The sequence below is a fragment of the Stenotrophomonas sp. PS02297 genome, from assembly GCF_029959705.1.
Lineage (GTDB): Bacteria > Pseudomonadota > Gammaproteobacteria > Xanthomonadales > Xanthomonadaceae > Stenotrophomonas > Stenotrophomonas nitritireducens.
In genome coordinates this window covers 1-41,832 of the sequence record NZ_JASCOS010000022.1, presented here as the reverse complement: position 1 = coordinate 41,832, position 41,832 = coordinate 1, and the positions used below count along the sequence as shown (strand labels likewise).

The 41,832-nt window shown below is 68.1% G+C and carries 39 protein-coding genes; 21 read left to right on the top strand and 18 right to left on the bottom strand.

The features are described 5' to 3' along the window. The first annotated feature begins 466 nt into the window (after positions 1-466). Positions 467-973, top strand: a complete 507-nt coding sequence (locus tag QMX80_RS07190) for a PadR family transcriptional regulator (RefSeq protein ID WP_055766191.1) — start codon at positions 467-469, stop codon at positions 971-973. Between the two features lie 80 nt (positions 974-1,053). Further along, the gene (locus tag QMX80_RS07185) at positions 1,054-1,845 is read left to right on the top strand and encodes a siderophore-interacting protein (protein ID WP_282276156.1); all 792 of its coding nucleotides are present in this window, start codon (positions 1,054-1,056) and stop codon (positions 1,843-1,845) included. 140 nt (positions 1,846-1,985) lie between these two features. Here the strand turns inward: QMX80_RS07185 and QMX80_RS07180 are convergent, their stop codons facing one another. Further along, positions 1,986-2,777 carry a hypothetical protein gene (locus QMX80_RS07180; RefSeq protein ID WP_282276154.1) on the bottom strand — a complete coding sequence of 264 codons (792 nt, stop codon included), beginning with the start codon at positions 2,775-2,777 and terminating at the stop codon, positions 1,986-1,988. A 105-nt stretch (positions 2,778-2,882) separates the two neighbouring features. Beyond that, positions 2,883-3,947, bottom strand: coding sequence for a linear amide C-N hydrolase (locus tag QMX80_RS07175; RefSeq protein ID WP_055767337.1), 1,065 nt, complete (start codon positions 3,945-3,947; stop codon positions 2,883-2,885). A gap of 178 nt (positions 3,948-4,125) precedes the next feature. Here QMX80_RS07175 and QMX80_RS07170 point away from each other — a divergent pair, with 178 nt between their 5' ends. Continuing rightward, on the top strand, positions 4,126-4,437 hold the full coding sequence (locus QMX80_RS07170) for an I78 family peptidase inhibitor (protein ID WP_282276152.1): 312 nt from the start codon (positions 4,126-4,128) through the stop codon (positions 4,435-4,437). A gap of 105 nt (positions 4,438-4,542) precedes the next feature. Next, complete coding sequence (locus tag QMX80_RS07165) at positions 4,543-4,944, top strand: hypothetical protein (RefSeq protein WP_055766202.1); 402 nt, start codon at positions 4,543-4,545, stop codon at positions 4,942-4,944. Positions 4,945-5,059: 115 nt separating this feature from the next. Here QMX80_RS07165 and QMX80_RS07160 read toward each other — a convergent pair whose 3' ends face one another. Both QMX80_RS07160 and QMX80_RS07155 read right to left on the bottom strand, forming a co-directional pair. After that, positions 5,060-5,740 (bottom strand): YceI family protein, encoded by a 681-nt coding sequence (locus tag QMX80_RS07160; RefSeq protein WP_273080921.1) that lies wholly within the window; start codon positions 5,738-5,740, stop codon positions 5,060-5,062. A 90-nt stretch (positions 5,741-5,830) separates the two neighbouring features. Continuing rightward, positions 5,831-6,421, bottom strand: coding sequence for a malonic semialdehyde reductase (locus QMX80_RS07155; RefSeq protein ID WP_055766205.1), 591 nt, complete (start codon positions 6,419-6,421; stop codon positions 5,831-5,833). Positions 6,422-6,551: 130 nt separating this feature from the next. Between QMX80_RS07155 and QMX80_RS07150 the strand changes: the two genes are divergently transcribed. After that, on the top strand, positions 6,552-7,526 hold the full coding sequence (locus QMX80_RS07150; protein ID WP_055766208.1) for a mitochondrial fission ELM1 family protein: 975 nt from the start codon (positions 6,552-6,554) through the stop codon (positions 7,524-7,526). A gap of 703 nt (positions 7,527-8,229) precedes the next feature. Beyond that, positions 8,230-8,784, top strand: coding sequence for a queuosine precursor transporter (locus QMX80_RS07145; protein WP_282276147.1), 555 nt, complete (start codon positions 8,230-8,232; stop codon positions 8,782-8,784). Between the two features lie 284 nt (positions 8,785-9,068). On the opposite strand, the gene glnE is transcribed toward QMX80_RS07145, so the two are convergent. The 3 genes from glnE to QMX80_RS07130 all read right to left on the bottom strand — a co-directional run bounded on the left by glnE (position 9,069) and on the right by QMX80_RS07130 (position 16,835). Next, positions 9,069-11,882, bottom strand: coding sequence for a bifunctional [glutamate--ammonia ligase]-adenylyl-L-tyrosine phosphorylase/[glutamate--ammonia-ligase] adenylyltransferase (gene glnE / locus QMX80_RS07140; RefSeq protein ID WP_282276145.1), 2,814 nt, complete (start codon positions 11,880-11,882; stop codon positions 9,069-9,071). A gap of 48 nt (positions 11,883-11,930) precedes the next feature. Continuing rightward, the gene (locus tag QMX80_RS07135; protein ID WP_282276144.1) at positions 11,931-13,508 is read right to left on the bottom strand and encodes a tetratricopeptide repeat-containing sulfotransferase family protein; all 1,578 of its coding nucleotides are present in this window, start codon (positions 13,506-13,508) and stop codon (positions 11,931-11,933) included. 180 nt (positions 13,509-13,688) lie between these two features. After that, the gene (locus tag QMX80_RS07130) at positions 13,689-16,835 is read right to left on the bottom strand and encodes a TonB-dependent receptor (RefSeq protein ID WP_282276143.1); all 3,147 of its coding nucleotides are present in this window, start codon (positions 16,833-16,835) and stop codon (positions 13,689-13,691) included. A gap of 1,007 nt (positions 16,836-17,842) precedes the next feature. Between QMX80_RS07130 and QMX80_RS07125 the strand changes: the two genes are divergently transcribed. Next, positions 17,843-19,357: an acetyl-CoA hydrolase/transferase family protein gene (locus tag QMX80_RS07125; protein WP_282276142.1), complete on the top strand. Its 1,515-nt coding sequence runs from the start codon at positions 17,843-17,845 to the stop codon at positions 19,355-19,357. A 69-nt stretch (positions 19,358-19,426) separates the two neighbouring features. Here the strand turns inward: QMX80_RS07125 and QMX80_RS07120 are convergent, their stop codons facing one another. The 4 genes from QMX80_RS07120 to QMX80_RS07105 form a co-directional block, all read right to left on the bottom strand. Continuing rightward, positions 19,427-19,765 (bottom strand): YegP family protein, encoded by a 339-nt coding sequence (locus QMX80_RS07120; RefSeq protein ID WP_055766227.1) that lies wholly within the window; start codon positions 19,763-19,765, stop codon positions 19,427-19,429. A gap of 129 nt (positions 19,766-19,894) precedes the next feature. Then, the gene (locus QMX80_RS07115) at positions 19,895-20,155 is read right to left on the bottom strand and encodes a GIY-YIG nuclease family protein (protein WP_282276141.1); all 261 of its coding nucleotides are present in this window, start codon (positions 20,153-20,155) and stop codon (positions 19,895-19,897) included. Positions 20,156-20,173: 18 nt separating this feature from the next. Further along, positions 20,174-20,617, bottom strand: a complete 444-nt coding sequence (locus tag QMX80_RS07110; protein WP_282276140.1) for a hypothetical protein — start codon at positions 20,615-20,617, stop codon at positions 20,174-20,176. A 151-nt stretch (positions 20,618-20,768) separates the two neighbouring features. Next, entirely contained in the window at positions 20,769-21,842 is a 1,074-nt protein-coding gene (locus QMX80_RS07105) for a 3-deoxy-7-phosphoheptulonate synthase (RefSeq protein ID WP_055766238.1), read from the bottom strand. Between the two features lie 307 nt (positions 21,843-22,149). Between QMX80_RS07105 and trxC the strand changes: the two genes are divergently transcribed. Further along, on the top strand, positions 22,150-22,596 hold the full coding sequence (trxC, locus tag QMX80_RS07100; RefSeq protein ID WP_282276137.1) for a thioredoxin TrxC: 447 nt from the start codon (positions 22,150-22,152) through the stop codon (positions 22,594-22,596). An 89-nt stretch (positions 22,597-22,685) separates the two neighbouring features. Here trxC and groL read toward each other — a convergent pair whose 3' ends face one another. The 7 genes from groL to QMX80_RS07065 form a co-directional block, all read right to left on the bottom strand. Beyond that, positions 22,686-24,332 (bottom strand): chaperonin GroEL, encoded by a 1,647-nt coding sequence (gene groL / locus QMX80_RS07095; RefSeq protein ID WP_055766244.1) that lies wholly within the window; start codon positions 24,330-24,332, stop codon positions 22,686-22,688. A gap of 59 nt (positions 24,333-24,391) precedes the next feature. Next, positions 24,392-24,679, bottom strand: coding sequence for a co-chaperone GroES (locus QMX80_RS07090; RefSeq protein ID WP_055766247.1), 288 nt, complete (start codon positions 24,677-24,679; stop codon positions 24,392-24,394). A 276-nt stretch (positions 24,680-24,955) separates the two neighbouring features. Beyond that, positions 24,956-27,253 carry a hypothetical protein gene (locus QMX80_RS07085; protein WP_282276135.1) on the bottom strand — a complete coding sequence of 766 codons (2,298 nt, stop codon included), beginning with the start codon at positions 27,251-27,253 and terminating at the stop codon, positions 24,956-24,958. Positions 27,254-27,272: 19 nt separating this feature from the next. Then, positions 27,273-27,941, bottom strand: coding sequence for a prepilin-type N-terminal cleavage/methylation domain-containing protein (locus QMX80_RS07080; protein WP_282276134.1), 669 nt, complete (start codon positions 27,939-27,941; stop codon positions 27,273-27,275). 2 nt (positions 27,942-27,943) lie between these two features. Continuing rightward, the gene (locus QMX80_RS07075; RefSeq protein ID WP_055766256.1) at positions 27,944-28,345 is read right to left on the bottom strand and encodes a hypothetical protein; all 402 of its coding nucleotides are present in this window, start codon (positions 28,343-28,345) and stop codon (positions 27,944-27,946) included. Beyond that, positions 28,329-28,802, bottom strand: a complete 474-nt coding sequence (locus QMX80_RS07070; RefSeq protein WP_282276133.1) for a prepilin-type N-terminal cleavage/methylation domain-containing protein — start codon at positions 28,800-28,802, stop codon at positions 28,329-28,331. The genes QMX80_RS07075 and QMX80_RS07070 overlap by 17 nt, the downstream gene beginning before the upstream one ends. Further along, positions 28,802-29,275, bottom strand: a complete 474-nt coding sequence (locus tag QMX80_RS07065) for a prepilin-type N-terminal cleavage/methylation domain-containing protein (protein ID WP_282276131.1) — start codon at positions 29,273-29,275, stop codon at positions 28,802-28,804. The genes QMX80_RS07070 and QMX80_RS07065 overlap by 1 nt, the downstream gene beginning before the upstream one ends. A 104-nt stretch (positions 29,276-29,379) precedes the next feature. Here QMX80_RS07065 and cutA point away from each other — a divergent pair, with 104 nt between their 5' ends. From cutA to purD, 13 genes are all read left to right on the top strand, one after another. Continuing rightward, positions 29,380-29,712 (top strand): divalent-cation tolerance protein CutA, encoded by a 333-nt coding sequence (gene cutA, locus QMX80_RS07060; protein ID WP_282276130.1) that lies wholly within the window; start codon positions 29,380-29,382, stop codon positions 29,710-29,712. Positions 29,713-29,719: 7 nt separating this feature from the next. Beyond that, complete coding sequence (locus QMX80_RS07055; RefSeq protein ID WP_282276158.1) at positions 29,720-32,047, top strand: protein-disulfide reductase DsbD; 2,328 nt, start codon at positions 29,720-29,722, stop codon at positions 32,045-32,047. A gap of 1 nt (position 32,048) precedes the next feature. Next, positions 32,049-32,654: a TlpA disulfide reductase family protein gene (locus QMX80_RS07050; RefSeq protein WP_282276129.1), complete on the top strand. Its 606-nt coding sequence runs from the start codon at positions 32,049-32,051 to the stop codon at positions 32,652-32,654. A gap of 201 nt (positions 32,655-32,855) precedes the next feature. Continuing rightward, a complete protein-coding gene (aroQ, locus tag QMX80_RS07045; protein WP_055766271.1) occupies positions 32,856-33,290 on the top strand; it encodes a type II 3-dehydroquinate dehydratase in 435 nt (144 codons plus the stop codon). 62 nt (positions 33,291-33,352) lie between these two features. Continuing rightward, a complete protein-coding gene (accB, locus tag QMX80_RS07040) occupies positions 33,353-33,838 on the top strand; it encodes an acetyl-CoA carboxylase biotin carboxyl carrier protein (RefSeq protein WP_055766274.1) in 486 nt (161 codons plus the stop codon). A 10-nt stretch (positions 33,839-33,848) separates the two neighbouring features. Next, positions 33,849-35,216, top strand: coding sequence for an acetyl-CoA carboxylase biotin carboxylase subunit (accC, locus tag QMX80_RS07035; RefSeq protein ID WP_055766277.1), 1,368 nt, complete (start codon positions 33,849-33,851; stop codon positions 35,214-35,216). Positions 35,217-35,447: 231 nt separating this feature from the next. Next, a complete protein-coding gene (prmA, locus tag QMX80_RS07030) occupies positions 35,448-36,362 on the top strand; it encodes a 50S ribosomal protein L11 methyltransferase (RefSeq protein ID WP_282276128.1) in 915 nt (304 codons plus the stop codon). A gap of 29 nt (positions 36,363-36,391) precedes the next feature. Next, positions 36,392-37,126, top strand: a complete 735-nt coding sequence (locus QMX80_RS07025) for a DUF3426 domain-containing protein (protein WP_282276127.1) — start codon at positions 36,392-36,394, stop codon at positions 37,124-37,126. 97 nt (positions 37,127-37,223) lie between these two features. Next, positions 37,224-37,496 (top strand): DNA-binding transcriptional regulator Fis, encoded by a 273-nt coding sequence (gene fis, locus QMX80_RS07020; protein ID WP_055766287.1) that lies wholly within the window; start codon positions 37,224-37,226, stop codon positions 37,494-37,496. Positions 37,497-37,588: 92 nt separating this feature from the next. Beyond that, positions 37,589-39,172: a bifunctional phosphoribosylaminoimidazolecarboxamide formyltransferase/IMP cyclohydrolase gene (gene purH / locus QMX80_RS07015; protein ID WP_282276126.1), complete on the top strand. Its 1,584-nt coding sequence runs from the start codon at positions 37,589-37,591 to the stop codon at positions 39,170-39,172. A 15-nt stretch (positions 39,173-39,187) separates the two neighbouring features. Further along, entirely contained in the window at positions 39,188-39,925 is a 738-nt protein-coding gene (locus QMX80_RS07010; protein ID WP_282276125.1) for a 2OG-Fe(II) oxygenase, read from the top strand. 70 nt (positions 39,926-39,995) lie between these two features. After that, complete coding sequence (locus tag QMX80_RS07005) at positions 39,996-40,361, top strand: hypothetical protein (RefSeq protein ID WP_055766296.1); 366 nt, start codon at positions 39,996-39,998, stop codon at positions 40,359-40,361. A gap of 23 nt (positions 40,362-40,384) precedes the next feature. After that, complete coding sequence (purD, locus tag QMX80_RS07000; RefSeq protein ID WP_282276124.1) at positions 40,385-41,671, top strand: phosphoribosylamine--glycine ligase; 1,287 nt, start codon at positions 40,385-40,387, stop codon at positions 41,669-41,671. Positions 41,672-41,832 lie beyond the last annotated feature (161 nt).

Below are 41,832 nucleotides of genomic sequence, written 5' to 3'. Positions count from 1 at the left end.
CACCCGTAGAGCGGGGCAACGCCCCGCTGGGGCATTACCTGCGAAGGCCCCGCCGGGCGCTGCCCGGCGCTACAGAACACCGTGTTGCCTGTAGAGCGGGGCAACGCCCCGCTGGCGCGTCACCGGGGAATCCCCGCCGGGCGATGCCCGGCGCTACAGAACACCGTGTTCCCTGTAGAGCGGGGCAACGCCCCGCTGGAGCTTCACCGGGTAAGCCCCGCCGGGCGATGCCCGGCGCTACAGAGCGCCGTGTTCCCTGCAGAGCGGGGCAACGCCCCGCTGGGCATTACCTGCGAAAGCCCCCGCCGGGCGATGCCCGGCGCTACAGAACATCGCCAGCCACGCGGCAACGCTGGCATGGCGGCAGGTCAGGGCGATGACAGCCGCCTGACTGTCGTTTCCAGCCGGGTTTGCATGCCAGTCGTTTTCGATATATCGTTTTGCGCAAATTCGATATATCGAAAACATGACGCCCGCACTCCCGCCACCCTCCCGCCAACGCCCCGCCGCGCGCCCGCTCGGCCGCGGCGACCTGCGCCTGCTGCTGCTGTCGCTGCTGGCGCAGGCGCCGCGCCATGGCTACGAGCTGATCCAGCTGGTCAGCGACATGTTCATGCGCGTGTACACGCCCAGCGCCGGCTCGGTGTACCCGCTGCTGGCCGATTTCGAGAAGCAGCGCTGGGTGGCCGCCGAGGAGGACGGCGGCCGCAAGCGCTACCGCATCACCGCGATCGGGCAGGCACAGCTGAAGCTGCGCGAGGCCGAGGTGGAAGCGGCGCAGCTGCGCGCCCGCCACAGCGCGCGGGTGATCGCCCGGGCCAACCAGCCGCCGGCAGTGCGCGAGGCCATGCACCGGCTCAAGCAGGCGCTGGTGCTGCGCAACGGCCGCTGGGAGGACGCCGACACCGAACGCATTGCCGCGCTGCTGGACCAGGCCGCCGCGCTGGTGCGCCAGGGCGGCACCGACGCCTGACCCCTTTCCCACGACCCAGCCAGACGCCTCCAGCCAGGTCACCCCCGGCGCCCCCGCGCCCACTGACCCCAGGTACTTCCATGTCACTGCACGAAAACCGCACCCTTCGCCTCACCCCGCGCTTCCGCCAGCTGCAGGTACTGCACAGCGAGCGCCTGACCCCGAACATGCAGCGCATCGTGCTCGGCGGCGACGAACTGGCCGGCTTTGAAAGCCCGGCGCCGGATGACCACGTCAAGCTGTTCTTCCCCAACGCCGAGGGCGTGTTCGTGCTGCCGGAGCTGACCGCTTCGGGCCCGCGCTACCCCGAAGGGCAGGCGCCCTCGCCCGCCCGCGACTACACCCCGCGCCACCATGACGCCGACGCCGGCGAGCTGGTGCTGGACTTCGTGCTGCACGGCCATGGCGTGGCCTCGACCTGGGCGGCCAACGCGCAGGTGGGCGATGCGCTGGTGGTGGCCGGGCCGCGCGGCTCGCACCTGGTGGCCGACGACTACGACGCCTACGTGCTGATCGGCGACGAGACCGCGCTGCCGGCCATCGCGCGGCGCCTGGCCGAGCTGCCGGAACACGCGCAGGCCGAGGTGCTGATCGAGATTCCCGAGGAAGGCGACCGCCAGCCGCTGCCCAGCGCCGCGCAGGTGCGGGTGTCGTGGCTGGAGCGCAACGGCTTCGACGCGGCCAGCAGCACCCTGCTGGAGGATGCACTGGTGGATTTCGAGGCGCCCGACGGCGATGCGTATTACTGGATCGCGCTGGAATCGCGGCGCGCGCGAATGATGCGCAAGTTCGTCGAAGGCCACCTGCAGGTGCCCAAGGACTGGATCCGCGCCACCGGTTACTGGAAGGCGCATCCGGACGAGGCGGAGTAAACCGCCGCCGCCACGCGGGCGCTCCACACACGCCGCGACGACCAGCGCGCCACGCCTGCCCCACTCTCACGGATGCGGGGGCAGCCCGGCGGGTTGGCCGGTGAAAGGCGGCGCGCCCTGCGGCGCGACCGCCCCGCTCCTTACAGCGCGGCCCGGCCCTTGCCGAACAGCCAGGTGACGCCCAGCATCGGCCCGCTCTGGCTGAAATCCAGCCGGCGGCCATCGTCGCGGTAGTCCACGCTCAGGTGGCGGTAGCCCAGCGAGACATGCAGGTCCTCGCGCGCGGCGTAGTTCACCGCGCCCAGCAGCTGCCAGGTGGAGCGCGAGCCCACGCCGAAGCCGCCGGTATCGGCGTAGACGAGGCTCGACCAGCGCGGCGCCAGCGACTGCCGCCAGCGCGCGGCGAGGATCGGGTCGACGAAGGAGGAGTTGGAATCCGCCCGGGCCAGTCCCGGCACCTCGGCCGTGGCCTTGATATCCCAGCTGCGCAGGCCGCCCATCAGGTCGACGCTGGCGGTCTCGCTGGGCGCCCAGTTGTAGCCGCCGGTCAGGGTCAGCGAGGTCTGCCGCACCTTGGCCTGCGCCGGCAGGCCGATGGGCAGCGTGCCCTTGCTGGAGACCGCCGCGTGGCTGAAATCGGCCTGCAGCACGAACCGGTCCCTGCGTGCGGTGCCGGTCACGAACGCGGCGGCGTCCAGGTCGCTGAGCAGGTCCGAGAACCGACGGTCGACGTGCACCGAAGGCGCGCCCTGGAACGGACGCACCTGGCCATCGAGGCCGGTCATCCAGACATAGGGGGTGACCTGGAAGCGCCAGGCATCGGCGCCCGCATCCTGGGCATGGGCGGTTGCGGCGGCGCTCAGGCCGGCCAGGGTGCAGAGCGCCAGCGCGTGCGTGCGCGGGGCGGCGTGCCGGGAAAACAGTTGCAGCATGGTGGGTGTCTCTCCAGGTGTTCCGCCACCGCGACCGGTGGCGTGCGCATTGTGCGCATCGCGCGATGGGCGTGGAAACCGCAAGCGGCTTCCACGCCGCCGGCATCAGATGCCGAGGAAGCGGAACGGCGCGGTTTCCTTGAACTGCGCGCTGGCCTCGCCCGAATGGATGGTGCGCTGGAAGCGGCCCAGGTCCAGGCGCCGGGTCTTGCCGCTCTGCGCGGAGAAATCGATCTTCTTCAGGTCCACCCAGAACACATTGGGCGCCAGCGCCGATTCGAAGAAGTACAGCCGGCGCTTGTGGTCGGCCACGGTGCGCCAGCGCGTGGAGGCGATGTTGGGCTGGTCGGGCGTGGTGATGCCGTAGGGCACCGACACGTTGCGGATCACGCTGAAGGCCGAGGCGATGGCTTCGACCGGGTCCTCGGACCTGGGCAGTGCGTTGACGTAGAACGAGGCCCGCGCGAAGCGGTCGGCGGCGCGGTTGGTGCCCGGCAGCATCACGGTGCCGCCGATCGCCTGCCAGTACTTGTCCAGCGCCAGCTGCTCCTCGAACACCGGCGAATTGGTCATCACCTGGTAGTCGCGGCTGTGGTGGATGACCTGCCGGCCCTTGATGTACTCGATGATGGCGCTGTCGCCGCTGGCGTCGGACAGGGACAGGTGCAGCGTGGCCAGGCGCTGCTCGCCCGGCGCGCTGTCGGTGACCAGGGTGAACGGTTCGCTGGACAACGCCTTCACCGCTTCGTCCACGCTGGCGAAGCTGTCGAGCATGTACTGCGCCCAGGCGGCGATGCTCAGGCCCGGCTTGCCGCTGTCGCGCTCGGGATACTCCGATTCGGCCAGCCACAGGATGTTGGCCACCAGCCCGGCCTCGTTCATGCCGTCGGTGGTGGAGAAGTCGTAGGCGCCGGCGATCACGCTGCCGTAGCGCGAGGTCCATTCCAGCGAGCGCGGCCCGGCCTCGCCGTTGCGCTTCATCCCGCGCGGGAAAATCCACAGGTGGGTATCGGTGTCGACCTTGTAGTCCATCGAGCGGCCGGTGATGACCTGGCCGTCGGCGCCGTGGTAGACGAAACGGGTGCAGGCGTCGGCCTCCTGGCCCAGCGCCAGGCCGCCCACGACCAGGGCGATGCAGGCGGCGATGATGGATTTCCCCGGATTCTTCATGAGATGGAACTCCTTGTCGGTGCGGTTGCGGGTGGTGGATCCGGGCAAGCCTAGCAACCTCCACCGGCCAGCGATGATGAAAACCGGCCGTTCCAGGCGCGCAGCGTGACCCCCGTCACCCATGCGGCAAGCCCGGCCCCGGCTGCTATGCTTCCGGCGGTTCATCCGGTCCCATGCCATGACGCCCCATTTCTTCCGCCACTTCCGCCTTCCCGTTGCCGCCGTGCTGCTCGCTGCCGGCCTGGGCGGGTGCCTGACCACGCCTGGTCCCACCGTATCCGGCGACGGCCGCTGCGATGCCTCGCAGTCGCAGTGGGCGGTCGGCCAGCCCGGCGACGAGGCGAACATCCGCCGCCTGAAGCAGGAAAGCGGCGCCGGCCTGCTCAATCCGATCGGCCCGGCCACCGTGGTCTCGCGCGACATCCGCCAGGACCGCCTGCGCGTGTTCCTCGACGCGCACAACATCATCACCGCGGTGCGCTGCGAATAAGCCACTCCGCTGCGAAAATAACGACGCAAGGCCCGCTCATGGCGGGCCTTCGCGCATGGGCGATGCGACAATCGCGCCCCCGGTCATGATGGAACAGGCGGCAACGTGGGCAAGCTGACGATGGCGGCAATGGAAACCCTGCGCGAACGCGTGGCCGATGACGGCCGCTGCGATGCGCTGCTGGCGGGCTTCGAGCGGCCGCAGGCGCTGCGCGAGCCGCTGCGTGCGCTGGTACAGGCGCAGCAGCAGCTGCTGCAGGCCGAGCATGAGGTCGCGCAGGTGGCCGATGTGCTGCGCCGCGACCAGAAATACGCACCGGCCGGGCGGCCGTCGATCCATATCGTGCAGCTGCGCAAGCAGCAGGCGGCGGCCAAGCAGGTGATGCTGATCGCGCGCCAGCGGCTGGCGCAGGTCGCGCAGACCTTCATGCAGGCCAGCGGGCTGGCGGTGAAGGCGAAGCAGTCGCCGAGCGAAGCCGTCGCGGCGTGGCTGCAGGCGCTGCGCTGATCCGGCGACGCCGGTCTGCGAAGCGACCCCGCTTCGCGACCGCCCTGAAAAGCAGAAGGCCCGCCGATGGCGGGCCCTCGCTTGTTGCGCCCGGGCGACGCGCCCGGCGCCGGAATTACTCGGCCTTCGGGATCGAAGCTTCGGTGGTGATGCGCACCTTGACCTCGTCGCTCACCGCCGGGGCGTAGGCGCCCACGCCGAAATCGCTGCGCTTGAGCGTGGTGGTGGCGTCGAAGCCCACCGACGGCACCTTCATCATCGGGTGCTCGCCGGCACCGTTGATGGTCACGTCCAGGGTGACCGGCTTGGTGGTGCCCTTGACGGTCAGGTCGCCGGTGACGGTCAGCTTGTTGGCACCGGCCGCTTCGACCTTGGTGCTCTTGAAGGTGGCGGTCGGGAACTTGGCGGCGTCGAAGAAATCGGCGCTCTTCAGGTGTTCGTCGAACTTGGCGGTGAAGCTGTTCAGGCCCGACAGCGGCAGGGTCACCTCCACGCTGGACTTGGTGACGTCGGCGGCGTCGTAGACCAGGGTGCCGTCGGCCTGGCCGAAGTGCGCGCTCGGGTTGGAGAAGCCCATGTGGCTCCACTGCACCAGCACGTCGGTGTGGCTCGGGTCGAGCTTGTAGGTGCCGGAGGCGACTTCGATGGGCGCCACTTCCGGGGCGGCCGGGGCAGCCACTTCGGCCGGAGCGGCGGCGGTGGTGTCGGCCGGGGCGGCGGTATCGGCCGGCTTGGAGCAGGCGCTGATGGCGGCGGCCAGGGCCAGCGGGAGCAGCAGCTTGGTGACGGTGGACATGGGTGTCTCCTGTGGATGCGGATGAGAGAGCTGGAGCGTTTTCAGCTTAACGGTGCCCCGGGGAGAACGGGCGCCGGGTGGGAACAGCGGTCAGGCGATGCGCGCGGCTTCGTCGAACGGCAGGCGCGGCAGGCGCGGGAACACGCCGGCCGGATCGCCATAGCCGAGGTTGACGAGGAAATTGGACTTGATGGCGGTGCCGGCGAAGAAGGCTTCATCGACCTTGGCCGGGTCGAAACCCGACATCGGGCCGGCCTCCAGCCCCAGTGCGCGAGCGGCCATCATCAGGTAGGCGCCCTGCAGCGTGCCGTTGCGGAAAGCGGCCTCGTGGCGGCCTTCGCGCGGGCCATCGAACCAGGACTTGGCGTCGGTGTGCGGGAACAGGTACGGCAGCTTTTCGTGGAAATCCTCGTCGTAGCCGACGATCACCGTGACCGGCGCGGCCATCGTCTTGGCCAGGTTGCCCTCGGACAGCGCCGGGGCGAGCTTCTGCTTGGCCTCGGCCGATTTCACGAACACGAAGCGCGCCGGCGTGGAGTTGGCCGCGGTCGGGCCCCACTTCAGCAGTTCGTACAGCGCGCGCAGCTGGCTGTCCTCGACCGGGCGGTCCTGGAAGGCATTCTGGGTGCGTGCGGTGCGGAACAACTGGTCGAGCGCGGCGTCGGCAAGAACGTCAGACATGGAAACTCCGTGATGGATTGGCTACGGTCGTGGCCTTGTGCGGGAAAGCCCCGGACAATGCCACCGCAGCAGAGGGCGCAGTGTAGGGCGTCGCGACTGTTGCAACACCAGGCCTCACTGAAACGAATTAATGCCATACGCGAAACGATCGACGCTCCCCTGGACGATCACCGACGGCCGCGCCGGCAACGTGCGCCAGGCCGTGGCGTTGGCATCGGCTCTGCGCCTGGGCGGGCAGCAGCGGCTGCAACTGGAGCCGCACGCCCCCTGGCGCTGGCTGGCGCCGCGCGCCCTGCCCGGGGCCGTGCGCGGCTTCGGCGAGGCCTTCGAACGCCTGGCCACCGGGCCGGCGCCCGCGCTGGCGATCGGCTGTGGCCGCCAGGCCGCAGGCGCACTGCGCGTGCTGGGCCGGCAGGGTACGCGCACGGTACAGATCCTCGATCCGCGCATCGGCGCCCGCCACTGGGACCTGGTGGTGGTGCCCGAACACGACCACCTGCGTGGCGGCAACGTGCTGACCCTGCTGGGCAGCCTGAACCCGGTGACCGACGACTGGCTGGCCTGCGGCCGCGCCGCGTTCGCCAGCTTCGAGCGGCTGCCCGGCCCGCGCACCGCGCTGCTGGTCGGCGGCCCGACCGACCATGCCAACTGGCAGCAGAAGGACATCGTGCCGCTGCTGGCCGAACTGGCCACGCGCATCCGCGCCGAGGGCGGCAGCGTGCTGGCCACCACCTCGCGGCGTACCCCGCGCGCCGTGACGCAGGCGCTGCTGCGCGCCTTCGACGACGTGCCCGGTGTGATCTGGAGCGATGGCGGCGACGGCAGCAACCCCTACGCCGGGCTGCTGGGCTGGGCCGACCGCGTGCTGTGTACGCCGGATTCGGTGAACCTGCTGTCCGAGGCCTGCGCCACCCGCGTGCCGGTGGGCGTGCTGCTCGGCCAGCGCGCGCAGGCGCGCATGCAGCGCTTCCAGCGCGCCCTGCGCGAACGCGGGCGCCTGCTGGACGGGCTGGACGCGCTGGAGGCCGACCGGCAACAGGACATCGAACCGCTGCGCGAGACCCCGCGCATCGCCGCCGAGGTGAAGGCGCGGCTGGGCTTGTAGATGCAAAGCGCCTCCTGCAGGCGGCTCTCCCGGTAAGCCGCTCCGGGTACCCTCGCCCTGTAGAGCGGGGCAAAGCCCCGCTGGGGCATCACCGGCCAGGCCCCACCGGGCGTTGCCCGCGCTACAGACCATCGCCATCTTGTAGAGCGGGGCAACGCCCCGCTGGGGCATCAGCGGCCAGGCCCCGCCGGGCGTTGCCCGGCGCTACAGACCAGCGCCACCTTGTAGAGCGGGGCAACGCTCCGCTGGGGCATTACCAGCCAAGCCCCGCCGGGCGTTGCCCAGCGCTACAGACCATCGCCACCTTGTAGAGCGGGGCAACACCCCGCTGGGGCATCACCGGCCAGGCCCCGCCGGGCGTTGCCCGGCGCTACAGGCGCCTCACCTTCCGGAACGATGGCCTCCGTAGGCGCGGACGTGCCCTTCAATACATTCCGGCCGGCCATCGAAAGATATCCGCGGCCTCCGCTCCCACTGGGCCCGGCACAACCAAATCGCAGACACGCTCAAGAAATACCCTTCTCCAGACATACCCGCCCCAGTGCCGGCACCGGGCCGAGGGCTGCCATGCCCAGGTGCCGCACGGTGAAGGGCCGTACAGGCGTCGCGTTTACAATGGCCGCCCTCGCGCCTGCCGGTTCCGGCCTGGCCGCCTTCCTTTCCGTCATCGCTGCGCCCCGGGCGCTGCCGCCCGTCGTCCGCCATGTCCCAGCATCCATCGATCCGCTTCGCCCCGCTCACTCCCCTGTCGCTGCTGCTGGCCGTGCTGGCCATGGGCACGGTGGTGCTCGGCTCGAACGTACTGGTGCAGTACCCGATCAACGACTGGCTGACCTGGGGCGCCTTCAGCTATCCGGTCGCGTTTCTGGTCAGCAACCTGATCAACCGCCGCTTCGGCCCGCAGGCCGCGCGGCGCGCGGCCTGGGCCGGTTTCGCGGTGGCGGTGGTGCTGTCGGTGTGGGTCGCCACCCCGCGCATCGCGATCGCTTCGTGCATGGCCTTCATCTGCGCGCAGCTGCTGGACATCACCGTGTTCGACCGGCTGCGCAGCGGCAACTGGTGGCGCGCTCCCTCGGTGGCCACCACCTGCAGCGCGACGCTGGATACGGCGATTTTCTGGTCGATCGCCTTCGCCGGCTCGTCGCTGCCGTGGGTAAGCTGGGCGGTCGGCGACTGGGGCGTGAAGCTGGGCATCGGCCTGTGCCTGCTGGTGCCGTTCCGCGCCCTGTTGTGGAAGATGGCGCCGGCGCGGATGTAAGCGCGGCGCCCCTGGTTCAACACCTGTCTGCAGGAGCGCGCAGGGCGCTCCTGACCATCAAGCCAGCGCTGAAACGAACCGCTTCGCCGTCGTGGGTTTGCGGGTTTTGTAGTGGGCGCCGACTGTTGCCCGGCACTGTTTGACCGCGCAGTGGAAGCTACGGCCCCGCGTCTTCCTGCAGATGCGCATTTCAGTGCGCGCGGAGCTTCACCGGGAAAGCCTCATCGCGCACTGAAGTGCGCTCCTGCATCCGCCTTGCGTCACCGCAGGCCTGGGCCGCCGGCTCAACGCGCGCCCGGCTCGAACGGCAGCCCCTGCACGACCGCCGCGGCAGTGATCGCCGCGCAGGCGGTTTCGATTTCCGGCGTGGGCACGGTAATGCGCGGACGCCGGTCCAGGGTGCAGGACAGGCCGGCATCGAGCAGGGTGGCGTGGGCGTCGTGCAGAACGCTGGCGGTTTCGGCCGACAGCCAGTTGCTGGCGGCCAGGGCATCGATCAGGCACGGCGTTTCGCGCGGCCCGCACAGCGCCGGATCGCGTGCCGCACCGGCCAGTACGCCGGTCTGCAGCAGGAATTCCAGGTCCACCAGCCCACCGGCGCCCTGCTTCAGGTCCAGCCGCGCCGCATCGCTGCGGTCCAGTTCGGCGCGCATCCGCGCACGCATCTTCAGTACGTCGCCGAACAGGGTGTCCGCGTCACGCGTGCGCCCCAGCGTGGCGCCGCGCACCTGCTCGAAACCGGCGAGCAGGCCGGCGTCCCCGGCGACGCCGCGGGCGCGCACCAGCGCCTGGTGCTCCCAGGTCCAGGCGCGCTCGCGCTGGTATTCGGTATAGCTGGCCAGCGAGGACACCAGCGCGCCCTTGCCGCCATCCGGGCGCAGGCGCACATCGATGTCGTACAGGCGCCCGGCGGCAGTGACCGCCGACAACAAGGCCATCACCTTCTGCGCCAGCCGCGCGAACCAGCGGCTGCTTTCCAGTGGGCGCGGGCCGTCGCTTTCCTCCGCCTCGCGCGGGTGGTCGTACAGGAACACCAGGTCCAAGTCCGAGCCGAAGCCCAGTTCCAGCCCACCCAGGCTGCCGTAGCCGATGATGGCGAAGCGCCCGCCCGGCACCTGCCCGTGCGCGGTCGACAGGTCGGCGCGCACCATCGCCAGCACGGCGTCCACCACGGCGTCGGCCAGCTGCGCCAGCTGCCGCGTGCAGTCCACCGCGCGCTGGCGGCCATCGTGGAAGGCCAGCGCCATGCGGAAGCTCAGCGCCAGCCGCACTTCGTTGAGCGCACGCAGCGCCGCTTCGGGGTCGTCGATCGCCAGCGCCGTGGCACAGGCATCGCGCATTTCCTGCGCGTCCGGCAACGGGCCGGCCACGCGTGTATCCAGCAGTTCGTCCAGCAGCAGCGGGAACGCCACCAGCCGCTCGGACAGCAGCGCGCTGCGCGCCAGCACGTTGACCAGACGGGTCAGCGCGCTGGGCTGTTCATCGAGCAGCGCCAGGTAGCTGGTGCGGCGCAGGATCGCCTGCAGCAGGCCGAGTACGCGGCGCAGCGCGGCGTCGGGCTGCGGCGAGCGGGTGGCGGCATGCAGCAGCGCCGGCAGCACCCGGTCCAGGCGGGCGCGCGCGGCATCGGACAGCGATTTCACGCCCAGCGACTGCGCGAACTCGCGCAGCGACTGATCTGCGCCATTGGCGTCGGCGAAACCGGCTTCGGCCAGTACCACGGCATCGCCGCCGTCGGGCAGCACGCGCCAGTAGCTGGACAGGGCATCCGGTGCGGCCTGGCCGCGGCGCGGCGCGAGCAGCGCGGCGAATTCGGTGCCCACGCGCTGGCGCTGTTCGTCCAGCACGGCCAGCAGGGCGTCCCAGCCGGCGTACCCCAGGCCCAGCGCGATGCGCTCGCGGTCGTCCGCGTCGGCCGGCAGGCGATGGGTCTGTGCGTCGCGCAGCATCTGCAGGCGGTTCTCCAGCCGGCGCAGGAACCGGTACGCCTCCATCAGCGTGGCGCCGTCGGCCGCATCCATCTGCCCGGACTCCACCAGCGCCTGCAGCGCCGGCAGCAGGCGCCGCTCGCGCAGCGCCGGCTCGCGGCCGCCGCGGATCAGCTGCAGCGCCTGGGCGAGGAACTCGATCTCGCGGATGCCGCCCGGCCCGCGCTTGATGTCGTCGAAGCGGTCGCTGCGCGCAACCTCGGCGGTGATGGCCGCCTTCATCTCGCGCAGGCCGTCCAGCGCGGTGTAGTCCAGGTAGCGGCGGTAGACGAACGGCCGCAGCGTTTCCAGCCAGGCCTCGCCGGCGGCGATGTCGCCGGCCACCGTGCGCGCCTTGATCCAGGCATAGCGCTCCCAGTCGCGGCCCTCGCGCTGGAAGTACTGGTCCATGCCGGCGAAGGACAGCGCCACCCGCCCGGCGCTGCCGAACGGGCGCAGGCGCAGGTCGACGCGGTGGCAGAAGCCATCGGCGGTGGTCTCGTCCAGCAGCCGCGCCAGGCGCTGGCCGAGCCGGGCGAAGTATTCCTCGGCCGCCAGCGACCGCGCACCGTCGGATTCGCCGGCCTGCGGATAGGCGTAGACCAGGTCGATGTCGGAAGAGAAGTTCAGCTCGCCGCCGCCCAGCTTGCCCAGCCCGAACACCACCAGCCGCTGCACGCTGCCGTCCTCGGCGCGCACCACGCCGTGGCGCTGGGCGAACTCCTGCTCCAGCGCGGCCAGCGCCAGCTGCAGGCAGTCCTCGGCCAGCCGCGTGGCGCCGAGCAGGGTGGCATCCACGTCGTCCAGGCCATTGACGTCGCGCCAGACCAGCCGCGTGGACGCGGCGGCGCGGTAGCGGCGCAACTGCGCGGGCCAGGCGCTGGGGTGCAGCGGGTCCAGGACCGGAGGCGGCAAGGGGTCGCCCTGCGCCAGCGACGCCAGCAGCCCGGGTTGCCGGCACAGGGTATCGATGGCGAAATCGCTGGCCAGCGCCAGACGGCGCAGGCCGGCTTCGAAACCGGGCGACTGCGGCCATTGCGAAGGATCCGGCGCGGCCAGCTTCAGGCGGGCGATGGCGCGGTCGAGCAGCGGGGCAAGGGTATCGGGCAGGTCGGCGGGCGGAATCGTCATCCGCGGATTCTGGCATCGCAGCCGGGATGCGTGGAATCGGCGGGCATCTCAGGCGTCGATCTTGATGCCTCCCGCCTCCAGCAGGGCACGTAACGGACCGAGCTGCGCCTCATAGCGCTTCCAGCGCTGCAGCGACGAACGGAACATCGGGGACCGCACCTGTACCGCGCTGGCGGTGGACACCGGGGATGCATTGTCCTGGAAGCGCAGGCAGGCCTCGTCCCAGGACAGGCCGCAATGCGCCAGCAAGCGCCGGGTGACCGCTTCCTGGTTGTCCACCAGGTCTTCGTAATCGATCTGCAGGATGCGGCCGGGCATCGTCCGCTCCCAATGCCGCATCAGCCGGTCGAACAACAGGTAGTAGCGGCCGGTATCGAGCAGATCGAATGAATAGTCGTAGTACGGGGAGGCCAGCGAGAACAACTGGCGGAAATTGCCCAGGCAGGTATCCATGGCGCCCCGGCGCAGGCAGACGATGCTCGCGTTCGGCAGCGCCCGCGCGATGTGGCCGGCATAGAGGAAGTTGTGCGGCAGCTTGTCGACGAAGCGCGGTTTGCCGCCGGTCAGGGTGCGCGTCCCTTCGATGTACTCCCTGCCCAACTGCGCCCAGTCCAGCCTGCAGGAGCGATGCAGGGTATCCGTGTCGGTCAGGGCAGGCGTGGCGCTCCCGCTGGCGCGTTTGACCATCAGGGGGAAATTCTCCAGCTCGCCCGCAGAATGCACCTGGGGATGGCAGGACAGGATGCGCTCGACAAGGGTGGTGCCACTGCGCGGCATGCCCATGACAAAAACCGGCGCGACGGACGGGTCGCCGGCCACTTCATCCTGGGGCGGCAGCGGCATTTCCATCAACGCATCGAAAAGCTGCCTGTCGCGCTCGAACGAATAGCGGCGGCCGAGCCTTCCCCTGCGCTTGCCCTCGGCCAGGTGTTCGAACGCCGGCTGGTACTCGGCCAGTCCCTCCAGCTCCCGGGCCAGCGCCAGGTGCAGGAACATCGCCGCTTCGTCATCGGCCTGGTGCACGGACAGCAGCTTGCGCATGAGCGCGACATGATTGTCCTGCGGCGTCGGGCGACACAGCTGCGCGAGCATCAACCACGCCCTCCAGAAGCCGGGATTCAGGCGCAGGCATTCCAGGCATTGGCGTTCGGCTCCCTCAAGGTCGCCAACGGCCATCAGCGCGACCACCAGATTGAAGCGGTAACCCGCCGATCCAGGCGCCAGCTCGACGGCGCGGGCGAATGCAGCCGCCGACTTCTCCTGCACATGGGCGCGACCGTAGATCGTGCCCAGCCTTGCCCATACCATCGCCTCGGCGGACCCCAATGCATACGCCTTGTCGGCGGCGGCTACCGCTTCGCGGACAAGCCAGCCGTCGAGGAAGGCGCGCGCCAGCTCCAGCCAATGTTCCGCACGCGCCGGATCCAGGGCCGTCGCCCGCCGCAGATGATCGATGGCCGGCCCGCTCTGGCGCAGCCGCGACGCCGCCACGCCTGCGATGAAATGCACGTTCGCGTCGCCAGGCCTCGCCTGCAGCAGGCGCGCGCTCAGCTCGCGCGCAGGTTGCCATTGCGCACGGTTCATCGCCGCGGCGGCATCGGCATACAGTTTTTCCAGTTCGTTCATCGGGCGTCCTCGACGGTCGCGGGCATCATGTCAGGGACGAGGCGGCACGCGCCGCACTGCGGACCGGCCGGATGCGGAAATCCAACACCAGCATGCGGCGCAGCCGCGCGTCCCGGGATGCGGAACAAAAGGCCGGCCCCTCGCGGGGCCGGCCATAGCCTTGCGGTAGCGATTGCTGGATCAGTAATCGTAGGACAAGGTGAACATCATGTAGCGCGGGGTCTGGAAGGACCGGATGTACCCATAGGTATTGTTCACCGTGTACGAAAGCGCCGGGCTGCCGCCGTTGTCGGCCATTGCGGTGGTCTCGAAGGACGTCGGTGTCTGCGAATTGAACGCATTGAACAGGCTCAGATTCAACGCCATCTTGCCCTCGAACACGCTGGGCTTCCAGGTCACGCCGAAATCCCACTGGTGGGTCCACGGCATGAACTTGGAGCCCGGCGGATACGGCTGGCCGAAACAGGTGTGGTAGGACGAGCGGTAGCCCACCGGATCGGCATCATCCGACGCCTCGTCGAGGCTGCCGTCGGGGTTGTAATAGCCGAAGCAGCTGAGCGGCGAGCCGGACATGATGCGGCCGTTGGCGCTGACCGACCACTGGTCGTTGATCGCATAGCTGCCATGCAGCTTGATCTGGTGGCGGTGGTCGTTGGCCAGGTAGCCATCGGCGTACGCCATGATCTCGGCCACGTCCCAGTTCTGCGAAGTCGACACGCCGTTGTCGTGCGAATCCGAGCCCTGGCCGGTATCCGAGTTCGCCGGACCTTCGGTGTTGCCCTGCAGCTTGCTGTACACGTAGTCGATGCGGCCTTCCCACTTGCCGTCGAACGGATGCTCCAGGTACAGCTCGACGGCCTTGTAGGTGCGCTTCATCGGCGACGGCCAGCCCCAGTCGGCCGCACTCATCTTGACCTGCCTGTACTGGCCGTTCTGCGAATAGCCGTACGGCGAGTTGGGATCCTCGGAGATTCCCGCGAACGTGAACGTGTTGCCGCTCGGATTGGCCAGGTGGCAATATGGGCTGGCCCACAGGGAGCCGTCGTTGTCGTCCTCGTAGAAGTAGCCGAAGTTCGAGTCCGAGGTGAAGGTCATGCCAGCCTTGTCACCCAGGCGATACGGATCGCAGATATCGTCCACGGCCTGCTTCAGGTCGCGGTAGACCGCCTTGGCGCCGTAGGTCCACTTCTCGCCGAGGGTCTTCTCGAAACCCAGCACGAACTCGTCCTGGTACATGCTCTTCAGATCGGTGGCGGTCACCGTCTTGGGATCCACCGGCGAACCGTTCTCGCCATTGGCGACCAGGTGGTTGTACTGGGTCAGCCCGGTCGGCACGCCCGTCACCGGGTCGATGCCGGTATAGCGGTAGTAGTCGATGGTATAGGTCGAGGAGCCCGCGCCGCGCACGGCCACCGCGTTGGGCAGGGCCAGGAAGTAGCGGCCCGCGTTGCCGAACACCTTCAGGCTGGAGTCGCCGAACACGTCCCAGGCAAAGCCGATGCGCGGTGCCCACTGGTCGCCGCTTTCCACGTAGGCCTGGCCGGCGCCGTTGTAGTTGGTGAACTTGTCGTTGCGCAGGCCCAGCGAGAGCAGGAAGTTGTCGCTGATCTGCCAGTTGTCTTCCAGGTAGTAGGCATTCTGCTTCAGCGACATGTTCGTGTTGTTGTCATACACGAACTTGCGCACGTAGTAGTTGTTGCCCGAACGGCTGTAGCGCCAGTCGTCCGCCAGCTGGTGCTGGCCTTCGTTCTCGGCCTCGAACTTCATGTTGTCCACGCCGAAGGTCAGCGTGTGCTTGCCCACCACCCATTGCAGGTCGGCGCGCAGGCCGGAGCTGTCGTCGACGGCGTCCACGCCCTGGACGGTATAGGAGCCGGCCTGGCCGGTGATGGGCTTGCCGCCGGTGATGGCCGGGTTCTGACCGGTCAGCGCGGTGGTGATCGACGGGATGCCCGCCATGGCGGCCGGCGAGATGGAACGGTAGCGCTGGCGGCTGCGGCCGTAGGTGGCCTCAAGGGTGAGGTTGTCGTTGAGATAGCCGGTGTACTTGAGCACCGACATGTTGAACTTCAGCGAATCCGGGGCCACGGCCTGCTGCAGGTCCGGACGCTGCTCGCCGACGGAATTGTTGGCGAAGTCGTAGTCGTAGACATTCCTGCCGTCACGGGTCCGCTGCCCCATGTAGGTGTACTCGAGCAGGTGGTCGTCGGTGATGTTCCAGTCCAGGTTGACGTAGAGCTTCCAATCGTTGGTATGGCTCTTGTCCCAGGTTCCTTCCGCCGCCTGCGGACCGGTACCCTGCCCGGTATCGGTCAGGGTCGATTCGGCAGCCGCGAAGCCGAACAGCCTGTCCTTGACCAGCGGGCCGCTGACGTAGGTGCTGTACACCGTATCGGAGCGCTCGAAGTCGCCATTCTTGCGGCTGGCCAGCGTGCCGGCGATGCTGGGATCGGCCCAGTGGTACTGGCACTGCTGGTCGCCAGCGGAACCGCACGCCTGGGGCAGATTGGGATTGGAATTGAACCCCGAGAAGTCCATGTCCGGGTAGTTGCGGTCCGGGTAGTCGCTGCGCCAGGCCTTGGGCCGGATCGCGATCTGGGCGCCGAAGTGGACATCGTTGCCGCCGCTGGCGCCGACCTGGCTGATGACGCCGCCGGCCGAACGCCCGTACTGCGCGCCGTAGCCGCCGGTCAGCGTCTGCTGCTGGGCGATGGCGCCCCACGGCAGGCTGTAGCCGCCAACGTTGGTCATCGGGTTGCCGATGAAGAAGCCGTTGATGTAGTAGGCATTTTCCGCCACCGACGAACCGCCGAAGGACACCGCGTTGCCGAAGTAGCGGCCGTTGCCGGCTGCGGCGCCCGGCGCCAGCAGGGCAATGGCTTCCACCGAACGTGCGATCGGCAGGCGTGCCAGCTGTTCAGCGGTGATGACGGTGCGGGTGTCGGTCTGGGTGACGTCGATCTTCGGCGCACTGGCAGCGGTGACGTTGACCGTCTCCAGCGTGGCCGCGTCGCTGCCGAACGAGACGTTCGCGCCGGACCCGATCAGCACCGTCACGCCGCGCTGACCCAGGGTGTTGCCGTTGCTGTCCTTCACGATGACGGTGTAGTTGCCGCCGGGCAATGCACTGAGGTTGTACTTGCCTGCGGCGTCCACCGAAACCGTGCGGGTGACGCCGTTTTCGCCGGAAACGACGATCGTGTGGCCGGCAGGGGCACTGCCGTAGATGGTGCCGGTGGTGCTCTGCGCTTGCACACCGCCGGCGACGCATAACCCCAGCGCCAGGCTCAGTGCACTGCGTCGTATGACTTTCGACTTGCGATTCATTTCCGTGCTTCCCCTCTTTGAATTAGAGATAGACCACATGACAAAACCGTCAGCCGCTTGCAGACCTTGCTGGAAACAAAACAAACCCTGAACCATCGGCTAACGACAACTTAATGCAGCCCTTGCAAAAAGGTCCACACTTCACCCCCTGGATTTTTGTGTCGATTTGTATCGACACGTGACATGGCCAGCCATTCATCGGTTCGATGCGGAGACCCTTCACGACGCCTTCACAAAATCTTCATGACACCTGCGTACCGCCGTGGCTGCGACGCGTAGTGCCTGAAGGACTGCCCGCGCCGCGCCTTCGCCCACCCCGCATCGGCGCGGCCCGGCTGCGCGGACGCGCGATGCATGTCGAGGGACATATCGGGGCCACGGGGGGATGCCGGCACGGCGCCGGTCAACCACCGATCCGATACCGGGACAGGACGTTGCGATGGCCTGCGGCATCGCCACCGCGCGACGCAAGGCGACGGCCGCGAGGGCGCCGCCCTCACCAGGATGATCCGCGTAGTCCGCTCGTCTGCCCGCGTGCACGCACGCCGGGAGCGGAATGCCGGCAACCCCATGCTGCAAGGGCCACTGCAGGGCGGCAGGCGAACTCTCCGGCGCAGCGCAGCTGCGGGGGGCGGAGGCCACGCATCCCCGCGGTGCCTTCCATCGGGCCGCACGGCCTGTTCCGCGATGACGCGGAACGGCCAAATAAAAAGCCCGCTGGCAGCGAACTGCCAGCGGGCTTTGCTCCCTCCCCCACGTCGGGATGCAGGGCGATCCTGCGGGGTCGGCGGGCAAGTTGCACGCTGCAGTGCAAAAAAAGCGCCAGGAGCGGTTTTTGACATCGCGCCGCGATGGCCCGAAGGGCATCGGCCATGGATGGCAGACGCCAGACGGCAGCCGCCGGTCCAGAAGATCCGGGCCGGATATTGCCATCCCACGAAGGTAGAACACCCTCCCCGGCCGTCATCCGGGATAATCGACCATTCCCACAAGCAACCGTCGTCTCCATGTCTGTCGAACGCATCCTGGACCCGCGCCTGCGCGAGCGGGTCGTCTCCGCCGAGCAAGCCGCCACGCTGATCCAGCCGGGCGAGACCGTCGCCATGAGCGGCTTCACCGGTTCGGGCTACCCCAAGGCGGTGCCGCAGTACCTGGCCCGCCGCATCGAGCAGGCGCATGAGCGCGGCGAGGAGTTCCGCATCAACCTGCTCACCGGCGCCTCCACCGCGCCGGAGCTGGACGGCGCGCTGGCCAAGGTCGACGGCATCGCCATGCGCATGCCGTTCCAGAGCGACCCGGACGCGCGCAAGCGCATCAACGCCGGCAAGCTGGACTACTTGGACATCCACCTCTCGCATGTCGCCCAGCACGTGTGGTTCGGTTTCTACAACGAGATCGACACCGCGGTGATCGAGGTCTCGGCCATCCATGCCGACGGCGCGCTGGTGCCCTCCACCTCGGTGGGCAACAACAAGACCTGGCTGGACCTGGCCAAGAAGGTGATCATCGAGGTCAACCAGTGGCAGCCGCTGGGCATCGACGGCATGCACGACGTCTACTACGGCACCGCGCTGCCGCCGCACCGCAAGCCGATCCCGCTGGTGCGCGGCGACGACCGCATCGGCCAGACCACGCTGCACTGCGATCCGGACAAGATCGCCGCCGTGGTGCTCACCGACGCGCCGGACCGCAACAGCCCGTTCAACCCGCCCGATGCCGACAGCCAGCGCATCGCCGGGCACCTGATCGAGTTCCTCAAGCATGAAGTGGCGCGCGGCCGCCTGCCGGCCAACCTGCTGCCGCTGCAGTCGGGCGTGGGCAATATTCCCAACGCGGTGCTGGCGGGGCTGGCCAGCAGTGGTTTCCGCGACCTGGAGGCCTTCACCGAGGTGATCCAGGACGGCATGCTCGACCTGCTGCGCAGCGGCGTGCTGCGCTACGCCTCCTGCACCGGCTTCGCGCTGAGCCCGGCGGCAAGCGAGGAATTCATGCGCGACATCGACTTCTACCGGCAGCGCATCATCATGCGTTCGCAGGAAGTCTCCAACCACCCGGAACTGGTGCGCCGGCTGGGCTGCATCGGCATGAACGGCATGATCGAGGCCGATATCTACGGCAACATCAACTCCACCCATGTCATGGGCAGCAGCATCATGAACGGCATCGGCGGCTCGGGCGACTTCGCCCGCAACGGCTTCCTGTCGATCTTCCTGAGCCCGTCCACCGCCAAGAACGGCACCATTTCCTCGATCGTGCCGATGGTCAGCCATGTCGACCATACCGAGCACGACGTGGCGGTGGTGGTCACCGAACAGGGCCTGGCCGACCTGCGCGGCCTGCCGCCGCGCGCCCGCGCACGCACGCTGATCGACAACTGCGTGCATCCGGATTTCCGCGACCAGCTCAGCGACTACTTCGAGCGCGCCTGCCGCGACAGCTACGGCAAGCACACCCCGCACCTGCTGCCCGAGGCACTGTCCTGGCACCAGCGCTGGCTGGACACCGGCACGATGAAGGCCTGAGGCTTTCCGCCGCCACGATGCATGAAGCCCGGGACTCCCGGGCTTCATGCGTTTTCAGGCGTGCGCTGCTCAGTCGGCGGTCTTGTCCCTGAGCGCCTGGGTCGGGCCGTTGGCCTTGACGCTGGCGATGCCGGCCTCGCGCCCGGCCTGCGAGGCATACAGCTGGCTGCTGCCGATCACCTGGTGGTTGGCCGCCTTGAGATTGAAGTGATGGCGGCCGTCGCTGGCCGTCTTGCGCTCGTAGCGCGCATCGTCGGGACTGTTGGTCCGTACCGAGGCGATGCCGTTATCGGCCGCCGCCCGCGTGGTATAGCGCTCGCTGGTCAGGATGACCTCGGCATTGCCTGCCTTGAGCACGAAATAGAACTGCCCGTCACTGCTCCGGTGCAACTCGAACCAACCCTTCATCGCGTTTCCCCGCTGCTGAGGTTGCCGGTGCGCGACGGCCGGTTTTCCGCTGCCGTCCCACCCCGGCCGGAGGCCCGAAAACCGGGCCGCTGGGCCGCGCAGCCGCCGCGGCCATGACCCGAATCTACCTCATTGGCCGCCGTGTTCCAGCCAGGCCAGCTTGCGGTCGCGGGGTTGCCGCTTCAGCTGCCACTCGGCGCGCGACGCGGCGGCGCGGTCGGCGTACTCACGCACGCCGAGGATGCGCAGCGGCGGGTGCGCGCGCGTATAGCGCGCGCCCTTGCCCGCCGCATGGGCCTGGAAACGGGCCTGCACGTCGGTGGTGATGCCGGCGTAATAGCTGCCGCCGCTGCATTCGAGCAGGTACAGGAACCAGGTGCCGGCAGCCACGCTACGACCGTTCGCGGTTTACAGGCTGGCGGCGTCGGCGATCTTGCACATGCCCTCGCCTACCGCCTTGTTCGAGGTCATCTGCCCGCCCTTGATGCTGAAACGCACTTCCACGCGGATGCTGCCGTCGTCCTGGCGGCGCACGGTGGTGCGCAGCGGCACGGTCGAACCGCCACCACCGCGCACCGGGTTCTCGGCGGCGATGTAGCCGGTGCGCTCGTTCGGCGAGATCGATACCATGCCCTCGGCCTCGATCGCGGCGACGGTCTTGCGGAACGCTTCGGCGTAACCCACGCCTTCATGGTCGGTCGATGCCAGGAACTGCTTGCCGGTGGTGAAGCCACCGGTCACCGAAAGATTCTGCAGGCAACCGCTGCCCGAGTCCTGGACCTGCTTCTTGGCCATCGCCAGCCCCGGCACCAGCATCAATGCCATCGCAGCGGTGCAGCTGAGGGTACGCATCACTTCCTTCTCCCTTGTACGGTGAGTCATCGGCTTCCTGCCGGGCGGGACGCGCACGCCTCTCCAGACAGCAGGCGGGAGGCATCGCGCCTCCCGCCGCGTAAGCTAACGTGGACCGGCCAGTGCATGCCAGTGCAGGCGTCACATCCGATCAGGCGGCGGCTTCCAGCCGCGCGCGGCGACGCATGCGCACCGCTTCGGCCAGGCGTTCGAGCACCTGCACGGTGCTGTCCCAATCGATGCAGCCATCGGTGATGCTCTGGCCATAGACCAGCGGCTGGCCTTCGACCAGGTCCTGGCGGCCGGCGACGAGGTGGCTCTCGATCATCACCCCGACCACGCGCGATTCGCCTGCTTCCAGCTGGCCGGCGATGTCGTCGATCACCTGCGGCTGGTTCTCCGGCTTCTTGCTGCTGTTGGCGTGGCTGGCGTCGATCATCAGCCGCGCCGGCAACTGCGCCTTGCCCAGCACCTCGCTGGCCGCCTGCACGCTGGCCGCATCGAAGTTGGGCAGCTTGCCGCCGCGCAGGATGACGTGGCAATCCGGGTTGCCGCGGGTGGCGACGATGGCGGTGCCGCCCTCCTTGGTGACCGACAGGAAATGGTGCGGATGCGAGGCCGCGCCCACCGCGTCGGCGGCGATCTTCACATCGCCGGTGGTGCCGTTCTTGAAGCCCACCGGGCACGACAGCCCCGAGGCCAGTTCGCGGTGCACCTGGCTCTCGGTGGTGCGTGCGCCGATCGCGCCCCACGCCACCAGGTCGGCGATGTACTGCGGCGAGATCACGTCGAGGAATTCCACGCCCGCCGGCAGGCCCAGTTTGTTGATGTCGCGCAGCAGCCCGCGCGCCACGCGCAGGCCCTTGTTGATGTTGAAACTGCCATCCAGGTCAGGATCGTTGATCAGCCCCTTCCAGCCCACCGTGGTGCGCGGCTTCTCGAAGTACACGCGCATGACGATCTCGAGTTCCCCGCCGAGCGCGTCGCGCAGCGGGCGCAGGCGCTGGGCGTAGTCCATCGCCGCCGCCGGATCGTGGATCGAGCAGGGGCCGACCACCACGGCCAGGCGGTCTTCCTGGCCGTGCAGGATGCGGTGCAGCGCGGCGCGCGCATCGGCCACCGTCTGCGAGGCCTGCTCGTCGCAGGGCAGCAGCGAGATCAGGTGGGCCGGCGGGGTCAGCGGGTCGAGCCTGCGGATGCGAAGGTCGTCGGTATGGGGGGGCATGTGGAGTTCTCCGGGTCGTTTCGTGTGGGGGTAGCCCCGGCGATGGCGGCATTAAAAAAGCCGCCAGGTTCGCTGGCGGCTTTTCGGGAATGCGTCTGAAGTTTCTTCAGGGTGAGCGCAGTCCTTCCTCCGCCAGCGGCTTCGGAAAGTAGTACCAAAAGTAAAAGCGGGCGCAGGCTGCGTTCATGGGTTGCATTGATAACACGGTTTTTTGTGCGATGCGACAGTTTCAGCCGCAACCGGGATTCACTGCCGCCGCGCGATACTTGTCCGCATCGCCACCGCCAGCATCCGTGCGAGAGCCAGAATGAACACCGACGACCTGCTGCAGATCGCCTGTCCGCACTGCAACGCCATCAACCGGGTGCCGGCCGCGCGGCTGGGCCAGTCGCCCGCCTGCGGACGCTGCCATCGGCCGCTGTTCGCCGCCGCGCCGGTCGCGCTCGACGCCGCCGCGTTCGACGCGCATGCGCAGCGCTCGCAGCTGCCGCTGCTGATCGATTTCTGGGCGGCCTGGTGCGGCCCCTGCCGGCAGATGGCGCCGGAGTTCGCCAGGGCAGCCGCACAGCTGGAGCCGCAGGTGCGCCTGGGCAAGCTCGATACCGAGGCCGAACCGGCCCTGGCCACGCGCTTCGGCATCCGCAGCATCCCGACGATGGTGCTGCTGCAGGGCGGCCGCGAGCTCGCGCGCCAGTCCGGCGCCATGCCGGCCGCCGCCATCGTGCAATGGGTGCGCCAGCACCTGCCGCGCTGATCCACGCGCAACGGCATGCTGGAAAACAGAAACCCCGCCTCGCGGCGGGGTTTCTGCATGCAACAGGCAGCGGTGAGGCTGCGGCGGACTTAGAAGTCCATGCCGCCCATGCCACCCATGCCGCCCATGCCACCGGCAGCGCCGGCCGGCTCGTCCTTCTTCGGGGCCTCGGCCACCATCGCTTCGGTGGTGATCATCAGGCCGGCGATCGAAGCGGCGTTCTGCAGCGCCGAACGGGTCACCTTGGTCGGGTCCAGGATGCCGAACTGCAGCATGTCGCCGAATTCGCCGGTGGCGGCGTTGTAGCCGAAGCTGCCGGTGCCTTCCTTGACCTTGTTGATGATGACCGACGGCTCTTCACCGGCGTTGGCGACGATCTCGCGCAGCGGGGCTTCCATGGCGCGCAGGGCGATCTGGATGCCGTGGTTCTGGTCTTCGTTGACGCCCTTCAGGCCGGCCAGCGCGGTGACCGCACGGACCAGGGCCACGCCGCCGCCCGGAACCACGCCTTCTTCGACGGCCGCACGGGTGGCGTGCAGGGCGTCGTCGACGCGATCCTTCTTTTCCTTCATTTCGATTTCGGTCGAAGCGCCGACCTTGATCACCGCAACGCCGCCGGCCAGCTTGGCCACGCGCTCCTGCAGCTTCTCGCGGTCGTAGTCCGACGAGGTGTCCTGGATCTGGGTCTTGATCTGGGCCACGCGGCCTTCGACGTTGGCCTTCTCGCCCATGCCGTCGATGATCGTGGTGTTCTCCTTGGAGACCTGCACCTTCTTGGCGCGGCCCAGGTCCTTGATGGTGGCCTTTTCCAGCGACAGGCCCACTTCCTCGGAGATCACGGTGCCGCCGGTCAGGATGGCCATGTCTTCCAGCATCGCCTTGCGGCGGTCGCCGAAGCCCGGCGCCTTGACGGCCACGACCTTGACGATGCCGCGGATGGTGTTGACCACAAGGGTTGCCAGCGCTTCGCCTTCGATGTCCTCGGCCACGATCAGCAGCGGCTTGCCGGCCTTGGCGACGCCTTCCAGCACCGGCAGCAGGTCGCGGACGTTGGAGATCTTCTTGTCGTGCAGCAGGATGAACGGGTCGTCCAGGTCGGCCGACTGCGCCTGCTGGTTGTTGATGAAGTACGGCGACAGGTAGCCGCGGTCGAACTGCATGCCCTTGACCACGTCCAGCTCGTTGTCCAGGCCCGAGCCTTCCTCGACGGTGATCACGCCTTCCTTGCCGACTTCCTTCATCGCGTTGGCGATGATCTGGCCGATCGACTCGTCCGAGTTGGCCGAGATGGTGCCGACCTGGGCGATGGCCTTGTCGTCGGCGGTGGGCTTGGAGATGTTCTTCAGCTCGGCGACAGCGGCCACGACGGCCTTGTCGATACCGCGCTTGAGGTCCATCGGGTTCATGCCGGCGGCAACGGCCTTGGCGCCTTCGCGGATCAGGGCCTGGGCCAGCACGGTGGCGGTGGTGGTGCCGTCGCCAGCGTCGTCATTGGTGCGCGAAGCGACTTCCTTCACCATCTGCGCGCCCATGTTCTCGAACTTGTCGGCCAGTTCGATTTCCTTGGCGACGGACACGCCGTCCTTGGTGATGGTCGGGGCGCCGAAGCTCTTCTCGAGCACGACGTTGCGGCCCTTCGGGCCCAGGGTGGCCTTGACGGCATTGGCGAGAATGTTGACGCCGCGCACCATGCGCGAACGGGCGTCTTCACCGAAACGGATATCCTTGGCAGCCATTGCTATACCTCAGTGGATCAGGGTTGTAAGGGGTCTTGCGAGTCGTTCGGGAACGCGGCTCAGCCGATGACGGCGAGCACGTCGTCCTCGCGCAGCACCTTGTACTCGACGCCGTCAGCCTTGTAGGTCGAACCGGCGTACTGGCCGTAGATGACCTTGTCGCCGACCTTCAGCGCTGAAGCGCGGACGCTGCCGTTGTCCAGCGGCTTGCCGGGGCCGACGGCCACGACTTCACCCTTGGTGGACTTTTCCTTGGCCGAATCGGGGATCAGGATGCCACCGGCAGAGACTTCCTCGGCTTCGATGGGCTTGACCACGACGCGGTCGTGCAGCGGCTTGATGCTCATGTGAGACCTCTTAAGTTGTTGATTGGTCTGGAAAGTCCGGCGGCCACCACCCCTGCCTTGCGGCAGCGGCGGCACCACGCGTAAAAACGCCCGTAGAACGGGCTTGGCTGGGAGATGGGGACCGCCGGAGGGCTTTCAAGGGGCTGGCGCAAACTTCCTCACGGCGGGGCAAGTTCCCCACCGCGGACCCAAAGAAAAGGCGCATCGTCAGGGAAGGACAAGATGCGCCACAGAAGATAGCTGCCCGGACTACGGAGGCTTTTCTGATTGGAATTTCTACAGGTAACGCGACCACAGCACCGAGGCGCTGGCCGGAACGGACGTCGCGGTCGTCCCGGTAGTGCAAACAGGGAGCTGTCCGAGGTTGTTCCAGTTCTGCGGGGTCTCGACTAGGACACCGCTGGAGCCGACGTTAATGTCGGTGAAGCCGTTGTTACCAGCGCTCAGGCTGCCCTTGATGATCACCTTGTTGCCGTTGGTCACCTCCACGTAGCTGCCCAACAGGACGCTGCCATGGATCGTCCAGCCAGCAGCGTTCATCCACCCCGTGGCGATCACACCCGCATTGGCTATGGGCAAGCCCACATGGTCTTTGCCGGAAGCATCCTGCCAGGTCACGAATTTGGACGAAGACCCGGATTTGTCGCACAGATTCGCCGGCCAATAGGCGCCGTCACAGATCTGGGACGGGGTGGCGAAATTGGGAGCGTGCAACTCCAGCCGGCCACCCTGGGTGCCGAGGGAAACATTGCCGTTGACGACGATGGAGTTCAGCAATTCATTGTTGTTGGTGCCACCAGTCGGGAACTCCAGACTCGAACCGAACCACAGGACTCCCGGCGGCATCCTGTAGGGCTTGATGGTCCACTTGCCCTTGTTGTAAGCCGTCTTGCACTCGGCGAAACCATCGCTCCACCCGCAGGCAAGCAGGGTCTCCAGAAACGCTGGCGGCTTGCTCAGCGAATAGGTCCCGTCAATCGAGACGCCAGCGGCGCTCTTCACGTTCTGGATCGTGACGATCGGGTTGCCTTCGCCGTCCAGATCGAACACGTAATTCGCCATCGCCTTATAGACATTGGCGTCTATGCGATTGGTCCGGACGTCGCAGTAGGGCAAACCAGGCAAGCCGGGCGAGACATTCCCCTGCCGGGCGGAGACGCTGAAGTTCGCCGGCTGCAAGGCGTCAGCCATCAACTGCTTGCCTGCCCCGTAGAAACGATCGCCTGCGGTCCTTCCATCCACCACCGTCGGGAAGCCGCTGCCCCTGACGTCCCCGCTTTGCGCCCAGATGAATCCTCCGCCGACATATTTTTTGACCGTCACATTTTTGTACTGGACGGTCAGGTCGCCGGCGGCACGCACCTGCTGGTAGGTGCGGCTGTCGTTCTTCAACAGGATATCCCAGCCCCAGACATCATCAACGTTGGTCGTCGCCCCGCTGTTCTGCTCGAACAAGCCGCCGAAGATAGACACGGACTTGAACACGAAGCCGCCATGGAGCGTGGTGGATGCCGGCCCGGACAATTGCTCAAGCGCACTCGAAATGCCCGAGACTTGCCCAGTGGCAGGGTCGATCACCACGCCTGGTGCCAACAGGTTAAGCAGGAAAACGACCTCGCTTCCCGTACCCTTGCCTGCGCTCAGCGTGATCTTCACCTTGCCGCTCCTGGCCGGAATGACCGCGCCCGTCCTCCATGGCAAGGCCTGTCCGGCGGGGTCGGGAATCAGAGTGCCGCCAACCCGCGCCTCGCCCACCGGCTGGCCGTTGACAACCACCTGTGCTTCGTACGCACCGACCTTGGCCTCAGTGATCGGCCCGCCGCTACCTCCGTTGAGCACCATGTCCTTGGCCCAGAACCGGGCGCCTGCAGGAAAATTCATTCCACCTACGGTAATCCTGCTTTCTGAATAGAGGTGCCCGTTCTTGGTCAATCCACCGCCGGTGACAGCCACGTTCCCTTTCACACAGCCGGAAACCTTCACTTCCGAACCGCCAACGATAAGGTCACCGGAAATGAGAATGTGCTCGTAGTCATATTCGGCATCGACCACCTGGGTTCCGCCACCGCCCAAGGTCACGTTGCCATTGAACACAACGGGGGCACTGGGCATGGAGTGGCACACCGGCGGCGTACCAGGACCACCCGCTCCCGGACCCACGTCGTAGATCACCTCCACGGTGGCGGTGGTCAGCGCGCTGCCGACACCCGCCTCGCCGGTGACGCTGGCCTTGACCTGGTATCTGTCGACCCCGCTGGCAGCGACATTCACGACGGAAGCCGACTTGACGCCCAGGGCGCCCATCCCGGTCACCGGGCCGCTCAGGCCGGCCAACTGCGCTTTGTCCAACTGCAGCAGGTACAGGCGAAGCGCCTCCACGCCACGCCATGCCGCCGCCTGCGCTGCCGTGGCCGAGTGGGTGGTCAGCTGCTTGGCCTGGGTGCCGCGCAGCGAGTAGACGGTAGCGGCCACGGTGACCGAGACGGCCAGGCCGACCACCAGCACGATCAGCAGGGTCGCGACACCGCGCTGGCGGCGCGGCGGTACGGACGGATGCTTGCGATTCCTTTTCATGTGCGGGTTCCTTGCAGCATCAGACGGCCGGCGGAGACGCGGAGACCACGGTCAGGTTGGGCAGGCAGATCGAGAAAAGCCGTTCGGTACCTGTCGCATTCGTCAGCGCCACCCACTGCGCGGTGGACGCTGGCATGCCAGAAAGGTCCTGCTGCATGTAGGGCAGACAGGCTTGGTTCGCCTCTTCGCGACTGAAGGCGTAACCGGCCACCGAGGCGCCGCCCTGCTCGCCACTGAACGTGATCAGGCTGCCATCGGCAGCGGTGGGCATCAGTGCCATGGGGATACGTTCGCTGGCGCTCCACGTAGCGCCACCGGCGCTGGCGCAACCGGCCTTGGGCGGCAATCGATACAGGCCGTTGCCGTCGACCCACAGGCCGGCACAGCGGCGGCTGCCATCGTTGTAGAGCCATGCCACCTGCTTGCCGCTATTGGAAATGTACAGCCGCTCATCAAGTGGCACGGTCGAATCCACGCCGAACCCCGCCGACTGCAGTTCCATCTGCGCCGCCAGCAGGCCGGCCGCCATCTGGCCATCGCGGCGCGCTGCGACCGACGCTTCGTTGGAGACGCCGACCATCGTCTTGTACAGGGTCAGCATCGCGGCGATGGTGATCAGCGAGATCACCAGGCCGATCATCATGCTGATCAGGCTCTGGCCGCGCTGGCGCCGGCGTGTGGCGATCATTGTCATTGCCTCGACGACAGCTGCAGGTCGGCGCCCTCGACCCCCATGTCGCGGGCGGACACCTTCAGATCGACGCGCGCGGGGGCGTCGACCGGACGCGTGATCCCGGACACCGTTACGTTCGCCGCGGCGCTCTCGCACGCCACGCTGACCGTCTTGTCGCCATCAGGCAGCTTGACCCTGACACTGCGGTCGCACAGGCCGACGCCGTCGGCATGCAACTGGCCGCGCAGCTGTTCGACGACCATGTTCTCGACCTTGGCATCGCGCTGGCTGCTCAACACCCGGCCAACGACATGCGCCAGTCCCGCACCGATCACGCTGGTGATCAGCACGCCGACCAGCGCCTCGAGCAGGATGTCGCCGCGCTGGCGGCGGCGAAGGGAATCAAAGCAGGTCGACATGAAGGATTTCCTGGCTGCTGAAACCGACCGCGACGCGGGTCCTGTCTGAAGCGATGACGCAGTCCGGGCCGGCGGTCACGCGCTGCCCGCGGTTGTCGAAGGCAACGCAGGAAAGATCGCCGGACGCGCTGCCCGCCACATTGGCCAGTTGGGTCGTGGCGCCGGCGGGCAGTTCGCCGGTCCACAGCACCACGGTGCTGCCGGCGCCGAGCACCGTCAGCGTGTTGCCGCTGCGCTGCAGCTTGGCGGACACGCCCCCCTGCAACGCCCCGCCTGGATTGCGCAGGGCCACGGCCCGCGCCTGGGAGATGCCCTCCCACATCAGGTTGCGGGCCTGCATCTGCCGGTTGCTGTCCATCCACGACAGGGCGAACGGCGTGCCGGCCGCGGCCAGCACCGCCATCACCGCGAGGGTGACCATCAACTCGATCAGGGTGAAGCCGGCAGCGCGCTTCATCACCAGTCCACCGGACAGCCCGAATTCGTGGTCGCGCCATCCTGCTTCAGGGTCAGGGTGCAGCCGCTGAGCTTGCCCGCGCCGGTAGCGGTGAGGGTGTAGCCGGAACCGCTGGAGTTGGCCGAAAAGCCGAAATCGGCCGATTTGGCTGCCGGGCTCCAGGCCGGGAATGCCGACTTGACATCGGCCACGCTGGCCGGGGTCGCGCTCGGATAGGACAGGGTCCGTTGCCGGTGGTTCTCCAGCGCCGCGGACAGCGCGCGCAGGTCCGCCTGAGCCGTACGGGTCTTGCCGGCCAATACGTACTTGCCGTACGCGGGCAGTGCGATGGCCGCCAGGATGGCAAGGATGGCCACCACGACCATGACTTCGATGAGCGTGAAGCCCTGTTGTTTTCGCCGGCCCACGGCCCCCCCCTTGACGATCTGCGAACATGAGCAAGTCATATGCGTGAATTTCGTGACAAAAATCATCACGCAATCCCCAAGGGCGGATCATTGTCAAGATGTGACAACGATGTCAAACAACCAAATGGAATATGGGAAAGTCCCTCTTTAATTTCTGCGAAAATTCCGGCATGGACGCCCGCGACGCCCGCCTGGTCTTCTGCACCTGCCCCGATGCCGCCACGGCCCAAGCGCTTGCCCGGCTGCTGGTCGAGCGGCGCCTGGCGGCCTGCGTGAACTTGTTGCCGCCGATGCAGTCTGTGTATCGCTGGCAGGGGCAGGTCGAGCAGGCGGAGGAATTCCAGCTGCTGATCAAGACCACCGCCGACCGCCTGGAAGCGCTGACGGCGGCACTCCTGCAGCACCACCCGTACGAATTGCCGGAGATACTGGCGGTTTCCCCCAGCGCCGGCCTGCCGGCCTACCTGGACTGGATCCGGGCCCAGACCCGCGAGGACACCTGACTTGAAGATGCTGTTGCGCCGTTTCACCGCCTTGTGCCTGCTCTCCCTCTGCGCCCTGCCCGCCCTGGCCGTCAGCGAAAAGGACCTGCTGCCGGTCGACCAGGCGTTCGCCCTCCATGCCGAGGCCAGCGCCCGCGACCGCATCGAACTGCGCTGGGACATCGCCCCGGGTTACTACCTCTATCGCCACCGCACCAGCGTCAAGGCCGGCCCGGGATTCAGCGCCGGCGCGCTGCAGATGCCTGCCGGCGAGAAAAAGCACGACGAATTCTTCGGCGATGTCGAGACCTACCACCAGCAGCTGAAGGCCAGCCTGCCCGGCAGCGCCGAGGCCGATGCCGGAACGGTGACGCTGGAAGTCCGCTACCAGGGCTGCGCCGACGCGGGCGTGTGCTATCCGCCGCAGAAACGCACCATCGAGGTAAGACTGCCAGACGGCGCCGCCGCGACGGCGGCGGCGGGCAGCGCACCGCTGTTCAACCCGCTGGCGCGCAACGACGCCGGCGGGCTGAAGCTGCCCGGCAGCGCCGCGACGCAGAACCTGCCACTGCCGTCGGAACAGGCCTTCGGCTTCGAGGCGATCGTCGATGACGGCAACCGCCTGCTGCTGCGTTTCACGCCTGCGCCGGGCTATTACCTGTACCGCGACCGCACCTCGCTGGCGCTGGAAGGCGCGGCCGGCATCCGTACCGGCAAGCCGCAGTGGCCAGCCGGGAAGTCGCACCGCGACGAGCATTTCGGCAACGTGGTGGTGTACTTCGACCAGGTCGACGTCCCCCTGCCGCTGCGGCGCGAACGCACCGATGCCAGCCCGGCGACGCTGGTGGCCACATTCCAGGGCTGCCAGACCGATGGCATCTGCTATCCGCCGATGACCCGGCGGGTCAGGCTGTCGCTGCCGGCCGGCAATATCTCGCCCAGCAGCGAGGCCGCGGTGAGCCCGCTGGTGATCCCGCCGCTACCCAGTGGCCGCAGGTCCGCCGACCTCCCGGTCGTCGATCCGCTCGACCCGCCCGCGCCGCAGCCGCTGGTGGTCCGCCCCAACGACAGTGGCGAGGGCGCCCCCTCGGCCACGCCCGACGCTTCGGCCGACAACGCCGGCCGCAGCCAGCCGCCGGCGAGCACCGGCGAGGGCGATTCGCTGGCGTGGATCCTGCTGTTGGCGCTGGCCGGCGGACTGGTCCTCAACCTGATGCCGTGCGTGCTGCCGGTGCTGTCGCTGAAGGTGCTGGGGCTGGCACAGAGCGGCGAAAGCCGCCAGCACGCCCGTCGCCATGCGCTGTGGTACACGCTCGGCGTGCTGGTCGCATTCACCGCCATCGGCGCGCTGGTGCTGGCGCTGCGCGCGGCCGGCCAGGCCGCCGGCTGGGGCTTCCAGCTGCAGCATCCGTGGTTCATCGCCGCACTGGTCTACCTGATGTTCGTGGTCGGCCTGAGCCTGTCGGGCGTGTTCACGCTGGGCGGCAACCTGGGCGGCATCGGCCAGTCGCTGGCCAGTCGCAAGGGCGCGGCCGGCGACTTCTTCACCGGTGTGCTGGCCTGTGTGATCGCCAGCCCCTGCATCGCGCCCTTCATGGGGCCTGCGCTTGGCTATGCCTTCACCGCGCCGGCGGCGATGGCGATGCTGGTGTTCCTGGCGCTGGGGCTGGGCCTGGCGCTGCCGTTCCTGCTGGTCGGCTTCGTGCCGGCGCTGGCGCGGCGCCTGCCGCGGCCGGGTGCGTGGATGGAAACCTTCAAGCAGGTACTGGCGTTCCCGATGTACCTGACCGCGATCTGGCTGCTGTGGGTGCTGGGCAAGCAGCGTGGCATCGACGCGATGGCGCTGCTGCTGGCCGGCGCCGCGCTGCTGGCGCTGGGGCTGTGGTGGTTCGAGCGCAGCCGCTGGCACAGCCGCCGCGCGGGCATGGCGCTGGGCGCCCTGCTGGCACTGCTGGCGCTGGTCCCGGTATGGGGCGTGAGCCGCATGGAGCCGCCGGCGCGTGCGGCCAGCGAAGGCACGGTCGCGTACTCGCCGGAGATGCTGGACCGCCTGCGCGCGGACAACCGCGTGGTTTTCGTCAACATGACCGCCGACTGGTGCGTGACCTGCAAGGCCAACGAACGCAACGTGCTGGGCAGCGACGCATTCCGCGACACCCTCAAGCGGGTGGATGCGGTGTACATGCACGGCGACTGGACCAATGTGGATCCGCAGATCAGCGCCTTCCTGGAGCAGCACAAGGCCGTGGGCGTACCGCTTTATGTGGTGTACGGGCCAGGCGCGCCGCCGCGGGTGCTGCCGACCGTGCTGACCCAGTCCATCGTCGAGGACGCGCTGCTGCGCGCGGCCCGCTGAGATGCGCACTGCGCTGTGGTGGGTGGTGGGCATCGCCGCGGCGGCCGGGCTGGCCGCCGGCGCCTGGCTGAGCCATCCGGCCGGCCCCGTCGTGCCGGCGATGACCGAACCCTCGACGATGCCGGCCACGGCAGCCCCGGCACCGCCCCCGCCCAAGCCGGGCGACCCGATGCCCGCCTTCACCCTGCCCGACCTGGACGGCATGCCGGCGGTGTTCCCCGACCGCTTTCTCGGCCGGCCACTGCTGATCAACATCTGGGCGAGCTGGTGCGCCCCCTGCATCGAGGAAATGCCGGAACTGGCACGCTTCGCCGCCGACCATGCCGACAACGGCCCGCAGGTCGTGGGCGTGGCGCTGGATACGCACGAGGCCGTGCTGGATTTCCTCGGCAACGTGCCGGTCTACTATCCGATCGTGCTGGACACCCCCGGCCCCGGCGACGCCGGCGCGAAGCTGGGCAACGTCCAGGGGCTGCTGCCCTACAGCGTGCTGGTGGATGCACGGGGACGGATCGTCAAGCAGAAGCTGGGGCCGTTCAAGGCCGGCGAGATCGAGTCCTGGGCGGAAAGCACTGCAGGCCCCTCCGACCCGGCCGACCTGCATTGATCTGCGGCGATCCTGCATCGATATACGGGCCATGAGCCCCGCATTGACGGCCCGCCGCCAGCATTCCGGGCCGGCGCCAACTGCATCGCCGCCACGCCGGACAATTTCAAACATTCGATTAAAACGTCGCCAATTTCGCCGAACTGGACAGCATTCCCCGGTTCGCTCACACTGCCGCCCTTTCCCGTCCACCGCAGGCACATGGCGAAACTGCTGGTCCTCCACGGCCCCAACCTGAACCTGCTCGGCACGCGCGAGCCGGAGGTCTACGGGCACACCACGCTGGCCGATATCGATGCGGCGCTGGCGCGGCAGGCCGGGTCGGCCGGGCACGCGGTGGAGAGCCTGCAGTCCAACGCCGAGCATGTACTGGTGGACCGGGTACAGGCCGCGCGCGGCGACGGCACCGCCTTCATCCTGATCAATCCGGCCGCCTTCACCCATACCTCGGTGGCGCTGCGCGATGCGCTGGCGGCCGTGGCCCTGCCATTCATCGAAATCCACCTGTCCAACCCCCACACCCGCGAACCGTTCCGCCAGCACAGCTATTTCAGCGACAAGGCGGCCGGCGTCATCTGCGGCTTCGGCGCGGACAGCTACCGTTACGCCATGGACGCCGCCCTGCAGCGGCTCTGACCCCCATTCCCCGGCGGCGGCGCGCTGGCGCTCCGCGGCCGACAACACCCAAGAGGCATCCTATGGACCTGCGCAAAATCAAGAAGCTGATCGACCTGCTGGAAGAGTCGAACCTGGCCGAGATCGAGATCAAGGAAGGCGAGGAATCCGTGCGCCTGTCGCGCACCCCGGTCGGCGGCTACGTGCCGGCGCCGATGGTCGCCGCCCCGGTCCAGGTCGCCGCGCCGGTGGCCGCCGCCCCGGCCATGCCGATGAGCTCGCCGACCGAGGCCTCCACCGGCGGCACCGCCAAGCCGGGCAATGCCCTGCCCGACGGCCACGTGCAGCGCGCGCCGATGGTCGGCACCTACTATGCGTCGCCGTCGCCGGACAAGCCGCCTTTCGTCAACGTCGGCCAGCAGGTCAAGGCCGGCGAGACCCTGGCAATCATCGAGGCGATGAAGATGTTCAACCCGATCGAGGCCGAAGTGTCCGGCACCGTGGTCGCCATCCTCGGCGAAAGCGGCAATCCGGTGGAGTTCGACCAGCCGCTGTTCGTGATCGCCTGAGGCGCCGGCCATGCTCGACAAGGTCGTAATCGCCAATCGGGGTGAGATCGCGCTGCGCATCCTGCGCGCGTGCCACACCCTGGGCATCCGCACGGTCGCGGTGCATTCCACCGTCGACCGCAACCTCAAGCACGTGGCCATGGCCGACGAGTCGGTCTGCATCGGCCCGGCGCCGTCGTCGGAGAGTTACCTCAACATCCCGGCGCTGATCGCCGCGGCCGAGGTCACCGACGCCCAGGCCATCCACCCCGGCTACGGCTTCCTCTCCGAGAACGCCGATTTCGCCGAGCGCGTGGAGCAGTCCGGCTTCATCTTCATCGGCCCGAAGGCCGACACCATCCGCCTGATGGGCGACAAGGTGGAGGCGATCCGCGCGATGAAGGCCGCCGGCGTGCCGTGCGTGCCCGGCTCGGGCGGCCCGCTCGGCGACGATGCGGCCACCAACGTCAAGATCGCCCGCGAGATCGGCTACCCGGTCATCGTCAAGGCGGCCGGCGGCGGTGGCGGCCGCGGCATGCGCGTGGTCCACACCGAGGGTGCGCTGGTCAACGCCATCGCCACCACCAAGCAGGAAGCCAAGGCCGCGTTCGGCAACGACATGGTCTACATGGAGAAATTCCTGGAGAACCCGCGCCACGTGGAGATCCAGGTACTGGCCGACGGCCAGGGCAACGCCATCCACCTGGGCGAACGCGACTGCTCGATGCAGCGCCGCCACCAGAAGGTGGTCGAAGAAGCGCCGGCGCCGGGCATCACTCCGGAGCTGCGCGAGGAGATCGGCAAGGTCTGCGTGGAGGCCTGCATCCGCATCGGCTACCGCGGCGCCGGCACCTTCGAGTTCCTGTTCGAGAACGGCCGCTTCTACTTCATCGAGATGAACACCCGCATCCAGGTGGAGCATCCGGTGACCGAGATGATCACCGGCATCGATCTGGTCGCCGAGCAGCTGAAGATCGCCGCCGGGCACAAGCTGTCGATCAAGCAGAGCGACATCAAGATCAACGGCCATGCCATCGAGTGCCGCATCAACGCCGAGGACCCGGAGACCTTCTTCCCGTGCCCCGGCACCATCACCGGCTTCTACCCGCCGGGCGGCCCGGGCGTGCGCGTGGACACGCACATCTACGGCGGCTACCGCGTGCCGGCCAACTACGACTCGATGATCGGCAAGCTGATCGTGCACGGACCGGACCGCGACACCGCCATCGCCCGCATGCGGGTGGCGCTGAGCGAGATGGTCGTGGACGGCATCAAGACCAACGTCGCCCTGCAGCAGCGGATCATGCGTGACAAGGGCTTCCAGGCCGGTGGGCAGAACATCCACTACCTGGAAAAGCGCCTGGCCGAGCGCAAGAACCAGTCGATCGCGCTGACCTGAGCGGCGCAATCGATGCGGTGATGGAAGAAGGCGGGGCAACCCGCCTTCTTCCGTTTCCGGCAATACCCGCAGGAGCGGTTCCAGCCGCGATCGGGCTTGCCCACGAATTTCCGGGAAAGCTCCCTCGCCGCTGAAGCCGCTTCCAGGCTTTCCCCAGGCAGGGCGTCGCGCGCATTCGGCGGCCGCCTCGTCTAGGATGCCCGCTTCCATTCCGCTGTCGCCGTCACACCCATGCCCTTCCTCGAACTCACCCTGCGCTGCACCGAAGCCACCCAGCCCCGCTACGAGAACGCACTCGACGATGTCGGCGCGCTGGCGGTGACGATGCTCGACGCCGATGCCGACACCAGCAACGAGCGCGCGATCCTGGAGCCGGGCGTGGGGCAGACGCCGCTGTGGAACGAGCTGGTGCTGACCGCCCTGTTCCCGGTCGAGACCAATGCACTGGCGCTGCTGGCCGCGCTGGAGTCCTTCGACGCCGGCCTGGACTGGAGCACGGCGGGTTTCCGCCAGGTCGCCGACGAGGACTGGGAGCGCGCCTGGCTGGACCAGTTCCAGCCCATGCAGTTCGGCCAGCGCACCTGGATCGTGCCGTGGAACCACGAACTGCCTGAGGCGGCGCAGGGCGCGGAGGCCGCCATCGTGCGCCTGGACCCGGGCCTGGCATTCGGCTCGGGCACCCACCCGACCACCGCGCTGTGCCTGCGCTGGCTGGACCAGCTGGCCGCCGATGGCGAACTGGCCGGCCGCACCGTTCTCGATTTCGGCTGCGGCTCGGGCATCCTGGCCCTGGCCGCGCTCAAGCTCGGCGCTGCCGCCGCGGTGGGCGTGGACAACGACCCGCAGGCACTGACCGCCACCGCCGACAACGGCGAACGCAATGGCGTGCATATCGCCGCCTACCTGCCCGGGGACGAGCCGGTGACAATCTATCCGGTGGTGGTCGCCAACATCCTGGCCTCGGCGCTGGACGCACTGGCCGAACTGCTGGCCGCGCGCGTCGCGCCGGGCGGCCGCATCGCCCTGTCCGGCATCCTGCATGGCCAGGAAGGCGAACTGCTGGAGCGCTACTCCCCCTGGTTCGAGCAGCTGCAAGCCGTGCAGGACGAAGACTGGATGCGCATCACCGGCGTGCGCCGTGCTTGAATGACCGCAGTGTCCCCAGCCGCCCCGCCATGAGCGAAGAAACCACGCCGCCCCGTCCTTCGTTGGCCACGCTGCTGCAGAGCGGGCCGATGCCCCGATCCGCGGCGCCGGCGGCGGAAGCCGATGCCGGCACTGCGGAACAGGAAGCGCCGCCCAGGGTCGCGGCGCGGGACGAAATCCAGGACAGCGTCGGCGACGACAGGAGCATGGAGCAGGACGAGGACACTCCGACGCATGCAGGAAGCGTCGCACCGAGCTTCCTGCGTCGCGCGTCCGCAGGCGCGATTGCCGCCCGCCGCCCCCCGCGCTGGCAGTGGCTGCTGCTGGCCGCCCTGACCCTGCTGCTCGCCGTCCAGGTGGTGATCGCCGACCGCGCCACGCTGGCGGCCCGCGCCGGCTGGCGTCCGGTCGTGAGCGGACTGTGCGCGGTCCTGCGCTGCACCCTGCCGGCCTGGCACCAGCCCGAGGCCTACACCATGCTGCAGCGCGAAGTCAGGCCGCTGGCAGGGCGCCAGGGCGTGCTGCAGGTCCAGGCCAGCTTCCGCAACGACGCGCGCTGGGCGCAGGCCTGGCCGGCGCTGTCGCTGTCGCTGTCCGATGCCGATGGCCGCGTGATCGGGCGCCGGCTGCTGCAACCGCACGACTACCTGGGCGCCGCGCATGACCCCGCGCAGCGACTGGAACCGGGCCAGAGCGCGCAGGTCTCCTTCCAGCTGCGCGAGCCCTCGGCGGCCACCGTGGCTTACACCTTCGAGTTCCGCTGACGGGGCCGTCCGGCATGGCAGCCCCCTCGCCCACGCGCTAGACTCCCCTCCCCATGCCGGGCGCGCCGCGCCGGCTCCGCTGAATCCGGGAATCCCCTTGAACGCTGCCCCACCCCGTCCTGACAGCAGTCGTGGCGCTCCGAAGCCGCCGCTGCGCGAACACGTCGCCCAGTCCGTGCGGCGCTACCTGCGCGATCTGGACGGCTGCGACGCCGACGATGTCTACGAGATCGTGCTGCGCGAGATGGAAATCCCGCTGTTCGTGGAAGTGCTCAACCATTGCGAGGGCAACCAGAGCCGCGCCGCGGCCCTGCTCGGCATCCACCGTGCCACCCTGCGCAAGAAGCTCAAGGAATACGGGCTGGCCTGAGTCCCGCCCCGCGGGCACGCGCCGCCCGCCGGGGGCATGGAGGTGAACGCGCGGCTACAATACCGGCCCGCTTCCGCTTCCCTCCCCACCCCATGTCCGCTGATCTGCTGCCCGTACGCCGGGCCCTGCTGTCCGTTTCCGACAAGACCGGCCTGATCGATCTGGCCCGTGCGCTGGCCGCGCGCAACGTCGAACTGCTGTCCACCGGCGGCACCGCCAAGGCGATCCGCGAGGCCGGCCTGCCGGTCAAGGACGTGTCCGATGTCACCGGCTTCCCGGAAATGATGGACGGCCGGGTCAAGACCCTGCACCCGATGGTGCACGGCGGCCTGCTCGGCCGCGCCGGCACCGACGATGCGGTGATGGCCGAGCACGGCATCGCCCCGATCGACCTGCTGGTGCTGAACCTGTACCCGTTCGAATCGGTCACCGCCAGGGCCGACTGCAGCCTGGCCGACGCGGTGGAGAACATCGACATCGGCGGCCCGGCCATGCTGCGCAGCGCGGCCAAGAACTTCGCCCGCGTCGCCGTGGCCACCAGCCCGGACCAGTACGACGCACTGCTGGCCGAACTGGCCGCCAACGACGGCCAGCTCTCGGCCGCCAAGCGTTTCGAACTGTCGGTGGCCGCGTTCAACCGCGTTGCCCAGTACGACGCGGCGATCAGCAATTACCTGTCCGCCGTGACCGACACCAGCGCCGCGGTGCCGGTGCGCAATGAATACCCGGCGCAGATGAATTCCTCCTTCATCAAGGTCATGGACCTGCGTTACGGCGAGAACCCGCACCAGAGCGGCGTGTTCTACCGCGACCTGTACCCGGTGCCGGGCACGCTGGCCACCTTCGTGCAGCTGCAGGGCAAGGAGCTGAGCTACAACAACCTGGCCGATGCCGACGCCGCCTGGGAATGCGTGCGCCAGTTCGACGTACCGGCCTGCGTCATCGTCAAGCACGCCAACCCGTGCGGCGTGGCCGTGGCCGCCGATGTCGGCGCCGCCTATGAAATGGCCTACAACACCGACCCGACCAGCGCCTTCGGCGGCATCCTCGCCTTCAACCGCATGCTGGACGCGGCCACCGCCAAGGCCATCCTCGACCGCCAGTTCGTCGAAGTGCTGATCGCCCCGGACTACGAGCCTGCCGCGCTGGAATATGCGACGAAGAAGGCCAACGTGCGCGTGCTGCGCATCCCGGCCGGCGACGCGCGCAACAACTACGACACCAAGCGGATTGGTTCAGGCCTGCTGATCCAGAGCGCCGACAACCGCGGCATGACCGTCGACGAGCTGAAGACGGTGACGCAGCGCGCGCCGTCCGCGGCCGAACTGCGCGACCTGCTGTTCGCCTGGCGCGTGGCCAAGTACGTCAAGTCCAACGCGATCGTCTACGCCAAGGACGAGCGCACCATCGGCGTCGGCGCCGGCCAGATGAGCCGCGTGTATTCGGCGCGCATCGCCGGCATCAAGGCGGCCGATGCCGGCCTGGTCGTGCCGGGCTCGGTGATGGCCTCCGACGCGTTCTTCCCGTTCCGCGACGGCCTGGACGCCGCCGCCGAAGCCGGCATCACCGCGGTGATCCAGCCGGGCGGCTCGATGCGCGACGCCGAGGTGATCGCCGCGGCCGACGAGCACGGCATCGCCATGGTGTTCACCGGCGTGCGCCACTTCCGCCACTGAGGGGACTCACGATCAATGCTGCTGACCAAGCTGGAACACCTGAAATCAAGAGTGGCCACCGATGCAGTGGCATACGCCAATGCGAAGCCATTCCCCCATATCGTCATTGATGGGCTGCTCACGGAATCCGCCTTGGCCGAGGCAGTCCGGGAATTTCCGCACCCCCATGCCATCGACGACTGGCGGCGTGCCGATGCGCTGGATGCCCAAGGGCGGGTGGCGCAAAGGCTGAAACTTGGCTACAGCAACGAGCTTCTCTTCGGCAGGACATTGCGCGCGCTCGTGCATGAACTGCATTCGTCTCCGTTCCTCCGCTACCTGGAACAGGTAACCGGAATAAGCGACCTGATCCCGGACGCGCACATGACGGGTGGCGGCCTTCACCAGTACCTGCCGGGAGCGGTACTGAGGGTTCATGCGGATTTCAACAAGCTGCCAGCCTTCAATCTGGATCGCAGGTTGAACCTTCTGATCTACCTCAACCCGGAGTGGAACCCGGACTGGGGCGGCAATCTGGAATTGTGGGATCGCGAAATGACAGCGCGCGTGCAGAGCATCGCCCCCGTTGCCAACCGCTGCGTGATTTTCTCCACCACGCACGATTCTTTCCATGGCATGCCCGATCCGCTTGCCTGCCCCGAAGGAACAACCCGACGCTCATTGGCTCTCTACTACTATTCCAATGGCCGCCCCGAGGCCGAGCGCGTAGACGAGCATTCCACGCTGTGGCAGGCACGTCCCGACGAGACCTGACGGCGTGAACGTTGCCATGGCCCACCTTCGTAATGCATTCGCTCTCGCGGCCTTTTCCGCATCGGCAACGATGCTCACGGCCTGCGCCGATTCGAACCTCACCAACGCCCAGCGGCAGGCCATCGCCGCGCTTGGCAAGCAGTTGCCCACGCCCTACCGCGACGGGCTCATCGTCGATTCGGTGCACCGCCATGGCGACGACCTGGTGCTGGTGATCCGCTTCTCCGACGCCACCGTGGCCATGGCCAAGGCCAAGCCCGACCTGTTCGAGGCGCTGCGCCGGGATGAACAGGGCGCGATGGCCGAGCTGTGCACGGACCAGGCGCTGGCGCAGGTCTATGCCGCCGGCGGTGGTGTACGCCGTCGCTTCGTCGATGCCGATGGCGCGTTGTTCTTCGAGACCACGCTGAAAGCGTCCGACTGCCATTCCCCTTGAGCGCCCCAAAGGAACCATTCCCCATGAAGATCCTCGTCATCGGCTCCGGCGGCCGCGAACATGCCCTGGCCTGGAAGCTGGCCCAGTCCGCGCGCGTGAGCGAAGTGATCGTCGCCCCCGGCAACGCCGGCACCGCCACCGAAGGCAAGTGCCGCAATGTCGCGATCAAGGTCACCGACATCGAAAGCCTGCTGAAGCTGGCGCAGGACGAGGCCGTGGGCCTGACCGTGGTCGGTCCGGAAGTGCCGCTGGTGGCCGGCGTGGTCGATACGTTCCGCGCGGCGGGCCTGCGCATCTTCGGGCCGACCGCCGCCGCCGCGCAACTGGAAGGCAGCAAGGCCTTCGCCAAGGACTTCCTTGCCCGCCACGGCATTCCCACCGCGTACTACGCCGTGCATACGGAAGTGGACGCAGCGCTGGCCTATCTGCATGAGAAGGGCGCGCCCATCGTGATCAAGGCCGACGGTCTTGCCGCCGGCAAGGGCGTGATCGTGGCGATGACGATGGCAGAAGCCGAAGCCGCCGTGCACGACATGCTCAGCGGCAATGCCTTTGGCGATGCCGGCGCACGCGTAGTGATCGAGGAGTTCCTCGAAGGCGAGGAAGCCAGCTTCATCTCGATGGTCGACGGCCGCATCGCGCTGCCGATGGCCACCAGCCAGGACCACAAGCGCGTGGGTGACGGCGATACCGGCCCCAATACCGGCGGCATGGGCGCTTATTCGCCGGCACCGGTGGTGACCCCGGACGTGCATGCCCGGGTGATGCGCGAGGTGGTGGAGCCGACCGTGGCCGGCATGATTGCCGACGGCGTGCCGTTCACCGGCTTCCTCTATGCCGGCCTGATGATCGATGCCAGCGGCGCGCCCAAGGTGATCGAGTTCAATGTGCGTTTCGGCGACCCGGAAACCCAGCCGGTGATGCTGCGCCTGCAGTCGGATCTGGTGGATCTGGTCGAAGCCGCCATTGATGGCGCGCTGGCCGGCGTGGAGGCGCAGTGGGACCCGCGCCCGTCACTCGGTGTCGTGCTGGCCGCCAGGCCCTACCCGGAAACGCCGATCACCGGTGATGTGATCAGTGGCCTGGGCGATGTGCCGGCCAGTGCCAAGGTCTTCCATGCCGGCACCGCGCTGGATGCCGGCGGCAACGTGGTCAGCGCCGGTGGCCGCGTGCTGTGCGTGGCCGCGCTGGGCGACAGCGTCGGCGATGCGCAGCAGCGCGCCTATGCCGGCGTGGCGAAGATCCACTGGACCAACGAATTCCACCGCAGCGACATCGGCTGGCGCGCCATCGCCCGCGAACAGCAGTAAGCACTGTAGTGCCGAGCCATGCTCGGCAAGGGGCTTTACCGGCAAAGCAGCAACAGCCAACCCCCCCCCCTTCCCTATGCCTGCGGCGCAAGGGAGGGAGCGTAGTGCCGAGCCATGCTCGGCAGGGGCCTTATCGGGAAAGCCCCAGCCGAGCATGGCTC

Excerpts from the sequence above, each read along its gene's own strand:
- QMX80_RS07190 (WP_055766191.1), top strand. The coding sequence starts at position 467 with ATGACGCCCGCACTCCCGCCACCCTCCCGCCAACGCCCCGCCGCGCGC.
- QMX80_RS07185 (WP_282276156.1), top strand. The coding sequence starts at position 1,054 with ATGTCACTGCACGAAAACCGCACCCTTCGCCTCACCCCGCGCTTCCGC.
- QMX80_RS07180 (WP_282276154.1), bottom strand. The coding sequence starts at position 2,777 with ATGCTGCAACTGTTTTCCCGGCACGCCGCCCCGCGCACGCACGCGCTG.
- QMX80_RS07175 (WP_055767337.1), bottom strand. The coding sequence starts at position 3,947 with ATGAAGAATCCGGGGAAATCCATCATCGCCGCCTGCATCGCCCTGGTC.
- QMX80_RS07170 (WP_282276152.1), top strand. The coding sequence starts at position 4,126 with ATGACGCCCCATTTCTTCCGCCACTTCCGCCTTCCCGTTGCCGCCGTG.
- QMX80_RS07160 (WP_273080921.1), bottom strand. The coding sequence starts at position 5,740 with ATGTCCACCGTCACCAAGCTGCTGCTCCCGCTGGCCCTGGCCGCCGCC.
- QMX80_RS07155 (WP_055766205.1), bottom strand. The coding sequence starts at position 6,421 with ATGTCTGACGTTCTTGCCGACGCCGCGCTCGACCAGTTGTTCCGCACC.
- QMX80_RS07150 (WP_055766208.1), top strand. The coding sequence starts at position 6,552 with ATGCCATACGCGAAACGATCGACGCTCCCCTGGACGATCACCGACGGC.
- QMX80_RS07145 (WP_282276147.1), top strand. The coding sequence starts at position 8,230 with ATGTCCCAGCATCCATCGATCCGCTTCGCCCCGCTCACTCCCCTGTCG.
- glnE (WP_282276145.1), bottom strand. The coding sequence starts at position 11,882 with ATGACGATTCCGCCCGCCGACCTGCCCGATACCCTTGCCCCGCTGCTC.
- QMX80_RS07135 (WP_282276144.1), bottom strand. The coding sequence starts at position 13,508 with ATGAACGAACTGGAAAAACTGTATGCCGATGCCGCCGCGGCGATGAAC.
- QMX80_RS07130 (WP_282276143.1), bottom strand. The coding sequence starts at position 16,835 with ATGAATCGCAAGTCGAAAGTCATACGACGCAGTGCACTGAGCCTGGCG.
- QMX80_RS07125 (WP_282276142.1), top strand. The coding sequence starts at position 17,843 with ATGTCTGTCGAACGCATCCTGGACCCGCGCCTGCGCGAGCGGGTCGTC.
- QMX80_RS07120 (WP_055766227.1), bottom strand. The coding sequence starts at position 19,765 with ATGAAGGGTTGGTTCGAGTTGCACCGGAGCAGTGACGGGCAGTTCTAT.
- QMX80_RS07110 (WP_282276140.1), bottom strand. The coding sequence starts at position 20,617 with ATGCGTACCCTCAGCTGCACCGCTGCGATGGCATTGATGCTGGTGCCG.
- QMX80_RS07105 (WP_055766238.1), bottom strand. The coding sequence starts at position 21,842 with ATGCCCCCCCATACCGACGACCTTCGCATCCGCAGGCTCGACCCGCTG.
- trxC (WP_282276137.1), top strand. The coding sequence starts at position 22,150 with ATGAACACCGACGACCTGCTGCAGATCGCCTGTCCGCACTGCAACGCC.
- groL (WP_055766244.1), bottom strand. The coding sequence starts at position 24,332 with ATGGCTGCCAAGGATATCCGTTTCGGTGAAGACGCCCGTTCGCGCATG.
- QMX80_RS07090 (WP_055766247.1), bottom strand. The coding sequence starts at position 24,679 with ATGAGCATCAAGCCGCTGCACGACCGCGTCGTGGTCAAGCCCATCGAA.
- QMX80_RS07085 (WP_282276135.1), bottom strand. The coding sequence starts at position 27,253 with ATGAAAAGGAATCGCAAGCATCCGTCCGTACCGCCGCGCCGCCAGCGC.
- QMX80_RS07080 (WP_282276134.1), bottom strand. The coding sequence starts at position 27,941 with ATGATCGCCACACGCCGGCGCCAGCGCGGCCAGAGCCTGATCAGCATG.
- QMX80_RS07075 (WP_055766256.1), bottom strand. The coding sequence starts at position 28,345 with ATGTCGACCTGCTTTGATTCCCTTCGCCGCCGCCAGCGCGGCGACATC.
- QMX80_RS07070 (WP_282276133.1), bottom strand. The coding sequence starts at position 28,802 with ATGAAGCGCGCTGCCGGCTTCACCCTGATCGAGTTGATGGTCACCCTC.
- QMX80_RS07065 (WP_282276131.1), bottom strand. The coding sequence starts at position 29,275 with ATGATTTTTGTCACGAAATTCACGCATATGACTTGCTCATGTTCGCAG.
- cutA (WP_282276130.1), top strand. The coding sequence starts at position 29,380 with ATGGACGCCCGCGACGCCCGCCTGGTCTTCTGCACCTGCCCCGATGCC.
- QMX80_RS07055 (WP_282276158.1), top strand. The coding sequence starts at position 29,720 with ATGCTGTTGCGCCGTTTCACCGCCTTGTGCCTGCTCTCCCTCTGCGCC.
- QMX80_RS07050 (WP_282276129.1), top strand. The coding sequence starts at position 32,049 with ATGCGCACTGCGCTGTGGTGGGTGGTGGGCATCGCCGCGGCGGCCGGG.
- aroQ (WP_055766271.1), top strand. The coding sequence starts at position 32,856 with ATGGCGAAACTGCTGGTCCTCCACGGCCCCAACCTGAACCTGCTCGGC.
- accB (WP_055766274.1), top strand. The coding sequence starts at position 33,353 with ATGGACCTGCGCAAAATCAAGAAGCTGATCGACCTGCTGGAAGAGTCG.
- accC (WP_055766277.1), top strand. The coding sequence starts at position 33,849 with ATGCTCGACAAGGTCGTAATCGCCAATCGGGGTGAGATCGCGCTGCGC.
- prmA (WP_282276128.1), top strand. The coding sequence starts at position 35,448 with ATGCCCTTCCTCGAACTCACCCTGCGCTGCACCGAAGCCACCCAGCCC.
- QMX80_RS07025 (WP_282276127.1), top strand. The coding sequence starts at position 36,392 with ATGAGCGAAGAAACCACGCCGCCCCGTCCTTCGTTGGCCACGCTGCTG.
- purH (WP_282276126.1), top strand. The coding sequence starts at position 37,589 with ATGTCCGCTGATCTGCTGCCCGTACGCCGGGCCCTGCTGTCCGTTTCC.
- QMX80_RS07010 (WP_282276125.1), top strand. The coding sequence starts at position 39,188 with ATGCTGCTGACCAAGCTGGAACACCTGAAATCAAGAGTGGCCACCGAT.
- QMX80_RS07005 (WP_055766296.1), top strand. The coding sequence starts at position 39,996 with ATGCTCACGGCCTGCGCCGATTCGAACCTCACCAACGCCCAGCGGCAG.
- purD (WP_282276124.1), top strand. The coding sequence starts at position 40,385 with ATGAAGATCCTCGTCATCGGCTCCGGCGGCCGCGAACATGCCCTGGCC.